General features: G+C 64.3%; 51 protein-coding genes and 1 pseudogene (1 of these 52 running past the window's edge). 44 read left to right on the top strand and 8 right to left on the bottom strand.

Annotated features, from left to right (window positions below):
- From E3T51_RS08455 to recA, 8 genes are all read left to right on the top strand, one after another.
- Positions 1-634 carry the 3' portion of an ABC transporter ATP-binding protein gene (locus E3T51_RS08455; RefSeq protein ID WP_104192344.1) on the top strand. 62 nt of this gene lie to the left of the window's left edge, so only the last 634 of its 696 coding nucleotides appear in the window; the start codon falls outside the window, past its left edge; it ends in the stop codon at positions 632-634.
- Positions 631-1860 carry an ABC transporter permease gene (locus E3T51_RS08450; protein WP_104192345.1) on the top strand — a complete coding sequence of 410 codons (1230 nt, stop codon included), beginning with the start codon at positions 631-633 and terminating at the stop codon, positions 1858-1860. The genes E3T51_RS08455 and E3T51_RS08450 overlap by 4 nt, the downstream gene beginning before the upstream one ends.
- A 98-nt stretch (positions 1861-1958) precedes the next feature.
- Positions 1959-4853, top strand: a complete 2895-nt coding sequence (locus E3T51_RS08445; protein ID WP_134529468.1) for an FtsK/SpoIIIE family DNA translocase — start codon at positions 1959-1961, stop codon at positions 4851-4853.
- A 3-nt stretch (positions 4854-4856) separates the two neighbouring features.
- Positions 4857-5450: a CDP-diacylglycerol--glycerol-3-phosphate 3-phosphatidyltransferase gene (pgsA, locus tag E3T51_RS08440; RefSeq protein ID WP_134529467.1), complete on the top strand. Its 594-nt coding sequence runs from the start codon at positions 4857-4859 to the stop codon at positions 5448-5450.
- 4 nt (positions 5451-5454) lie between these two features.
- On the top strand, positions 5455-5979 hold the full coding sequence (locus E3T51_RS08435) for a CinA family protein (protein WP_241989234.1): 525 nt from the start codon (positions 5455-5457) through the stop codon (positions 5977-5979).
- A 159-nt stretch (positions 5980-6138) separates the two neighbouring features.
- On the top strand, positions 6139-6447 hold the full coding sequence (locus E3T51_RS08430) for a helix-turn-helix domain-containing protein (protein ID WP_104192348.1): 309 nt from the start codon (positions 6139-6141) through the stop codon (positions 6445-6447).
- A 114-nt stretch (positions 6448-6561) separates the two neighbouring features.
- A complete protein-coding gene (locus E3T51_RS08425) occupies positions 6562-6786 on the top strand; it encodes a DUF3046 domain-containing protein (RefSeq protein ID WP_104192349.1) in 225 nt (74 codons plus the stop codon).
- Positions 6787-7105: 319 nt separating this feature from the next.
- Complete coding sequence (gene recA, locus E3T51_RS08420) at positions 7106-8251, top strand: recombinase RecA (RefSeq protein WP_241989233.1); 1146 nt, start codon at positions 7106-7108, stop codon at positions 8249-8251.
- Here the strand turns inward: recA and E3T51_RS17525 are convergent.
- A pseudogene (locus tag E3T51_RS17525) lies at positions 8217-8459 on the bottom strand (hypothetical protein); the annotation flags it as partial. The gene recA and the pseudogene E3T51_RS17525 overlap by 35 nt on opposite strands.
- On the opposite strand from E3T51_RS17525, the gene E3T51_RS08410 reads away from it, so the two are divergent.
- From E3T51_RS08410 to dapF, 4 genes are all read left to right on the top strand, one after another.
- A complete protein-coding gene (locus tag E3T51_RS08410; RefSeq protein WP_420898424.1) occupies positions 8403-9110 on the top strand; it encodes a regulatory protein RecX in 708 nt (235 codons plus the stop codon). The pseudogene E3T51_RS17525 and the gene E3T51_RS08410 sit on opposite strands and share 57 nt — an antisense overlap.
- Before the next feature lie 73 nt (positions 9111-9183).
- The gene (miaB, locus tag E3T51_RS08405; RefSeq protein ID WP_134529464.1) at positions 9184-10788 is read left to right on the top strand and encodes a tRNA (N6-isopentenyl adenosine(37)-C2)-methylthiotransferase MiaB; all 1605 of its coding nucleotides are present in this window, start codon (positions 9184-9186) and stop codon (positions 10786-10788) included.
- Positions 10789-10792: 4 nt separating this feature from the next.
- Positions 10793-11767, top strand: coding sequence for a tRNA (adenosine(37)-N6)-dimethylallyltransferase MiaA (gene miaA / locus E3T51_RS08400; protein WP_241989232.1), 975 nt, complete (start codon positions 10793-10795; stop codon positions 11765-11767).
- Positions 11768-11812: 45 nt separating this feature from the next.
- The gene (gene dapF, locus E3T51_RS08395; protein ID WP_134529463.1) at positions 11813-12694 is read left to right on the top strand and encodes a diaminopimelate epimerase; all 882 of its coding nucleotides are present in this window, start codon (positions 11813-11815) and stop codon (positions 12692-12694) included.
- Here dapF and E3T51_RS08390 read toward each other — a convergent pair.
- Positions 12691-13299, bottom strand: coding sequence for a class I SAM-dependent methyltransferase (locus E3T51_RS08390; RefSeq protein WP_134529462.1), 609 nt, complete (start codon positions 13297-13299; stop codon positions 12691-12693). The two genes, dapF and E3T51_RS08390, sit on opposite strands and share 4 nt — an antisense overlap.
- A 39-nt stretch (positions 13300-13338) precedes the next feature.
- On the opposite strand from E3T51_RS08390, the gene hflX reads away from it, so the two are divergent.
- The 5 genes from hflX to metE all read left to right on the top strand — a co-directional run bounded on the left by hflX (position 13339) and on the right by metE (position 23060).
- Positions 13339-14916, top strand: coding sequence for a GTPase HflX (hflX, locus tag E3T51_RS08385; protein WP_134529461.1), 1578 nt, complete (start codon positions 13339-13341; stop codon positions 14914-14916).
- Between the two features lie 414 nt (positions 14917-15330).
- Positions 15331-17661 carry a glycosyltransferase family 2 protein gene (locus tag E3T51_RS08380; RefSeq protein WP_134529460.1) on the top strand — a complete coding sequence of 777 codons (2331 nt, stop codon included), beginning with the start codon at positions 15331-15333 and terminating at the stop codon, positions 17659-17661.
- Entirely contained in the window at positions 17658-19244 is a 1587-nt protein-coding gene (locus tag E3T51_RS08375) for a chitinase (RefSeq protein ID WP_166806420.1), read from the top strand. The genes E3T51_RS08380 and E3T51_RS08375 overlap by 4 nt, the downstream gene beginning before the upstream one ends.
- A 417-nt stretch (positions 19245-19661) precedes the next feature.
- Positions 19662-20627 (top strand): methylenetetrahydrofolate reductase, encoded by a 966-nt coding sequence (locus E3T51_RS08370; RefSeq protein ID WP_241989231.1) that lies wholly within the window; start codon positions 19662-19664, stop codon positions 20625-20627.
- Positions 20628-20717: 90 nt separating this feature from the next.
- Positions 20718-23060: a 5-methyltetrahydropteroyltriglutamate--homocysteine S-methyltransferase gene (gene metE, locus E3T51_RS08365; RefSeq protein ID WP_134529459.1), complete on the top strand. Its 2343-nt coding sequence runs from the start codon at positions 20718-20720 to the stop codon at positions 23058-23060.
- Positions 23061-23142: 82 nt separating this feature from the next.
- On the opposite strand, the gene lexA is transcribed toward metE, so the two are convergent.
- The gene (lexA, locus tag E3T51_RS08360) at positions 23143-23853 is read right to left on the bottom strand and encodes a transcriptional repressor LexA (RefSeq protein WP_104192358.1); all 711 of its coding nucleotides are present in this window, start codon (positions 23851-23853) and stop codon (positions 23143-23145) included.
- Between the two features lie 291 nt (positions 23854-24144).
- Between lexA and E3T51_RS08355 the strand changes: the two genes are divergently transcribed.
- The 8 genes from E3T51_RS08355 to E3T51_RS08320 all read left to right on the top strand — a co-directional run bounded on the left by E3T51_RS08355 (position 24145) and on the right by E3T51_RS08320 (position 34181).
- On the top strand, positions 24145-24570 hold the full coding sequence (locus tag E3T51_RS08355; protein WP_134529458.1) for a LysM peptidoglycan-binding domain-containing protein: 426 nt from the start codon (positions 24145-24147) through the stop codon (positions 24568-24570).
- Between the two features lie 30 nt (positions 24571-24600).
- Complete coding sequence (locus tag E3T51_RS08350; protein WP_134529457.1) at positions 24601-25725, top strand: histidinol-phosphate transaminase; 1125 nt, start codon at positions 24601-24603, stop codon at positions 25723-25725.
- A gap of 9 nt (positions 25726-25734) precedes the next feature.
- The gene (gene hisB / locus E3T51_RS08345; protein ID WP_104192361.1) at positions 25735-26358 is read left to right on the top strand and encodes an imidazoleglycerol-phosphate dehydratase HisB; all 624 of its coding nucleotides are present in this window, start codon (positions 25735-25737) and stop codon (positions 26356-26358) included.
- A complete protein-coding gene (gene hisH, locus E3T51_RS08340) occupies positions 26355-26987 on the top strand; it encodes an imidazole glycerol phosphate synthase subunit HisH (RefSeq protein WP_134529456.1) in 633 nt (210 codons plus the stop codon). The genes hisB and hisH overlap by 4 nt, the downstream gene beginning before the upstream one ends.
- Before the next feature lie 103 nt (positions 26988-27090).
- Entirely contained in the window at positions 27091-27837 is a 747-nt protein-coding gene (gene priA / locus E3T51_RS08335; RefSeq protein WP_134529455.1) for a bifunctional 1-(5-phosphoribosyl)-5-((5-phosphoribosylamino)methylideneamino)imidazole-4-carboxamide isomerase/phosphoribosylanthranilate isomerase PriA, read from the top strand.
- A complete protein-coding gene (locus E3T51_RS08330; RefSeq protein ID WP_134529454.1) occupies positions 27837-28688 on the top strand; it encodes an SseB family protein in 852 nt (283 codons plus the stop codon). Before priA ends, E3T51_RS08330 begins: the two co-directional genes overlap by 1 nt.
- Positions 28689-28744: 56 nt before the next feature.
- Positions 28745-33400, top strand: a complete 4656-nt coding sequence (locus tag E3T51_RS08325; RefSeq protein WP_134529453.1) for an ATP-dependent helicase — start codon at positions 28745-28747, stop codon at positions 33398-33400.
- Positions 33393-34181 (top strand): DNA-formamidopyrimidine glycosylase family protein, encoded by a 789-nt coding sequence (locus E3T51_RS08320; protein WP_134529452.1) that lies wholly within the window; start codon positions 33393-33395, stop codon positions 34179-34181. Before E3T51_RS08325 ends, E3T51_RS08320 begins: the two co-directional genes overlap by 8 nt.
- Before the next feature lie 75 nt (positions 34182-34256).
- On the opposite strand, the gene E3T51_RS08315 is transcribed toward E3T51_RS08320, so the two are convergent.
- Positions 34257-34610, bottom strand: a complete 354-nt coding sequence (locus tag E3T51_RS08315; protein ID WP_134529587.1) for a DUF1844 domain-containing protein — start codon at positions 34608-34610, stop codon at positions 34257-34259.
- A 242-nt stretch (positions 34611-34852) separates the two neighbouring features.
- Between E3T51_RS08315 and infC the strand changes: the two genes are divergently transcribed.
- From infC to pheT, 10 genes are all read left to right on the top strand, one after another.
- On the top strand, positions 34853-35575 hold the full coding sequence (gene infC / locus E3T51_RS08310; RefSeq protein WP_369852438.1) for a translation initiation factor IF-3: 723 nt from the start codon (positions 34853-34855) through the stop codon (positions 35573-35575).
- Positions 35568-35762: a 50S ribosomal protein L35 gene (gene rpmI, locus E3T51_RS08305; RefSeq protein ID WP_092111710.1), complete on the top strand. Its 195-nt coding sequence runs from the start codon at positions 35568-35570 to the stop codon at positions 35760-35762. The genes infC and rpmI overlap by 8 nt, the downstream gene beginning before the upstream one ends.
- A 49-nt stretch (positions 35763-35811) precedes the next feature.
- The gene (rplT, locus tag E3T51_RS08300) at positions 35812-36204 is read left to right on the top strand and encodes a 50S ribosomal protein L20 (protein WP_104196972.1); all 393 of its coding nucleotides are present in this window, start codon (positions 35812-35814) and stop codon (positions 36202-36204) included.
- Between the two features lie 140 nt (positions 36205-36344).
- Complete coding sequence (locus E3T51_RS08295) at positions 36345-37145, top strand: TrmH family RNA methyltransferase (RefSeq protein ID WP_134529451.1); 801 nt, start codon at positions 36345-36347, stop codon at positions 37143-37145.
- A gap of 103 nt (positions 37146-37248) precedes the next feature.
- Positions 37249-38037, top strand: coding sequence for an amino acid ABC transporter ATP-binding protein (locus E3T51_RS08290; RefSeq protein ID WP_134529450.1), 789 nt, complete (start codon positions 37249-37251; stop codon positions 38035-38037).
- A 92-nt stretch (positions 38038-38129) separates the two neighbouring features.
- Positions 38130-39020, top strand: coding sequence for a glutamate ABC transporter substrate-binding protein (locus E3T51_RS08285; RefSeq protein ID WP_134529449.1), 891 nt, complete (start codon positions 38130-38132; stop codon positions 39018-39020).
- Positions 39021-39110: 90 nt separating this feature from the next.
- Entirely contained in the window at positions 39111-39758 is a 648-nt protein-coding gene (locus tag E3T51_RS08280; RefSeq protein ID WP_134529448.1) for an amino acid ABC transporter permease, read from the top strand.
- Positions 39755-40606, top strand: a complete 852-nt coding sequence (locus tag E3T51_RS08275) for an amino acid ABC transporter permease (protein ID WP_134529447.1) — start codon at positions 39755-39757, stop codon at positions 40604-40606. Before E3T51_RS08280 ends, E3T51_RS08275 begins: the two co-directional genes overlap by 4 nt.
- 109 nt (positions 40607-40715) lie before the next feature.
- Complete coding sequence (gene pheS / locus E3T51_RS08270) at positions 40716-41765, top strand: phenylalanine--tRNA ligase subunit alpha (RefSeq protein WP_134529586.1); 1050 nt, start codon at positions 40716-40718, stop codon at positions 41763-41765.
- On the top strand, positions 41765-44410 hold the full coding sequence (gene pheT, locus E3T51_RS08265; protein ID WP_134529446.1) for a phenylalanine--tRNA ligase subunit beta: 2646 nt from the start codon (positions 41765-41767) through the stop codon (positions 44408-44410). The genes pheS and pheT overlap by 1 nt, the downstream gene beginning before the upstream one ends.
- Positions 44411-44663: 253 nt before the next feature.
- On the opposite strand, the gene E3T51_RS08260 is transcribed toward pheT, so the two are convergent.
- Entirely contained in the window at positions 44664-45392 is a 729-nt protein-coding gene (locus E3T51_RS08260) for a hypothetical protein (RefSeq protein ID WP_134529445.1), read from the bottom strand.
- Positions 45389-45667 carry a type IV toxin-antitoxin system AbiEi family antitoxin domain-containing protein gene (locus E3T51_RS08255; protein WP_134529444.1) on the bottom strand — a complete coding sequence of 93 codons (279 nt, stop codon included), beginning with the start codon at positions 45665-45667 and terminating at the stop codon, positions 45389-45391. Before E3T51_RS08255 ends, E3T51_RS08260 begins: the two co-directional genes overlap by 4 nt.
- Before the next feature lie 262 nt (positions 45668-45929).
- On the opposite strand from E3T51_RS08255, the gene argC reads away from it, so the two are divergent.
- The 7 genes from argC (at position 45930) to argH (ending at position 54110) form a co-directional block, all read left to right on the top strand.
- Complete coding sequence (argC, locus tag E3T51_RS08250; RefSeq protein WP_134529443.1) at positions 45930-46976, top strand: N-acetyl-gamma-glutamyl-phosphate reductase; 1047 nt, start codon at positions 45930-45932, stop codon at positions 46974-46976.
- Positions 46973-48154 (top strand): bifunctional glutamate N-acetyltransferase/amino-acid acetyltransferase ArgJ, encoded by a 1182-nt coding sequence (argJ, locus tag E3T51_RS08245; protein ID WP_134529442.1) that lies wholly within the window; start codon positions 46973-46975, stop codon positions 48152-48154. Before argC ends, argJ begins: the two co-directional genes overlap by 4 nt.
- A 2-nt stretch (positions 48155-48156) precedes the next feature.
- Positions 48157-49071 (top strand): acetylglutamate kinase, encoded by a 915-nt coding sequence (argB, locus tag E3T51_RS08240; protein WP_134529441.1) that lies wholly within the window; start codon positions 48157-48159, stop codon positions 49069-49071.
- Positions 49068-50249: an acetylornithine transaminase gene (locus E3T51_RS08235; RefSeq protein ID WP_134529440.1), complete on the top strand. Its 1182-nt coding sequence runs from the start codon at positions 49068-49070 to the stop codon at positions 50247-50249. Before argB ends, E3T51_RS08235 begins: the two co-directional genes overlap by 4 nt.
- A gap of 101 nt (positions 50250-50350) precedes the next feature.
- Complete coding sequence (gene argF / locus E3T51_RS08230) at positions 50351-51280, top strand: ornithine carbamoyltransferase (RefSeq protein ID WP_134529439.1); 930 nt, start codon at positions 50351-50353, stop codon at positions 51278-51280.
- 184 nt (positions 51281-51464) lie between these two features.
- Positions 51465-52664 carry an argininosuccinate synthase gene (locus tag E3T51_RS08225; protein ID WP_092111682.1) on the top strand — a complete coding sequence of 400 codons (1200 nt, stop codon included), beginning with the start codon at positions 51465-51467 and terminating at the stop codon, positions 52662-52664.
- A 9-nt stretch (positions 52665-52673) separates the two neighbouring features.
- Entirely contained in the window at positions 52674-54110 is a 1437-nt protein-coding gene (gene argH / locus E3T51_RS08220) for an argininosuccinate lyase (protein ID WP_134529438.1), read from the top strand.
- Between the two features lie 53 nt (positions 54111-54163).
- On the opposite strand, the gene E3T51_RS08215 is transcribed toward argH, so the two are convergent.
- Together E3T51_RS08215 and E3T51_RS08210 are read right to left on the bottom strand one after the other, a co-directional pair.
- A complete protein-coding gene (locus E3T51_RS08215; RefSeq protein WP_104192382.1) occupies positions 54164-54763 on the bottom strand; it encodes a hypothetical protein in 600 nt (199 codons plus the stop codon).
- On the bottom strand, positions 54760-55380 hold the full coding sequence (locus E3T51_RS08210; protein WP_134529437.1) for a DNA-binding protein: 621 nt from the start codon (positions 55378-55380) through the stop codon (positions 54760-54762). The genes E3T51_RS08215 and E3T51_RS08210 overlap by 4 nt, the downstream gene beginning before the upstream one ends.
- 144 nt (positions 55381-55524) lie before the next feature.
- On the opposite strand from E3T51_RS08210, the gene tyrS reads away from it, so the two are divergent.
- Together tyrS and E3T51_RS08200 are read left to right on the top strand one after the other, a co-directional pair.
- Positions 55525-56826, top strand: a complete 1302-nt coding sequence (gene tyrS / locus E3T51_RS08205) for a tyrosine--tRNA ligase (protein WP_241989230.1) — start codon at positions 55525-55527, stop codon at positions 56824-56826.
- A gap of 121 nt (positions 56827-56947) precedes the next feature.
- A complete protein-coding gene (locus E3T51_RS08200; protein ID WP_134529435.1) occupies positions 56948-57487 on the top strand; it encodes a GNAT family N-acetyltransferase in 540 nt (179 codons plus the stop codon).
- The last annotated feature ends 184 nt before the right edge of the window (positions 57488-57671 follow it).

Here is a 57671-nt window from a genome sequence, read left to right as displayed (position 1 = left end):
GACCATTCTCTCGGGCGTTGACCTCGACGTCGACGTGGGCGACCGCGTGTCAGTCGTGGGTCGTTCCGGCTCGGGTAAAACCACCCTGTTGAACCTGCTCGGGCTGCTCGACAACCCCACGAGCGGCACCATGCTGTTCGAAGACCGCCCGGTGCAGTCGCTATCATCCGGTGCGCGGGACCGGCTGCGCGGCCGCGAGGTCGGCTTCATCTTTCAGCAGTTCAACCTGCTGCAGGGTCGCACCGCCCTCGAAAACGTGATGACGCCGCTGCTCTACGCGGAAGGTCGCCAATTCTGGAAGCGGGCCCGAATCGCCACCGAGATGCTCGAACGGGTCGGCCTCAGCGACCGGCTCGGCTCATTGCCCGACCGGTTGAGCGGCGGTGAGCAGCAGCGAGTGGCGATCGCCCGCGCGCTGGTGCGTAGCCCTCGCCTGATTCTCGCCGACGAGCCCACCGGCGCACTCGACCTCGAAACCGGCGAAACCGTGATGGACTTGATCGACCAGGTCGCCACCGAATCCGGGGCAGCCCTGGTGACGATCACCCACGATCCGGCGATCGCCGCCCGCGCCACCAGGCATCTCCGACTGGACCACGGTGTGCTGCAGGTGAGCGGAACGGTGCCCGCATGAAGCGCGTCGCGAGCAACCTGGTCGGCGCTGTGATCGAAGCCTGGCAGGAAGTGCGCATCCACAAGACGCGCGTCATGCTGTCGCTGATCGGTGTGGCCGTGGCCGTCTGCGCCATTACGACCGTGGTCGGACTCGGCGCGGTCGCCCAACAAGCCACCATCGAACAGAGTGAACGATCGGGAGGTCGTGCCGCGAGCCTCTACCTGTCGGCTTCGATGAACGACGGCTCGACCCCGATCGGTATGCCCGAAATCTGGCGCACGGCGTTGGATCGATACCAGATCGAATATGCCAGTCGGGTCGTCAACACCAGCCAGACCGTACAATTTGCTGACGGCGCAGTGCCGGTGCAGACCATCGGCGTCGACCCGCCTTACGGGACCATGCACCGCGTCACCCTCGAGGAAGGCACCTGGTTCACTGACGCCGACCAGAACCGGCTGGCCCCGGCCGTACTTATCAACTCCATCTTCTGGGACCGCCTCGGTCGTCCTGACCTGCGCACGCACCCGACGACGACTCTGGTGGGCGAGCGCACCACGACGGCCGTCGTGACCGGTGTCTACCCGTCCCTCTCCTGGGAGACCGAACCGGCAATGTACATGCTCGCCGATGCTCTCACCGCCATTAGCCCGGTCGTGACTGACCCGAATTTGCAGCAATTCGGACCGCCTGCGTACGAGCTGTGGGTGCCGATTGACGTGTCTGAGCAGCTCGTGACGGCCCTGCAACGCGACGTGCAGGGTGCGCTCGGCAGCGATGCCTTCGTTCAGGTGAACCGACAGGACTACGCGGCATACCAAAACGGTGACCCCTACCTGTCCCTTAAGCTCACGGTCGGTGCCATCGCCGGTCTTGTGCTCCTGCTCGGAGCGCTCGGCCTGGTGAACATCGCCCTGGTCACGCTGAAACAGCGCATCCGCGAGATCGGCATTCGGCGCAGCTTCGGCGCGACCGCCGGCAGGGTGTTCTTCGCAGTCATGATGGAGAGCGTCGTCGCAACCGTCGTCGCGGGAATTGTCGGGGTGATCGCCGCCGTGCTCATCGTCAAGAGCCCGCTCGTGGAGGACTTCATCAGCCAGGGCCAGGTCACCGACTTTCCGCCGTTTCCGGTCGAAGCGGCCATCCTTGGCCTGGTCTGCGCGACGGTGGTCGGTGCCCTCGCCGGATTGATCCCGGCACTGGTTGCGGTGCGGGTGAAGGTGATCGACGCCATCCGCTATTGAAATTGAACGGATGCCGCCGCTCGGCTTTTGCCTACCGACCACGCAGGCCGTGGGCGTGGGGTCGGGCGAATGTCGGTGGTGCTTGGTAGCGTTCTTTCATGGCTACGAGCACTAAGTCGAGCGGGCGTGCCCGCACGCCGGCAGCGAAGGGCGTTCCGGCGCGCAAACCGGCAACCCGCGGAGCCGGCGCGACCGCCGCACAGAAAACCGTCAAGTTCACCGCCGTCGACGTAAAACCGAGCCTCGGTGCCCGTGCCTGGATGGGCCTGGCCCACCTCACCGGCGGTGCCGCCCGTGCCCTGGGCCCGGAGAAACTGGCCAAAGATGAACGGCGCGACGGACTGCCGTTCTTCCTCGTTCTGCTCGCCATCTCGGGAGCCGTCGTTGAATGGTTCCTCATCAACAACTTCGTGGCGCAGCAGCTCGACGCGTACACCTTCGGCGGAGTGTTTGGCCGGGTTGCCTTTGCCCTGCCGGTCATTCTGCTGTTGTTCTCTGTCTGGCTTTTTCGTAAACCCAGTTCCGTGCACGACAATGGCCGCATCGGCATCGGGCTCAGCCTGCTGCTCGTGACCATTTCGGGCCTCTGCCACATCTTCGGTGAGCAGCCAGAGCCGCAAGACGGTATGCCAGCCCTCGCGCTGGCCGGCGGTGTCATCGGGTGGATGATTGCCGCCCCGCTGATCCTGCTGACCACGTCGATCGGCGCCACGATCGTCGTCATTCTGCTGTTGCTGCTGAGCCTGTTCATCATCACCAAAACCCCGCCGAACCGGGTCGGTCAGCGTTCCCGCGAGCTGTATGAGTGGCTGTTCGGAGCAGAGTTCACCGACGAAGATGAACGAATGGCCGAGAAGACGGGCAAGGGTGCCAAGCCGGGCAAGACCGCCCAGGTTGAGCTTGACGGCGTCGATGATGACGAGTCCGAGGGCGCACTGCCGTGGTGGCGCCGAAACAACAGCAAGCGCGAGGAAGACCCCGACTTTGGCAGCGCATTGTCAACCGAATCCAAACCTGGCCCGGTTGAGGCCGACCCGCTCAGCGTCCTTCTCGGTGGCAAGCAGTCGCGCGGTGGTTTTGACAGCGCCATCGAATCCGAGGTGACCGACCACACCGCCCCGCCCGAACGAGACCATTACGGCACCGAGGTGCTGGAAGACCTGCGCAAGGCCGAGCTCGCCGTCAAACGGTTTACCGGCGAGGTCGACCTGGGCACAGGGCCGTCCACCGGCCTGCACTCCGACGATCCGGCCGGGCACACTGAGGTTCTTCCCGGCTTCGACGACGTCTTTCCCGAATTGAGTCAGGCAGTGGATGCCGATGGCGCGGCACTCCCGCCGCTCGCTTCCGTCGACCCCCACCCGGCCATTCCCTATCTCGTGCCCGCGGCATCCACTCTTACGGCCGGCCCGCCGGCCAAGGCCCGCTCGGCCGCCAACGATGATGTCGTCAAGTCGATCACCGAGGTGCTTCGCCAGTTCCAGGTCGACGCCAAGGTCACCGGATTCTCCCGCGGCCCCACGGTCACACAGTACGAGATCGAACTCGGCCCCGGCGTCAAGGTCGAGCGGGTTACTGCGCTGAGCAAGAACCTCTCCTACGCGGTCGCCTCGAACGAAGTTCGTATCCTCTCGCCCATTCCCGGCAAGAGCGCCATCGGCATCGAGATTCCTAACACGGACCGTGAGATCGTCACCCTCGGCGACGTATTGCGGTCGAGTACTGCCACTAACGCTACCCACCCAATGACCATCGGTGTCGGTAAGGACGTCGGCGGCGGTTTCGTTATCGCCAACCTCGCCAAGATGCCCCACCTGCTCGTGGCCGGGTCGACCGGCTCCGGTAAGTCGAGCTTCGTCAACTCCATGATCACGAGCCTGCTCATGCGCGCGAAGCCAAGTGACGTGCGCATGGTGCTCATCGACCCGAAACGGGTCGAGCTGGCCGCCTATGCCGGCGTTCCGCACCTCATCACGCCCATCATCACCAACCCGAAGAAAGCGGCCGAAGCGCTGCAGTGGGTCGTGAAAGAGATGGACATGCGTTACGACGACCTCGCAAGCTTCGGCTTTCGCCACATCGACGACTTCAACAAGGCGGTCGTCAACGGCGAGCTCGTGTTGCCGGTCGGCAGCGAACGCAAGCTCAAGCCCTACCCCTACCTGCTGGTCGTCGTCGATGAGCTGGCCGACCTCATGATGGTCGCACCGCGCGACGTTGAAGACTCCATCGTGCGCATCACCCAGCTGGCCCGCGCCTCCGGAATTCACCTCGTACTGGCTACCCAGAGGCCCAGCGTCGACGTGGTCACCGGACTGATCAAAGCCAACGTGCCGTCACGACTGGCCTTTGCCGTCACGAGCGTCACCGACTCCCGGGTCATCCTTGACCAGCCCGGCGCCGACAAGCTCATCGGCCAGGGCGACGCGCTGTTCCTGCCGATGGGCGCCTCCAAAGCCGTTCGCGTGCAGGGGGCCTGGGTCACCGAAGATGAGATCGAAAAGGTCGTCAAGCACGTCACCATGCAGGCTCGGCCGGACTACCGGCCGGACGTCTCCATGGTCGCCCCGCGCAAAGAAATCGACTCTGATATCGGCGACGACCTCGAGGTGCTCCTCGCCGCGGCCGAACTCGTCGTCTCGACCCAGTTCGGGTCGACCTCGATGCTGCAGCGCAAGCTGCGGGTCGGTTTCGCCAAGGCCGGTCGCCTGATGGACCTGCTCGAATCCCGCGAAATTGTCGGCCCGTCCGAAGGTTCCAAGGCGCGTGACGTGCTGGTGAATGCTGAACAGTTGCCGAGCGTGCTGGCCCGCCTGCGCGGCTCCGACGACGAGCAGCACGCCCTGAAGGCGCAGTCGGGGGATTCCCGTGTCGAGTCAGCGCCCGACCCACGCTATGCCGACGACCCGGTAGGGAAAATGTCACAGGGGTATCCTGAGGTGGATGGCGCCGAGGATGACGAGGATGCCTGGAAACTAACCGGCAGGGACTGAACCATGGCAATACCGCACGACTTTGTCTCCCGCCCCAGCAACTGGAACGTACCCAACCTGATCACGGTTGTGCGCATCCTGCTCGCCCCGGTCTTCATCTGGATGCTGCTGGCCGCCAATGGCCCCCAGGATGCCCTGCGCTGGGCCGCCGCCGTGCTGTTCATCATCGCGATCGCCACCGACGGTATCGACGGCATGATTGCCCGCCGCCATAATCTGGTCACGGATCTTGGAAAAATCCTGGACCCGATCGCCGATAAGATCCTCACCGGTGGTGCGTTGGTGTGCCTGTCCATCCTGGGGGAGCTGCCCTGGTGGGTGACCATCGTCATCCTGGTGCGTGAAATCGGCATCACCGTGTTCCGCTTCGTTATGCTGCGCGACCGGGTCATTCCGGCCAGCCGCGGCGGCAAGCTCAAGACCATCGCCCAGTCCGTGTCGATCTCGCTCGCGCTACTGCCGTTCCAGCCGGTCTTCGGCGAATGGGTGGACTGGGTCAACACGGCGACCATGACCATCGCTCTCGTGCTCACCGTCGTCTCCGGCCTGGACTACCTCATCTCAGCCTGGCGCCTGCGAAAGCACGACGTTGCCTGAGCCGGTGCAGACGACGGCGGTGGATGCGACGGCAGTGGATGCGACGGCCGAGTTGATTGCGGAACTCACCGCCCGTCATCTCACTATCGCCGTCGCTGAATCCCTCACCGGAGGGCTGCTCGTGGCTGAACTCGTGCGTATACCCGGGGCATCCACAGTGGTTCGTGGGGGAGTGGTCGCGTACGACACCGCCTTGAAGCGCGACCTGCTCCAGGTCGACAGCAGCGTGCTTAACGTTCACGGCCCGGTGCACGCCGACGTCGCAAAGCAGATGGCGGGTGGAGTGCGTACCCTGCTCGCGGTCAACGACGTGCGCGCCGATATCGGCGTGTCGACGACGGGTGTCGCCGGGCCAGGCCCGGACGGTGGTCACCCAGCCGGAACGGTGTTCATCGGCCTGTCAAAAGGGAGCGGTTCGTGGGCCGTGCCGCTGCACCTGGACGGCGATCGGACCGAGATTCGCGCCGAAACTGTGCGTCAGGCGATTGATGCTGTACGTGCGCTGATAGTGGAGGGTGACGCGGAATAGTTCCTGTTACGGGCTGGTTACATCGAGGACATTCACAAGCAAAGCCCAGTGATTCTCGGTAGTGTCAAAATATCGGAAGGGATGCAGTATTCTAAGCATCCACCACCGCAATCCGATGGTCATAGGCCTTAAATTATTAGGCATAAGAAGGAGGTTCCGATGATTCTTGTTCGTCAGGAAATCGGCGATGTGCTCAGGGACTTCCGCCTGCAAAAGGGGCGTACCCTGCGTCAGGTCGCAAGCAAAGCCAGCGTCGCGCTCGGCTACCTCAGCGAGGTAGAACGGGGACAGAAAGAGGCCTCCTCGGAGATTCTCGCCTCTGTCGCAGACGCACTGGAAACCCCGATCTCGGTCATCATGCGCGAAGTCGGTGACCGCCTCGCGATCATCGAGGGTATCGATCAGTTCCCCGACACGGTACCGGACGAGTTTGTCAATACGTTCGATGCCGACTTCATGGTGCGTTAGTCACCAATCGGTGCCATTTCAGGATTTACAATAAGAACCACCGCCGACGAGGTCTGTCGGCGGTGGTTTTGTTTCGGTATCAAGTGTCAGGCAGCGACGGATTGAAGGAGTGTTGTGCGACTGAGCGAGTTCCGCACCGCGATGAAAGAGGAGTTTGGTGACGCGTACGGGCGTGTCCTTACCCGCGATCTCGTGCTCACCCCGCTCGGCGGTCGAACAGCCGATCAGGCCCTCACAGCCGGTGTTCCCGCTCGCGATGTTTGGCTGGCCCTCTGCGCCGAGGTCGACGTGCCCCGCAGTCGCTGGTACGGCGCCGGCGTCCCAGCTCCCCGCCCGTAGCGCGGTCAAACCCTTCCGCTTAGGCTGATACTTCGACACGCCGCAAAGAATTCCCGGCAATGCTCGAATATCTGTTCGGTCTTGATAGACTCCTCCACAGCAGACAACTTGACAGATTGTGCACCGTTCGTTCGTGCCCCCGGCCAGTGTCGGAGGTGCGGCGTACAGTCAAATCTGTCAGAGAACGTCAGCAATTGCCTTGTCGAAACACGCACCGGGGTTCTTCCGGTGGGTGCGCCGACAGCCTATAGGCGCCACTACGCACCCCGCAGCGCCGTTCACGGTCGGCGGCAGTGCAGAACCCAAGGAGATCACGACCATGGCATCACAAGCTAACCGCGAGAAAGCCCTCGAGACCGCTCTCGCGCAAATCGACCGTCAGTTCGGCAAAGGATCGGTCATGCGTCTCGGCAGCGACGATCGTGCCCCCGTCGAGACCATTTCGACTGGGTCGATTGCCCTGGACGTCGCACTCGGCGTTGGTGGACTGCCGCGTGGCCGCATCGTGGAAATCTACGGTCCGGAGTCTTCGGGCAAGACCACCCTCACCCTGCATGCCATTGCGAACGCGCAAAAGAATGGTGGCATCGCCGCGTTTATCGACGCCGAGCACGCCCTCGATCCGGAATATGCCAAGAAGCTCGGCGTCGATATCGACGCCCTTCTCGTGTCCCAGCCCGACACCGGTGAGCAGGCCCTCGAGATAGCCGACATGCTCGTGCGAAGCGGTTCCATCGACCTGATCGTCGTCGACTCCGTTGCAGCGCTCGTGCCGCGCGCCGAGATTGAGGGCGAGATGGGTGACTCACACGTGGGCCTGCAGGCCCGTCTCATGTCGCAGGCTCTCCGCAAACTCACCGGTGGCCTCAGCCAGACCAACACAACCATGATCTTCATCAACCAGTTGCGCGAGAAGATCGGTGTGTTCTTCGGCAGCCCCGAGACCACCTCTGGCGGTAAAGCACTCAAGTTCTATGCCTCGGTGCGCCTCGACATTCGGCGCATTGAAACCCTGAAAGACGGCACCGACGCCATCGGTAACCGCACCAGGGTCAAGGTCGTCAAGAACAAGATGGCACCGCCCTTCAAACAGGCCGAGTTCGACATTATCTACGGCATCGGCATCTCCCGCGAGGGCAGCCTGATCGACTTCGGTGTTGACCAGGGCATCGTCAAGAAGTCTGGCGCCTGGTACACCTACGACGGCGACCAACTCGGCCAGGGCAAAGAGAACTCGCGCAATTTTCTGCTCAAGAATCCCGACATGGCCAACGAGATTGAACGCAAGATTCTCATCAAGCTCGGCATCGGCCCCGAAGGCATCGCGGCCAAGGCCGCCGAGAAGGCCGCTGCCGCCATCGTGCTGGAGGCCGAAACCAAGGCTAAAGCCGAAGCGGATGCCGCAGCTCTGCTGGCCGGTGGCCCGGTCGCTACCAAGGCCCCGGCCGTTCGCAAGACCGCTTAGCCGGCAACGCAGCTACAGCAAGGAACCGCACTAAACGAGCACTGAAAGGCAGGTCACGGGAATGGTTCACTTCGAACCCCAGGATGATGCAGCAGAACGCACAGACGCCGGATTGGCTCCCGTGACCTACCTGCACGGTGCGGCCCCGGGAATGAAGCGTCGCTCCCCCCTCGAGGTCGGTCCGGGCGAGGTCGGTTCGGTCGAGGTCGGTCCGGTCGAGGTCGGTCCGGTCGAGGTCGGCGTCGCTCCGCTCGGTCCGGCCGAGGTCGACAGGTTTTCGGCGGCAGCGGCCACCAAGGCTGAGGCTGCAGCTGTCACGGCCGACATAGCGTTAGACGACGACGCTCTCGCCTCGGCCGAAGCAATCGACCAGCGCGAACGGGCCGAAAAAGTACTACTGCACCGACTGCGGGGCCGCTCGCTGTCGACGGTCGAGGCGCTGCTGGTGCTCAATGCCACCGGTGTCGACTCGGGCGAAGCGAGTGAGATCATTGCAAAGTTCATCGAGCTGAACTACCTCGACGAGGCCAAACTCGCCGATCAGATCATCCACAGCCATAACGTGCGCAAGGGTCTCGGACGCAACGGTGTCGAAGCTGAAATGCGCCGGCGCAAGCTTGATCCAAGCGTCATGATGGACAAGCTCGAAGAGCTCCCCGATGACGAAGCGGAGCGCGCTATCGACCTCGCCACCAAGCGCATCGGACAGATGGAACGCTTCGACGACCAGACTATCGATCGCAGACTCACCGGTTTTCTCATGCGTAAGGGCTACAGCTCCTCAGCGGTACGTCTCGCGGTTAAGGCCGCTATGGACAGCCGCGGCGGCGGTGCCGCCTCTCGCGTACGGTTCCGTTGACGCCTTCACAAATGCAGCGCTTCGCCCGATGCACGGCTCACACACCGAATTGCTCGCGTAAACTACATGCACTATGAGTATCGTCACCCCCGAACTAGCCCGCCGCACCGTGATCACCCCTTCGGCAGCCGCGATCGACGACTCGGGGCAGGCCCGTACCTACGAGGTGCGCACCTTTGGCTGCCAGATGAATGTGCACGACTCTGAGCGACTCAGCGGCTCGCTCGAAGCGGCCGGGTACGTCTCCGCCAACGGTGGCGAGGCTGACATAGTGGTGATCAATACGTGTGCGGTGCGTGAGAACGCCGACAACAAACTTTACGGCAACCTTGGCTACCTCGCCTCGGTCAAGCGTAAGCACGCCGGCATGCAGATCGCTGTTGGCGGCTGCCTGGCCCAAAAAGACAAGACCACAATCCTCGAGAAGGCACCGTGGGTCGACGTTGTCTTTGGCACCCACAACATGGGTTCCCTTCCCAGCCTGCTCGAACGAGCGCGGCACAACGGTGAGGCCCAACTCGAAATTCTCGAATCTCTTGAGACCTTCCCCTCTACCCTGCCCACAAAACGCGACTCCAGCTACAGCGGTTGGGTGTCCATTTCGGTCGGCTGCAACAACACCTGCACGTTCTGCATCGTTCCCGCCCTGCGTGGCAAAGAGAAAGACCGTCGTCCGGGCGAGATTCTTGCCGAAATTCAGTCGCTCGTCGATGACGGCGCCATCGAGGTCACCCTTCTGGGGCAGAACGTCAACTCCTACGGGGTTGAGTTCGGCGACCGCCTTGCCTTTGGGAAGCTGCTGCGCGCGGCCGGTAAAATCGAGGGGCTCGAGCGCATCCGCTTCACCAGCCCGCACCCCGCTGCCTTCACGGACGACGTCATCGACGCCATGGCCGAAACGCCCGCCGTCATGCCGCAGCTGCACATGCCGCTGCAGTCCGGATCCGATCGCATTCTCAAATCGATGCGGCGCTCCTACCGCGGAGCGAAATTCCTTGGCATCCTCGATCGGGTGCGCGCCCAGATGCCCAACGCCGCCATCAGTACTGACATCATCGTGGGCTTCCCCGGCGAAACCGAAGAAGACTTTCAGGAGACCCTGCGGGTCGTCGAGCTCGCTCGCTTCGCGACGGCGTTCACTTTTCAGTACTCGATTCGTCCTGGAACCCCGGCTGCGACCATGCCCGACCAGGTTCCCAAGGCCATCGTGCAAGACCGCTACGAGCGACTCGCGGCTATGCAGGAGCGCATTTCCCTCGAGGAGAACCAAAAGATGATCGGCCGCGAGGTGGAACTGCTCGTCGCCAACGGCGGACGGAAAGACAGTGATACCCATCGTCTGAGCGGGCGCGCCCCCGATAGCCGTCTCGTACACTTCGATGTGCCGGCCGGTTCGGCCCGCCCTCGTCCCGGCGACATGGTCACCGTCGTCGTCACCCAGGCAGCGCCGTTCCACCTGATCGCCGACTCGACCGACGGGGCGCCGCTGCGCATCCGCTCGACCCGGGCAGGCGCTGCATGGGACCGCTTGGAAGCTGACTCCTGCGCAGTGCCCACCCATGGTGGTGGGACCGGCGGCGCTGGACCGGTTTCTCTGGGCCTGCCGACCATCGGTCTGCGGCTCGAGAGCGGCTCCACCACGATTCCCATCTACAACGTGAACGACGACGAGCGCTAGGAGCTTGTCGTCTGCACCGGCGGTGACAGCCGAACCAGCGGTACTGATCGCAATCATCGGCTCGACCGGTACCGGCAAGTCTGAGTTGTCTCTCGACCTCGCTGAACGCATGATAGAGCGTGGTCAGCCGGCCGAAATCGTCAACGCTGATGCCATGCAGCTCTACCGCGGCATGGACATCGGCACGGCCAAATTGTCGCAGCCCGAGCGTCGCGGCATTCCGCACCACCTGCTCGACGTGCTCGACGTGACGGGCGAGGCCACCGTCAGCAACTACCAAACGGATGCCCGCAGGGCCATCGTCGAGATCGTCGCGCGCGGGGCAGTACCGATCCTGGTCGGCGGCTCTGGGCTCTACGTCTCCTCGGTCGTCTTTGACTTTCAGTTTCCCGGCACTGATCCAGTGTTGCGGGCGCGCCTCGAAGCCGAACTATTGGAGCGCGGACCCGGCCTCATGTATACCCGCCTGCAAGCCGTCGACCCGCAGGCCGCTTTGCGGATCGGCCCGAGCAACGGTCGCCGTCTGGTGCGCGCCTTGGAGATCGTCGAACTGACCGGTGCGCCGCACCTGGCTGCCCTACCCGAGGAGCCGGTGTACTGGCAGCCCAGCGTGCTGCTGGGCCTGCGTACCCCGCGCGAGCAACTTACCCCTCGGCTCGATGCACGGGTAGAGCGGATGTGGACGGCCGGCATCGTCGACGAAGCACGTGGTCTGCTGTCGGTCGGCATCGAGAGGGGGGTCACGGCGAGCCGTGCGATTGGCTATGCCCAGGCCCTCGGTCAGGTACACGGCACGCTCAGCCAGGCCGACGCGATCGAAGCCACACAACAGCTGACGCGCCGTTATGCTCGCCGGCAGGTGAGCTGGTTTAAACGCTACGCGCACACGCACTGGATGGAGTCCGATTCGTCCGACCGGGTCAATGAGGCCCTCGCGCATGTCGATCGGGGCAGCGCCCTGTCAGCACCGACAGCGTGAGCCGGTTCGGGAAGGTACCCAGCGGTCGCCCCGTAAACTAGCAGCATGGGTATTACGTTGAATTTCACCAAGGGCCAGGGCACGGGCAACGACTTCGTGCTGTTCGCTGATCCCGACGGTACGACGGAGCTTACCCCGGCGCAGATTCGCGCCGTGTGCGACCGCAGGTTCGGCGTTGGCGCCGACGGCGTCATCCGCGCGGTACGCAGTAAGAATCTGCCAGACGGCGCGGCCGCCCTCGCGGAGGACGACGCTGCCGAGTGGTTTATGGATTATTGGAACGCCGACGGGACCGTCTCGGAAATGTGCGGGAACGGCATCCGGGTCTACGCCAAATTCCTCATTGAGAACAATTTCGCCGAACTGCTGCCCGGCGCTACCCTCACGATCGGCACCCGCGGTGGCGTGCGCGACGTGCAGCGCAACGCGTCTGGTTTTCAGGTTGACCTCGGTCGGTGGAAGCTCGACGGTACCGAACCGCTCGTGCGCACCAAGAACCTGTCGGTAGCACGCCCCGGCCTTGGCATCAACGTCGGCAACCCGCACGCGGTTGTCGCCCTCGCCGACGACGACGAACTCGCTGCGGCCGATCTCACCTTTATTCCGCAGCTGGATCCCGAACCTGCTGGCGGGGTGAACATCGAATTCGTGGTGCCGAACGACCCCCTGGTCGTCAACGGTGTCGGGCGGTTTCGCATGCGCGTGCATGAACGCGGCAGCGGGGAGACTCTGTCCTGCGGCACGGGTGCGGTCGCGGCGGCCCTGGCCACGCGGCATTGGGCCGGTAAGTCGGCGCCGCACCAGTGGCGGGTAGAGGTGCCCGGTGGGGTACTGGGGGTGCGGATGTTTCCGGCGGAAGACGGGGAACACGTGTCGCTGTCGGGGCCAGCGGAACTTGTCTTCGATGGGGTCTTGAACCTGGGTTAGTCGCGGTGCACCTGGAGCACTCGGAAGCCCTTGCTGATGGCCTCGCGGGTGGTTTCGAAGTGGGACGGGAGTTCGGCTGCGAGCCAACGCTGGAGCGAGTCCGAGCCGAGGTTGCGCTGGATGACGAGCCAGGCATCCGCTTCCGGTTCGAGGCGAGGCAGCCAGGTCTGCATGAGCCCGTGCAGTTCGTCCTTGCCGACGCGAATGGGCGGGTTCGACCAGATCGTACGAAACGATACGTCCGTTGGCACGTCGGCGGCGAGCACGGCTTTGACGTTCGTCAGGCCAAGGGTGGCCGCGTTGGTGCGCACGAGATCGAGGGCACGCTCGTTGACGTCGACGGCCCAGATGGTTGCAGCGGGGGAAGCGAGCGCGAGGTGCAGCGCGATGGGTCCCCAGCCGCAGCCAAGATCGAGAAAATGGCCAGTCAATGGTGGCTCGGGGGCGTACTTGAGTAAGACCTCGGTGCCGGTGTCAATGTGCGCAGGGCTGAACACCGAATTGGCTGTCGTCAAAAGCCGATCCTGGCCGTGCAATTGCACGGTGATCTGGCGCGTTTTCAGTACGGTGCCGGGCGCCGGAGAAAAATAGTGGTCGGACGACATAAGGGAACCTTTCAACTTCGTTGAACTAAGGTTAATGGGATGAATGATCCAACGGCGCCCTCGGGCAACGACACGGTAGAAAACCCAGGCGCAGAATCCCTCGACGCAGACGACGTTGTGGCGAGAGTGCTGGCCAGCGCCGACAGCAGAGCTGCCGGGTACTCCCTGTTCCGGAGCGGGTCAGCCCAGGCCCTCCAAGCACAGACCTCCGGCGAGTACGACGGCAGCGACCACGACGGTGACCAGTCCGAACGTGCCGACCGCAACGCCCTGCGCCGCGTCGGTGGCCTGTCCACCGAGCTCGAAGACGTCACCGAGGTCGAATACCGCCAGATTCGTCTGGAAAACGTTGTACTGGTAGGCGTTTACACTCACGGCACCGTCGATGACGCGGAAAACTCCATGCGCGAACTCGCGGCCCTCGCAGAAACCGCAGGGGCGACCGTGCTCGACGGGTTGCTGCAGCGCCGCGCTACCCCCGATCCGAGCACCTACCTCGGCAAGGGCAAAGCCCAGGAAGTCGCTGACATAGTGAAGGCGCTCGGCGCCGACACGGTTATCGCCGACACCGAACTCGCGCCGAGCCAGCGGCGTGCCCTCGAAGACGTGGTCAAGGTCAAGGTCATCGATCGTACAGCCGTTATCCTCGACATTTTCAGCCAGCATGCCAAGAGTCGCGAGGGTAAGGCGCAGGTTGAACTCGCGCAGATGGCCTACATGCTGCCTCGCCTGCGTGGTTGGGGTGACTCGATGTCCCGCCAGGCCGGCGGTCAGGTCGGTGGCGCCGGAGCGGGAATGGGGTCGCGTGGCCCCGGTGAGACCAAGATTGAACTCGACCGTCGCCGCATCCACACCCGGATGTCCAAACTGCGCAAGCAGATGGTCGAGATGAAGCCGGCCCGGGAGGCCAAACGCGCCAACCGCAAGCGCAACGCCGTTCCGTCCGTCGCCATCGTTGGGTACACCAACGCGGGCAAGTCCAGCCTGCTCAACCGGATCACCAAGGCCGGGCTACTCGTTGAGAACTCTCTGTTCGCGACCCTCGACGCGACCGTGCGTAAGTCGACGACCACTGACGGACGCCTGTATACCCTCACCGACACGGTCGGCTTTGTGCGCAACCTGCCCCACCAACTGGTCGAAGCCTTCCGCTCCACCCTCGAAGAAGTCGCCGATGCCGACGTCATCGTGCACGTTGTTGACGGATCGCATCCCGATCCGGTTGCCCAGCTCGCCACGGTGCGCGACGTCATCTCCGAGGTCGGCGCCCGCGACATTCCTGAACTCGTCGTCTTTAACAAGAGCGACCTGATCAGCGACGATGACCGGCTTGTGCTGCGTGGCCTTGAGCCGAAGGCGACGTTTGTGTCTGCCCGCACCGGTGAGGGCATTGAGACCGTGCTCGCCGCCGTGGCACTGCTGCTTCCGACGCCGCAGATCGAACTCGACCTGCTCATTCCCTACGATCGGGGGGACCTCGTCGCAGTTTTGCACGATCTGGGCCGCATCGAGACGACCGAATATGTGGAGACCGGCACCCATGTCACGGCGTTCGTCACCGCGGAGATTGAACCGCAGTTCACGCCGTTCGTCATTCTGCCCGCAGTCTCCTCCTAGGTCCGTGAGTCAGTAGCGGCACAGTTCAAAGCACCGATCGATGTCCCGGGTCGGGGGTGTTGGTCTGGGCAGCATACGTGTGCGCAATTCTGGTGTCCGTCCCCGCTACGGACCGCAAGCAGGTTGCCCGCGACGTACCCTCGATTGAACGCGACCGTATCGCCGCGAGTCGTTTGGTCGAGCATCACACGCACTGCCCTCGAGAGCGCCACGCGACCGCATCTGTTGTTTCGGGGCCGGTGCACGTGCACGCGGTCACCCGGTGTTGCCATGCCGCTTGGAAATGACCCCTTCCGGGGACTACTGCGGCCCCCGCGAAGTGAGTTATGGTCAAAATCTCGGGGAGATCTCATATATTCCGACGTGAGCGCACCCGAGAACCCGAAGAAAACCGGCCCTACCCGAGGATGACCGATGTCAATGAAAACCGCAGCTTCGCCTGCCCGAAAACGCCAAATAGGTGCTGAACGCACCACCCAACCACTGCCCACGGTTCACGAACGACCCAGTGACTCGAAGATCACCTGGGGGCGTCTGGCCATCATCGCCACGGTGGTGTCGTGGCTGGGCTATCTGATCTACACGGTCATGCGTGAGTTCCTCAATAACGGAACCGAAAGCTTCCGCTTCACAACCGAGGCAATCTCCTACCTCATCGTCGTTACGTTTCTGACCTTCTCTGCGCTGATGTACCTCGTGGCCAGGCAGGGGGCGTTGCAGCGATTCCGTGACCACGTGCGTGTTCCGAGGGCCGAACTTGACAGCCATTTCGCAAGGCGCCATGGGCCGATGACGGTGCTGGTACCGTCCTACAGCGAGGAACCCGGGGTTGTTCGGGCCACCCTCTGGTCGGCAGCTTTGCAGGAGTATCCGGCCCTGCGCGTCGTTCTCCTGCTCGACGACCCGCCACATCCCACCGATCCCGCGACTGCGGCGCGGCTCGCCGAATCGCGGGCAATCGCCCAGGGCATTGCCGAGGCGCTGGCCGAACCGCACGCGCGCTTCAGTGCCGACTTCCCCGACCATGAAATTGAACTGGCGGAGAACGGGACGGTGAGCGAGAACGCCGTTCGCGAACTGGCGCGCGACTACCTCTGGGCGTCGGCCTGGTTGCGCCGGATGGCCGACGAGGAAGAGGTGTCCGACCACGTCGATATTTTCTTCGTCGAGCAGGTTCTGGCAGGCCTGGCCGGCGAGCTCGCCCTGACCGCAGATGCGCTCACCGCCGCCGCCGACGAACACGCGGCACCCGTTCCCCAGCGGATGCTCGAACTGAAGCGCCGCCTCGTCTGGACCTTCTCGGCGGAATTGGACACATTTGAGCGCAAGCTCTACGCGTCACTGTCGCATGACGCCAACAAGGCCATGAACCTCAACGCCTACATCGGACTGATGGGCGGACGATTCCGCCGCGACGATGGTCCAGACGGTGCCATCCTTCGTCCTGTCGCGGCGACGGAGGATGCCGACGTCGTCGTTCCGGACGCTGATTATCTCCTGACCCTGGACGCGGACTCGCTGCTCTTGCGCGACTACTGTTTGCGCCTGGTTTATTTCCTTGAACAGCCAGACAACGCCCGCGTCGCCGTTACCCAGACCCCGTATTCGTCTTTTCGGGGCGCGCCGACCCGGATTGAGCGCCTCGCCGGGGCGACCACCGACATCCAGCACATCCTGCACCAGGGGATGTCCTACTACGGAGCAACGTTTTGGGTTGGTGCGAACGCGGTCATCCGAAAGCGTGCCCTGGAAGACATCGTCGAGATTGAAAACGTTGGCGGCTTCGAGATCCGGCGCTACGTCCAGGACCGAACCGTCATCGAGGACACGGAGTCGAGTATCGACCTCGGCACTCACGGCTGGACGCTGATGAACTATCCGGAGCGGCTCAGCTACAGCGCCACCCCGCCGGATTTTGGTTCCCTCATCGTGCAGCGCCGCCGCTGGGCGAACGGCGGGCTGCTCATCCTGCCCAAACTCTGGCGGCAGCTGCGCGAGCGGAAACGCAACGGCCATCCGATAAGCATGTTGGAGCTGTTCCTGCGGGCCAACTACATGGCCTCCATCGCCTGGGCGAGTTTCGGCCTCATGTTCCTGTTGGTCTACCCCTACGACAGTCGACTCCTCAGCCCTGTCGTCGTCTTGGCCGCGTTACCGTATTTTCTCGCCATGGGCAGTGACCTGCGGTACTGCGGTTACCGATTCAGCGATATTTTTCGGATCTACGGCTTCAACCTGGTCCTGTTGCCGGTCAACGTGGCGGGCGTGTTGAAGTCGCTCGAGCAGGCGGTCACGGGCAGGAAAATCCCCTTTGCGCGCACGCCCAAGGTGAGGAACCGTACGGCCGCGCCGCTGTTGTTCGTGGTCGCACCGTACCTGATCGTGGCATTCTCCGCCCTGACCCTTTGGCGTGACGTGTTGGCTCAGAACTGGGGCAACGCTGCATTCGCGGCCTTCAATGGCCTGTTGGCGACCACGGCCATCCTCGCGAATATCGGAATCTGGAGTTCCATCGTCGATGTGTGGCTGGGGCTCACCAAATGGCTGTACGTCGAGAGGCAGCCGCGTCGAGCCCGCTCCGCGCCGGCGCTGATTCACCCGATTCCGGTGCTCGACTGGCGAGCGGTCATCTACCACGGGCATGCCAGCGGGGATATCCCGCTGCCCGTGGGGCCGTCAAACGTTGCCCTGGCGCGGCAAGTCGGCGAAACCGCGCTTCAAAACGCGAACCGTGTGGCCTCATGATCGCCCCGGGTTCTGCCACGCCTGCGTCACACCTCGAAATCCGTCGCCGGCTGTCCGCAGTGCGGGTCTTGCTGTCATTGCTGCTCATTGCTGCCTTGACCGGGGGAGGTTACCTGGGCTGGCAGCGATGGAGCGCTGCGCAGGCGGCTGAAGCAAACGATCCGTGGATCGCCGGCTACGTGGATGTCACGGCTACGCCAAGCTTTGCCTTCGAGGCACCTGCCTCGAAGGCCGGTCGGGACGTCGTGTTGTCCTTCATCGTTGCAGGGAAGGACGACCCTTGCGAGCCGAGCTGGGGAACGGCGTACACGCTGGCCGAGGCGTCTGAGGCCCTTGACCTGGACCGAAGGCTGGCCCGGCTCGAACAGTTGGGTGGACAGATTGTCGTTTCGTTTGGCGGTCTGCTCAACGATGAACTTGCGACCGGCTGCACCGACCCAGGGGCGTTGCGTGACGCCTATGCCGCGGTGGTCGACCGCTACAGGGTGACGACCATCGATCTCGACCTCGAAGGAGAGGGTCTCACGGATACCGCAGCCGGTCATCGACGCGCCGAGGCAATCCGTAGCCTGCAGGCCCAACGTCGCGAAGCGGGCACGGAACTGGCCGTCTGGCTCACTCTTCCAGTGTCGCCCGCCGGACTGACGGAAGATGGCACCACTGCGGTCAGCCTGATGCTCTCGGCCGGGGTCGACCTGGCCGGGGTCAACCTGATGACGATGGACTACGGCAGTAGCCGCGCCGAAGGCCAGAGTATGGCGGAGGCATCTATCCAGGCGCTCACTTCTGCGCACCGCCAGCTCAGCACTCTCTACTCACGGGCCGGTACCGAGCTGAGCGCAGCGACGGTCTGGTCGAAGATCGGTGCTACCCCGATGATCGGTCAAAACGATGTCAGTGACGAGGTTTTCAGCCTGGACGACGCACGAAAGGTGAACGCGTTCGCACGGGAGATGAAGATCGGGCGGATGTCGCTCTGGTCATTGAATCGTGATGCACCGTGCGGTTCGAACTACGTCGACCTTAAACGGGTTTCCGACGCCTGCAGCGGAATCGATCAGGGCGATTTGAGATTCGCCGAGCTGCTTGGCGACGGATTCATCGGGCGCCCGGAAGCATCGGCGACCGCCGTGACGATGTCCGAGGCGCAGAAGGAAAACGTTGTCGACGACCCGGCGACCAGCCCGTACGTGATCTGGTCGGAGGAGGGTTCCTTTCTCGAGGGCACCAAAGTTGTGTGGCACCGAAACGTGTACCAGGCAAAGTGGTGGACTCGTGGCGATCTGCCCGACAACCCAGTACTCAATGATTGGGAAACACCCTGGACGCTCGTTGGCCCGGTTTTGCCAGGCGAGAGGCCGTTCGAGGCGACGACCCTGCCCGCGGGAACCTACCCGGATTGGGCCGGACTGGCCGCGTACGAGAAGAGCGACCGTGTGCTCTTCGAGGGCGTGCCATACGAGTCAAAGTGGTGGAACCAGGGGGATAGTCCTGCGGCGGCGGCATCGGATCCTGACGGGTCGCCGTGGATTCCGCTCACCGAAGACGATGTTATTCCGGTGCGGGACGGGCGGGTCGGATAGAGCACGGCTGACGCGCGGCCGGCGCGGATTTTGCGCCCTCACCGACGCGGCACTACAGGGTCGACTGCACAACGACGCGGTCCTTTCTCGGTCGCGACAGAAGAGCGAATCCCGCCGGGAGCATCATCGACACGCTCGCAAGACCACGAAGACCCGCGCGCGTCTGGCAGGGTTCGATGGCGTTGCCGGGATGCCTGCCCGCAATAACAGTGACCGCGGGATGACATGAATTGTCATATTCGCCAACGTCAGCGTCGGTGTTGTTAGTGTCTAACCAATCGTTGCCGACGGAATTCGTTCTCCGGCATGGAGCGACAGCCGAGCCCGGCACCCGCCCGCGAAGAACCGCCAGACTCCTGGCGGCGTCCGCGGCCGCCTGGCCACCACCGCTGTACCGCTTCTGCCGAATGAGGAAATATGACCACGACAGGGATTTCTGCGTGTAACGCCCGCCTGGCGTTCTCGTTCGAGGTGTATCCGCCGAAGACGGGCGCCGCAGCATCCGCTCTCACCCGCACCATCGATCACCTGGCCGCAGCCGGTCCCGAGTTCATCTCGGTCACCTACGGAGCCAACGGCTCGTCGCGCAACTCCTCGCTCGACGTGCTGCGCTACATCAAAGATCAGACGAGCGCGGATGCCATGGCCCACCTGACCTGCGTCGGCTCCTCGCACGCAGAGGCGAGCCGTCTCATTCGCGAGTTCCTAGACGCCGGTATTCGCAGCTTCCTGGCCGTTCGAGGAGACGCGCCACAGGGCGCAGCCCCGGACGAAACTACATTTCTCGGGGACCTGCACAGCGCGGGCGAGCTGGTGCAGCTCATCCATCGGGTGCAAACCGAACGCGTGCCGTACACCGAGACGGTCATTCCCGGTCTTCCCGGTGCTCGCGGGGTAAAAACCGAACGCAGCAAGGTTCGTATCGGCGTCGCGGCCTTTCCTAACGGCCACCCCAACTCGCGGTCGGTTAGCCAGGATATCGACACACTGTTGGCCAAGCAGGCCGCCGGGGCCAACCTGGCGATCACCCAGCTGTTTTTCCACGCTGACGACTACCTGAGCTTCATCCAACGCGCCCGCTCCGCCGGAGTGCTCTTTCCTATTCTTCCCGGCATCATGCCGGTGACCAGCCCCAACCGGTTGCGTCGCATCCTGCAGCTCTCCGGTGAAAAGTTGCCGGCCGAACTGTCCATCGAACTCGAGGTCGAACCGACCGAGGAAGGACAGCGCCAGATCGGCATCGACTACGCCGTACGCCTCGCGCAGGACGTTCTCGCGGGCGGTGCCCCCGGCCTGCACCTTTATGCCTTCAACCAGCACGAAACCGTGCTGTCGATTCTCGAGGGGTGTGGGGCGCGTTCGGTGCCCGCCGCCATGCCCTAGGCCTCGCGTCCGTTCAGGCGCGTAGGCCCACCCACCACGTTCATTCTCTTCGACCATTCCAGCCACCAACGCTCCAGTGAAGGAATCACCATGCCCAGCGCGTCCGTATCCAGCACCTTCCCCGCCGGCACCATCCTCGGCTACCCTCGCATCGGCCGGCGGCGGGAGTTGAAGAAGGCCGTCGAAGCATTTTGGTCCGGAGCGATCGATGCGGCGGCTCTGGAAGCCGTCGCCGCCGGGCTGCGGCAGCAGACCCGCGACCGTCTCGTCGATCTCGGTCTCGGTCGCACAGACTCGTCGATCCCCGAGTCGTTCTCGTACTACGACCAGGTACTCGACACCATCGTCGCCGTTGGGGCGATTCCCGGCCGGTTTACCTCCCTCGTCGCCGCAGACGGAACCCTCGACCTGGCTGGCTATTTCACCCTTGCGCGGGGCGAGGGCGAGAACCTGCCGCTCGAAATGACCAAATGGTTCGACTCCAATTACCACTACCTCGTGCCCGAGATCGGCCCGGAGACCGTGTTCTCGCTCGCGAGTGACCGGATCGTGCGTGAATTCCTCGAAGCCAAAGCCGCCGGGTTCCTCACCCGTCCGGTGCTCGTCGGGCCGGTCACATTCCTGCTGCTCAGCAAGGCCAGCGACGGCGCTCCCGCCGGCTTTTCGCCGTTGTCCCGGCTCGATGATCTTCTTCCCGTTTACGCGGCGCTCCTCGCACGGCTGAAAGATGCCGGCGCTGACTGGGTGCAGCTCGACGAGCCGGGCCTGGTCAGTGAATCCATTGATGTGCCGCGCGCCGAGACACTGGCGGCTGTCGCATCCGTTTATGGGCTGCTGGGTCGGTTGACCGTGCGGCCGGCTCTGTTCGTTGCGGCGCCCTATGGCAGCCTCGATGATGCCCTGCCCGTTCTCGCCGCCACAGCCGTTGAAGCAATCGGTCTCGACCTGGTGCGGGGAACTCTGCCGCAGGCGGTACCGGGGCTGGCCGGCAAGACCCTCGTCGCCGGGGTAATCGACGGCCACAACATCTGGCGTGGCGACTTGGCCGGCGCGTATGAAACCGCTGAGAGCGTGCGCGGACTGTCCCCTTCCGTGGCCGTGTCCACGTCGACGTCCCTGCTGCACGTGCCGCACGATGTGCTCGATGAAACGTCGCTTCCGGGCTCGTTGGCGAGCTGGCTGGCCTTTGCCGACCAGAAAGTCGGGCAGGTCGCTACCCTCGCGCAGGGGCTCGTCAAGGGACGGGCCGCTATCGCGGGGTCGTTGGCCGACGCCGCGGCGGCGCTGGCTGCGCGGCACAGTGCCCCTGGCGTGCGCGATGGCGTCGTACGGCACCGTGCTGCGGCGCTCACCGACGCCGACTTCAGCCGCGGCGCTTACGCTGATCGTCTGAGCGCGCAGGATACGGCGTTGCAGCTGCCGCCGTTGCCGACGACGACGATCGGATCGTTCCCGCAGACCGGCGACATACGCCGAACACGCGCCCAGTTTCTCAAGGGAACCATAGCCGCCGACGAATATCGTTCCCTGATGCGCGCCGAGATCCGTCGGGTCGTGGCGCTGCAGGAGGAGATCGGGCTCGACGTGCTCGTGCACGGAGAACCCGAACGCAATGACATGGTGCAGTATTTCGCCGAAAACCTGGATGGGTTTGCCGTGACCGAGAACGGCTGGGTGCAGTCCTACGGCAGCCGCTGCACGCGGCCATCCATTCTGTGGGGCGACGTAGCGCGCCCGGCCCCGATCACCGTGGACTGGTCGGTGTACACGCAGAGCCTGACGGCGAAGCCGGTCAAGGGCATGCTCACCGGACCGGTGACGATCCTTGCCTGGTCCTTTGTGCGCGATGACCAGCCGCTGGGCGAGACCGCCCGCCAGGTGGCACTGGCCCTGCGCGATGAAATCGTTGATTTGGAGGCTGCGGGCATCAAGATCGTTCAGGTCGACGAACCGGCCCTGCGCGAATTGTTGCCGCTGAAGAAGAAGGACCACGCAGACTACCTGGATTGGTCGGTCGGCTCATTCCGTCTCGCCACGGCCGGTGTAGCGGATGCGACCCAGATTCACACCCACCTCTGCTACTCGGAGTTCGGCGTCGTCATCGAAGCCATCCGCAACCTGGACGCAGACGTCACGAGTATCGAGGCGGCCCGTTCCCGGATGGAGGTCGTGCAAGAGATCGAGGCCGGCGGGTTCGACCACGGAATCGGCGCCGGGATCTATGACATCCATTCACCCCGGGTGCCGAGCATAGAGGAACTGACGACCCTGCTCGACACCGCCCTGGAATCGATTCCCGAACGACAGGTCTGGGTGAACCCGGATTGCGGCCTCAAGACGCGTGGCTACGAAGAAACCGTGCAGTCGCTGCAGAATATGCTCGCCGCCACGCGGCTGGTGCGCGAACGCCTGAGCGCCCACGTGAGCGCCTGATACGACCGACGCACTGAGAAAACGGGCCCGACCACCGCTTGGTGGCCGGGCCCGTGTCGTGCGATATCGATCAGGGCGAGGCCTAAACCGAGCGCAGCACCGCGACGACCTTGCCGAGGATGTCGGCAAAGTCGCCGACGATCGGTTCGAAGTTGCTGTTGCGCGGCAGTAGCCAGGTGTGACCATCGCGCTTGCGCAAGACCTTCACCGTGGCCTCGTTGTCGAGCATGGCTGCGACGATCTCGCCGTTCTCTGCGGTCTTCTGCTGGCGAACGACGACCCAGTCGCCGTCGCAGATGGCGGCGTCGATCATGGACTCACCCACGACCTTGAGCATGAACAGCTCTCCCTGTCCCACGAGCTGGCGGGGAAGCGGGAAGATCTCGTCTATCTGCTGGTCGGCCGTGATCGGAATGCCCGCGGCGATGCGACCGACCAGGGGCACCATCGCAGCGTCGCCGACCTGGACTCCCGGGTGAAAGCTATCCTGGTCGCCGGTGCCGGTGCCGACGTCTTCGGGGGCACGTTGAATCTCGATGAGGACTTCGAGGGCACGCGGGCGATTTGGATCGCGGCGCAGGTAACCGCTGAGTTCGAGTTGGTTGAGTTGGTGGGTCACGCTCGACAGAGAGGCAAGACCGACCGCATCGCCGATTTCCCGCATGCTCGGCGGGTAACCGCGCGAACTCACCGAGCGCTGAATCACGTCGAGAATAGCGAGCTGGCGTTGGCTCAAACTCTTGCGGCGCCGAGTGCCGCCCTTATCGCGGGTACCACTGGTGTCTTGTGTCACGATGTGCCCTCCTGGAGTAGGTCCCGCTTGGCCCGAAACCGTGTCACGCGGGAATGTCGGTGGTGTCTGGTTGAGTGTAAATCAAGCAATTGTTCTATCGAAAGTTTATCCAGTTCCACGCCCTGAAACAAACACTTATTCGAGTGTGTTGCGCCAAATTCCGGGCTGAGACGAAAAAAAGCTTGCATGTTCGATTGTTCGAAGTTATATTCGGAATATAGTTTCGTATCTGGCCCTCCCGGCCGAGGGCCGGATACGAGACTCGCAGCCCGCCTACCTTGGAGGTTTGACATGACCACAGTATGTGCACCAGCACTTCCCGTACCGGCAGCCCTCACGCCCACACCGCGTCTTCGCCTCACCCGCCGAGGCCGCCTTGTTTTCACAACTCTCGCGACCGTCCCGCTGGTGATCGGCGCCATGTCTTTGGCCATCAACGGCGGTGCGGCCGGTGCGGTGGACTCCGCCACGGGCATCGACCTCATGTCGTATACGACCGACTCAGGAATCGTTACGACCCTGGCGTACTCGCCAACCGACGTCGGTTCCGCCCGGTTCATCACGGTCGAACCCGGCCAGACCCTGTGGGACCTTGCCGAAGAGATCTCGCCGGCAGCCGACCCTCGCGACGTGGTGGCCGACATCAAACGACTCAACGCCCTGTCGGTTGAAACTTTGCAGCCGGGCCAGCGTCTGGAAATCCCCGCCGACTCCTAAAAGGTATCGGCCGCGGCCCAGGGCCGTAGCATGGAGAGGGTGACCAGTCTCGAAGATCTTCCGCTCCGCACCAATCTGCACGGCCTCACCCCATACGGTGCTCCGCAATTGCACGTTCCGGTGGCGCTGAACGTCAACGAGAACACTCACCCCATTCCCGACTCGGTGGCGCGCGACATCCTCGCTGGCCTGGCCGAAGCCATCCATTCGGTAAACCGGTATCCCGACCGTGAGTTTACGGCCCTGCGCGAGGCGCTGGCCGGGTACCTCGGTGCGGGGCTCACCGCCGACAATATCTGGGCGGCGAACGGGTCGAACGAAGTGCTTCAGCAGGTGCTTCAAGCTTTCGGCGGGCCGGGGCGCAGCCTGCTCGGCTTTGCCCCGACATACTCGATGTACTCGATTCTCGCGTCGGGTACTGACACCACCTGGATTCCGGGCACGCGTGACGCCGACTTCGAGCTCTCGCCGGTCACCGCCGTCAGCGAGGTCACGCGAATCAACCCCGACGTTGTTTTTCTCTGCTCCCCGAACAACCCCACCGGCACCCCGCTCTCGCTCGAGACCATCGCCGCCGTCTACGACGCGACCGACGGCATCGTCGTCGTTGACGAGGCCTACGCCGAATTCGCACCCGCTGGCACCCCGAGTGCGATCACCCTGCTGCCCGGTCGGGAAAGGCTTCTCATTTCGCGCACCATGAGCAAAGCCTTCGCCTTTGCCGGTGCCCGGGTCGGCTACCTGGCTGCCGATCCCGCGGTAACGGATGCCCTGCGCCTGGTGCGTCTGCCGTACCACCTCTCGGCTCTGACTCAGGCCGCTGCGAACGCCGCCCTGGCGCACAGCGGCGAGATGCTCGCCATGGTCGACGAGATTCGGGGGCAGCGCGACCGACTTGTGGTTGAGCTTGCCCGCCTGGGCTATTTTCCGCACCGAAGCTGGAGTAACTTCGTGCTGTTTGGAGGAGTGGCCGACCCGCAGGAGACTTTTGCGGCGTTGCTCGCTGAGGGAATTCTCATTCGGGACGTTGGTATTCCCGGCCACTTGCGGGTGACGGCCGGTACCGAGAAGGAGACGTCACAGTTCCTCGAGGCGTTGGCTCGCGTGGGGCGCACAGCGACGCCCGGGCAAACCGATTCGGCCCAAGCCGAATAAGCTAGCAGTATGAGTTCACCTGTCGGCATTTCCGCGCCCCGCGTCGCACACCTGCAACGGGAGACGAGTGAATCCAGCATCGACCTCTCGCTCAACCTTGACGGTACCGGCGTCAGTGATATCCGCACCTCGGTGCCGTTCTACGACCACCTCCTCACCGCGTTCGCGAAACACTCACTGTGCGATCTCACCGTGCGCGCTTCCGGCGACATTGAAATTGATGTGCACCACACGGTCGAAGACGTGGGAATCGTGCTCGGCCAGGCTATTCGCCAGGCGCTCGGCGATAAGTCGGGCATCTCGCGCTACGGCGATGCGCTGGTGCCACTCGACGAGGCCCTCGCGCAAGCCGTCGTCGACATCTCGGGTCGCCCCTACTTGGTGCACACGGGTGAACCGGCAGGCTTCGAATTCCACCTCATCGGCGGACACTTTACCGGCTCCATGGTGCGTCATGTCTTCGAAGCCATCACTTTTCACGCCGGGTTGACCGTGCACGTCACCGTGCTGGGCGGTCGCGACCCGCACCACATCGCCGAAGCCGAGTTCAAGGCTTTCGCCCGGGCTTTTCGTCTCGCCAAGGCTCTCGACCCGCTGGTGCACGGTATTCCGTCGACCAAGGGTGCCCTGTGACCCGGGTCGTTGTCTTCGACTACGGCACGGGTAATGTGCACTCCGCGGTCAAGGCACTCGAGCTGGCGGGCGCTGACGTCACCCTGACGAGCGATCGTAAGGTCGCACTCGAGGCCGATGGCCTCGTCGTGCCGGGTGTTGGTGCGTTCAGCGCTGTGATGGCCGCGCTCAAAGCTGTGCGCGGCGACGAGATCGTCGATCGTCGCCTGGCTGGCGATCGTCCGGTGCTTGGCATCTGCGTGGGCATGCAGGTCATGTTTGAACACGGTGTCGAGCGTGGGATCGACACCGAGGGACTCGGTGAATGGCCCGGAACGGTCACCGAACTTCGCGCACCGATCCTGCCGCACATGGGTTGGGACACCGTCACGAGCGCCCCTGACTCCGTGCTTTTCCGAGGAATCGAAGAGGAACGGTTTTATTTCGTGCACTCGTACGCGGCCCAATCCTGGACCCTCGAGGTCATGCCGCCGTTTCCCGAGCCCCGGCTCACCTGGGCAGAACACGGGGCACCGTTTCTGGCTGCGGTCGAGAACGGCCCGCTCAGCGCCACCCAGTTTCACCCTGAAAAATCGGGTGAGGCTGGCATCCGCTTGTTGAAGAACTGGATCGGCACTCTGCGCGACTAGCGCGGTGCGCCTAGACTTCACAATTCGCACCTCCCGCGTACCTCACACCGGCACCTGCCATGAAACTGGTCGCAGCACGCGACCGCACAAACCAAGGACACCAATGAGCGAGTTCAATAAGACACCGAGGCTCGTCCTCCTGCCCGCCGTCGATGTGGCCGGCGGTAAGGCAGTGCGCCTGACAAAGGGGGAGGCTGGCACGGAAACGAACTACGGTGACCCCGTCGAGGCTGCGTCTGATTGGGCGCGGCAGGGCGCAGAGTGGATACACCTCGTGGACCTCGACGCGGCATTCGGCCGGGGTAACAATACCGGTGTGATCAAGAAGGTCATCCGTCAGGTCAAGGGTGTCAACATCGAGCTGTCCGGTGGTATCCGCGATGACGAGTCACTCGAAGCGGCACTGACCACGGGCGTCAAACGCATCAACCTGGGAACTGCGGCACTCGAAAACCCGGAGTGGGCGGCGAGCGTCATCGCGCAATACGGCGACGCCGTTGCCGTCGGCCTAGACGTGCGTGGTACGACCCTCGCCGCACGCGGCTGGACAAAAGACGGTGGAGACCTCTGGCAGGTGCTGGAACGTCTCGAAGAAGCCGGCTGCGCCCGCTACGTCGTAACCGACGTCACTAAGGACGGCACCCTGCAGGGTCCGAACATTGACCTGCTTCGCCAAGTGCTCGACCGCACCCGCAAACCCGTGATCGCCTCCGGAGGCATCTCCAGTCTCGATGACATTGAAGCCCTGCGCAGCCTGGTGCCGCTCGGGCTTGAAGGTGCGATCGTGGGCAAGGCGCTGTATGCGGGCGCATTCACCCTTGCCGAGGCATTGGATGTCGCGGGGGACTAATGGCGAAGGCGCGAAACCTCGGTTCCACCGGCGATTCAACGGGACGTTTGGGCGGTGACGCGCCGTCAGGTCAACCCGGCGATCACATCGAGTCGGCCAACACGGCCGACTCTGCCGGCCAGCCGTGGGCGGGTCGCGAGTTCGAGGCAAATCTCGATGCCGGCGATGACGGATCTGCACCCGCACCCCTTGCTGAGGCGCTCGCCCGCTTTCAGGCGCGAGAGGCCGGCGAAGAGAGCGTCATCGATGCCATTCGCGGCTCCCGCCTGCTCATCCCCCTGGTGACCAAACTCGGCGATGTCGCCCTAAACGAACGCGGCCAGACGATCGACAAAACCCAGGAGCTGTCGATCATCACGGTGGCCGGTCCGGACGGCCGCACCGTACTGCCTGCTTTCTCTTCAACCGCCGCCATGACGGTCTGGAACCCCCTCGCCCGGCCCGTTCCAGCGGATGCCGTGCGCGTCGCCCTGGCCGCCGCGCAGGAAAATACCGACCTCGTCGTGCTCGACCCGACCTCGCCCGGTGAATTCGTCATTCGACGTCCGGCCCTGTGGGCCATCGCCCAATCCTTGCCGTGGACACCGAGTTACGCCAATCACCACGTCGCCGACGCGTTCACGGCATCGATCGCAACCGAGCTTTCGGTCCTGACCGTTCAGCTCTCCGCCGGTGATCCGCTTGGCCATCTCATCGGCCCCGAGCTCGTGGTTCAACTGGAACTGGTCGACGGCCTCAGCCAGACTGACCTCGACGCAATCCTCACTCGTCTCGGCACTCGCTGGTCGGAAAGCGAGACCATCACGGCCGGCGTTGATTCGTTGAGCGTCAAGCTCGTCGCCTCGGCCTGATACCCGATATTGGCCGTGTTCAGTGGGCTGTCGGTGGGTCAGGCGACAATGACGGTATGACCGACGTTCTCGATCGATTCTCCCCGGCGGCCCGGGCATGGTTCACCGAGGCGTTTGCTGCGCCCACCGCAGCGCAGCTCGGTGCGTGGACTGCGATCGCGCAAGGGTCGCACGCCCTCGTCGTGGCCCCCACTGGATCGGGCAAGACCCTCGCCGCATTCCTCTGGGCCATCGACCGGCTGGCGCACGAGTCAGAACCGGTATCAGCCGAGCGCGGTACCCGTGGGCGCGGAACCCGTGTGCTTTATATCTCACCGCTCAAAGCCCTCGGCGTCGATGTTGAACGCAACCTCACCGCCCCGCTAGTGGGAATCAGCCGGGCCGCGCAACGCCTCGGACTTCAGCCGCCACAGGTCACGGTCGGTGTGCGTTCCGGAGACACTCCGAGCGCCGACCGCCGCAAATTGGTCACCTCGCCCCCCGACATCCTCATCACCACTCCGGAATCCTTGTTTCTGATGCTGACGTCGGCAGCTCGGGAATCGTTGAGAGATGTGCAGACGGTCATCATCGACGAGATACACGCGGTCGCGGCCAGTAAGCGCGGCGCCCACCTCGCCGTATCTCTCGAACGCCTCGACGCGCTCCTCGGCCACCCGGCCCAGCGCATCGGGCTGTCGGCCACCGTACGCCCGCAGAGCGAAGTGGCGCGCTTTCTCGGTGGCGCCGCGTCCGTTCAGATCGTCGCGCCGCCCACCCAGAAACGGTTCGACCTGCGAGTGGTCGTGCCGGTTGAGGACATGAGCGACCTCGGACCGGTACCGCAACGCGAAGGGGTCACATCGGCCGCTGCTCCGCAAACCGGGTCTATCTGGCCCCACGTTGAGGAGGCCATCGTTGACGAGGTGCTGGCGCACTCCTCGAGCATTGTGTTCGCGAATTCACGGAGACTTACTGAACGCCTGACCGCCCGGTTCAACGAAATCTATGCCGATCGCCTGGCCGGGGCGGAGGCATCCGCTCTGGTGCCCGTCTTGGCTGCCGAGGGCGAGATAGCCGAACACGGTGTGATGCGCCCGCCGGCCGAACTGATGGGGGCAAGCGGGCAGAGCGCAGGCGCCGCGCCGTTGCTCGCGCGGGCGCATCACGGGTCGGTCAGTAAGGAACAACGGGCGCTCATTGAAGACGACCTGAAATCGGGGCGGCTGCGCTGTGTCGTCGCGACCTCGAGCCTGGAACTCGGTATCGACATGGGTGCCGTCGACCTGGTCGTGCAGGTTGAATCGCCACCGTCGGTGTCGAGCGGGCTGCAGCGGCTCGGCCGCGCCGGGCACCAAGTGGGTGAGATTTCGCGCGGGGTGATCTACCCCAAGCATCGAGCCGACCTTATCCACGCGGCGGTTGCCGCCGAGCGCATGGTGGCCGGCGCCATCGAATCCCTGCGGGTACCAACCAACCCGCTCGACATTCTGGCGCAGCAGACTGTCGCAGCCTGCGCGCTCGAGCCCATCGACGTGGAGACCTGGTTTGACACGGTGCGGCGCAGCGCACCGTTTGCGACCCTGCCACGCTCGGCCTACGAGGCGACCCTCGACCTGCTCGCCGGGCGCTACCCGTCTGACCAGTTCGCCGAACTGCGCCCCCGCATTGTCTGGGATCGAGACGCCGGTACCCTGACCGGGCGGCCCGGAGCGCAACGCCTGGCCGTGACAAGCGGCGGCACCATCCCCGACCGCGGCCTGTTCGGCGTCTTCATGGTCGGTGGGGAACAGGTCACCGGCAAACGGGTCGGTGAACTCGACGAGGAGATGGTCTACGAGTCGCGTGTGAACGACGTCTTCGCCCTCGGCACCACGAGCTGGCGTATCCAGGAGATCACGCACGACCGGGTGCTCGTCGTCCCTGCTTTCGGCCAGCCAGGAAGGCTTCCGTTCTGGAAGGGTGATGGGCTCGGCCGCCCGTCCGAACTCGGCCAGGCCATCGGGGCGTTCGTGCGCGAGGTCGGGGCCCTGCCTCCCCTCGAAGCTCAGGCTCGCTGCGCGGTGGGCGGCCTCGACCAGCGCGCAATCAACAACCTGCTGGCCTTCCTCGCCGAGCAGCGCGCGGTCACCGGGCAGCTCCCAACCGACCGCACCCTCGTGGTCGAACGCTTTCGCGATGAACTGGGCGACTGGCGGGTTGTGCTGCACTCCCCGTTCGGCACTCCGGTGCACGCGCCGTGGGCGCTCGCCGTGGGCGCTCGGGTGCGCGAACGCTACGGAATCGACGGCTCCTGTGTTGCGAGTGACGACGGTATCGTCGTGCGCATCCCCGACACCGAAACCGAACCGCCCGGCAGTGAACTCTTCGTTTTCGACCCCGATGAGCTTGAGCAGATCGTCATCGACGAGGTCGGTGGCTCAGCCCTGTTCGCTTCCCGGTTTCGGGAGTGCGCTGCCCGGGCACTGCTGCTGCCCAGGTACAAACCCGGTGCCCGTTCGCCGCTGTGGCAACAAAGGCAGAAGGCCGCCCAACTGCTCGACGTGGCCCGCACCTTTCCCACCTTTCCGATCATTCTCGAGACCCTGCGTGAATGCCTTCAAGACGTGTACGATTTGCCGGCCCTCGCGGTGTTGTCCCGGCAGATCGCCTCCCGCGAATTGCGTCTGGTTGACACCGTGACCGAGACCGCCAGCCCGTTCGCGAGCACACTGCTGTTCGGCTACGTCGCCGCCTTCATGTACGAGGGCGACACCCCGCTCGCCGAGCGGCGCGCCACCGCCCTTGCCATCGATTCGAGCCTGCTCGCCGAACTGCTGGGGCGGGTCGAACTACGTGAGCTCCTCGACCCGAGTGTCATCGCCCAAACCGACCGAGAACTGCAACGGCTCGCGCCGGATTACCTGGCCAAGGGCATGGAAGGTGTCGCCGATCTGTTGCGCACCCTGGGCCCGCTCAGCACCACCGAGGTCTCCGAGCGGATGCTCAATCTCCCGCCGGAATCGCAGCCCGCGCAGGGCCCGCCCGGCCTCCTTCCCGCCGAGCAGGCCCTGCTGGGCCTGGTCGATCTGCGCCGCGCTGTGCGCGTGAGCATCGGAGGTGAGGAACGCTGGGCCGCGGTCGAAGACGCCAGCCGATTGCGCGATGCGCTCGGCGTTCCCCTGCCGATCGGGGTGTCCGCCGCGTTTACCGAATCCGTGGCTGATCCGCTCGGCGATCTAGTGAGCCGCTACGCACGCTCGCACGGGCCCTTCACCACCGGCGCTGTCGCCGACCGGTTTGGCCTCGGCACGGCCGTCGTGCAGATTGCCCTCGGACGCCTCGCCGACGCCCGGCGTATAGTGGCTGGCGAATTCCGGCCAAACGGTACCGGCTTGGAATGGTGCGACTCCGAGGTGCTGCGGCGCCTGCGCCGGCGCTCCCTTGCGGCGCTTCGGCACGAGGTGGAACCGGTGGACCAGCAGGCCATCGGACGGTTCCTGCCGGTCTGGCAGCACGTGGGAGGCAAGCTGCGCGGAATCGACGGCGTCGCATCCGTTGTGGAACAGCTCGAAGGGGCGCGCATTCCGGCGTCCGCCTGGGAGACGCTCATTTTGCCGGCCCGAGTGAGCGACTACCAACCGGGCATGCTCGACGAACTCACCAACGCGGGGGAGGTGCTCTGGGCGGGCGCGGGAACCCTCGCCGGCAACGATGGTTGGGTCAGTCTGCACCTGGCGGAAACGGCCCAGCTCACCCTGCCGCTCCCCATCGATGTGGAGACCACGCCGCTCCAGCAGGAGATCCTCGCGACTCTGGGCGGTGGCGGTGCATACTTCTTCCGGCAGCTGGCGGATGCCGTCGGCAGCCAGGACGACGCCGCACTGGTGCAGGCGTTGTGGGACCTGGTCTGGTCCGGTTTGATCAACAATGACACGTTCGCTCCGGTGCGGTCGCTGTTGGCCGGCGGGCATACGGCCCACCGGCAGAGCAGGGCCGCGCCGCGCGCCCGTCTGCATCGCGGGCGTTCGATGCCGCGGCCGAACCTGCCGAGTCGCAGTGGTCCGCCGACGGTGTCGGGTCGCTGGTCGATCCTTCCGGTGGCCGACGAGTCGCCGACGCGTCGCGCGCATGCCCTGGGGGAGACCCTGCTCGAGCGTTACGGTGTGGTGACGCGGGGAGCGGTGATGGCCGAAGGTGTTCTGGGCGGATTCTCCCTCGTTTACCGCACGCTCACCGGGTTTGAAGAGATGGCCCGCTGCCGCCGCGGCTATTTCATCGAAGGGCTCGGCGCCGCCCAGTTCGCTACCGGTGGCACGATCGACCGGCTGCGTACCTTCGCAGTGGGGCCGTCCGACTCGTCGGGCACGCGCAGGGCCGCACCGGCCAGTGCGATAGCCCTGGCCGCGACGGATCCGGCGAACGCCTATGGCGCCGCGCTGCCCTGGCCGACCCTGCCTGGTGACACCACCCACCGACCGGGCCGGAAGGCGGGTGCACTCGTCGTTCTTGTCGACGGTGCCCTCGTGCTGTACGTCGAGCGCGGCGGCAAAACGGTGGTGGCTTTTGAAACGGATGAGCAGGTGCTCGAGGCGGCCACCGTGAGTCTGGCCGCCCTGGTCACCAACGGTCGCGTGCAGAGGATCGCGGTGGAAACGGTCAACGGTGTGTTCGTGATCGGCACCGACGTGGGCGTGGCCCTGCGCTCAGCCGGGTTCACCGAGACTCCGAAAGGGCTGAGGCTGCGTGCCTGAGGGCGATACCGTCTATCGCACCGCGCGCACCCTCGACCAGGCCCTGCGCGGCAGCATCCTGACCGGCTGCGACATTCGGGTACCCGCTTTCGCCACCGTCGATCTGTCGGGGCAGACCGTGCACGAGGTGGTCAGTCGCGGCAAACACCTGCTGCACCGGGTCGGTGAGACGAGCATCCACTCGCACTTGAAGATGGAGGGGGCCTGGCACCTCTACCGGCCAAACACACGGTGGCAGCGGCCAGCCTTCCAGGCACGAATCGTGCTGCAGACGGCCGAGTGGGTCGCCGTCGGCTTCGAACTCGGCGTGCTGGAGCTTGTGCCGACCCGGGGGGAGTCCGAGGTGGTCGGCTACCTCGGACCCGACCTGCTCGATACCGGCTGGGGAGCGGGCGAGCGGGCGGAGGCCGCCAATCGCCTCGCCGCTCGGCCCGAACAACCGGTCATTCTGGCCCTCGCCGACCAGCGCAACCTGGCTGGGCTCGGCAACGTCTACGTCAACGAGCTCTGTTTTCTGCGCGGATTGCTGCCGAACCGGCCCATGGCCGACGTCACCGACGTGCCAGGGCTCGTGGGCCTGGCCCGGCGCCTGATCCTGGCCAACAAAGACCGCGACGAACGCACGACCACGGGCAACCTGCGCCGCGGAGCCCAAACCTGGGTCTACGGGCGAGGGGGGCAAGCGTGCCGTCGCTGCGGTACCCCTATCCGTCGTGGCACCCTGGGCCGAAGTGATGTCGAGCAGCGCAACACCTTCTGGTGCCCGCGCTGCCAGACCTGACTTGAGACGCCGCCGGGGAACGCAAAACGGATGCCGACGGTCGGTGACCAGCGGCATCCGTTCGTCGGAAGGAAGTTAGTTGACCGGGCCGGTGTACTTCTCACCGGGGCCCTCGCCGATCGCGTCGGGGATGGCGGACGCCTCGCGGAACGCGAGCTGCAGGGAGCGCAGGCCGTCGCGCAGGCTGCGGGCGTGCATGTCGGCAATGTCGGGAGCGGCGGCCGTGACCAGTCCGGCGAGGGCCGTGATGAGCTTGCGTGCTTCGTCCAGGTCGATCTGGGCCTCGGGATCTTCGGCGAGGCCGCACTTCACGGCGGCCGCGCTCATCAAGTGCACTGCGGCCGTGGTGATGATCTCCACAGCGGCCACATCGGCGATATCGCGTGTCGCCTGCGCTGCCTCCTGCTCAAGAACCGCCTCGTACTCCAGGCTCGCATCCTGCTCAAAACCTGTATCGTGCTCAAAACTTTGGCTCACTGCATTCCTCTGCTAGGCTGATCATTGGTTCCGGGACAATAGTCTCGGTACGAAAGTGGAGAATCTCCCACCCGCGCATACCGCTTCATCAAGGTTACCGGGTAGTTCGCACTCCGCCGTCGTTCCATCACCTCCCTTGGGGAAGATGACAGAGCGAGGGTAGACAGGGTGTCGTGTGAAGCAGGTCAACGAGAATGTTGGCTTGGAAAACGCGTGATTTTCCTCTCTTCGTCCCCAGTCGGCATCCGCTGGCTGGTTGTGATCACGAAGTTAACCAGGAGGAGAGACGCATCAGCGATCCCCGTACAAATGACCGTATACGCGTCCCCGAAGTTCGTCTCGTTGGTCCCAACGGCGAGCAGGTCGGGGTCGTGGCGATTGATGTTGCCCTGCGCCTGGCACAGGATGCCGACCTCGACCTCGTCGAAGTTGCACCCGAAGCCAAGCCGCCCGTGGCCAAGATCATGGACTACGGCAAGTTCAAGTACGAGGCTGCGCAGAAGGCCAAGGAGGCCAGGCGCAACCAGGCGAACACGATCCTCAAAGAGGTTCGGTTCCGTCTCAAGATTGATACGCACGACTACGAAACCAAGCGCAAACGCGCCGAAGGCTTCCTGAAGAGCGGTGACAAGGTCAAGGCCATGATTCTTTTTCGTGGCCGTGAACAGTCCCGGCCCGATCAGGGCGTACGACTGCTCCAAAAATTTGCCGAGGATGTCGCCGAGTACGGTTCCGTGGAATCTACTCCGATGATCGACGGTCGAAACATGGTCATGGTGATTGGCCCGTTGAAAAACAAGTCAGAAGCCAAGGCTGAGATTAACGCCCACAAGGCTGCCGAGAAGGCAGACAAGGTCGCCGATAAGGCAGACAAGGTTGCCGATAAGGCAGCGAAACAGGAGGAACCACATGCCTAAGATGAAGACCCACTCCGGAACCAAGAAGCGTTTCAAGGTCACCGGCAGCGGAAAGATCATGAAGCAGCAGGCCGGACTTCGACACAACCTCGAGGTCAAGAGCACGCAGCGCAAGTCCCGTTTGAACCAGGACCAGGTGCTGGCTAAGTCGGATCAGAAGACCATCAAGAAGCTTCTCGGTCTGTAATTTTTAGGTCAGTAAACAGGCCTCGTTAACGAATAAGGATTTGTAAAAAATGGCAAGAGTAAAGAGGGCCGTAAACGCCCACAAGAGTCGCCGCGTTATTCTCGAACGCGCCAAGGGCTACCGCGGTCAGCGTTCACGCCTGGTCACCAAGGCCAAGGAGCAGCTCACTCACTCCTTCACCTATAGCTACCGTGACCGTCGCGCACGCAAGGGCGACTTCCGTCGCCTGTGGATCCAGCGGATCAACGCTGCATCGCGCGCGAACGGCCTTACCTACAACCGTCTGATCCAGGGCCTCGGCCTGGCGGGCATCGAGGTTGACCGTCGTATCCTCGCCGACCTGGCCGTCAACGAGGCAGCGACGTTCGCCGCCCTCGTCGAGAGCGCCAAGGCAGCCCTTCCCGCCGACACCTCGGCACCGAAGGTCGCCGTCACGGCGTAAAGCGCTACCTGATCGATTCGTCACCGGTTGCCTCCTGGGCGTTATGTGGTGAAGTGGTCAAAATTTTCAGATGAAGGAGCGGGCGACGCGGTCGTCCGCTCCTTTTCTGTACCCAACGTTGTGCCTCTAAACTGGGGTACATGCTTGATAATCCACGTTCACCGCGCGTCCGTTCCGTCGCAAAACTTGCCAAGCGCGATGCGCGCCTCGAGTCCGGTCTTTTTCTGCTCGAAGGCCCGCAGGCCGTTTCCGAAGCCCTCACCTTTCGTCCAGAGCTTGTCGTGGAGCTGTTCGCTACGCCCACAGCCCTCGACCGCTACGCCGATCTGGCCCAGAAGGCCGTTGACGCCCAGGTCGAGGTGGAGTTCGTCTCCGAGGAGGTGCTCGAGGCCATGGCTGACACGGTCACCCCGCAGGGCTTCGTGGCCGTCTGCCACCAGTTCCCCACGTCGGTAAAAAAGATCTTCAACGCCGAACCCAAGCTCGTCGCGATTCTCGAAGAGGTACGCGACCCGGGCAACGCCGGCACCATCATTCGGGCAGCGGATGCCGCGGGCGCGGATGCCGTCATCCTCACCGGTCGCAGCGTCGACCTGTACAACCCCAAGGTCATCCGTTCCTCGACCGGCTCCATCTTTCACCTGCCCGTCGCGATCGCGGCTGATCTCTCCGACGTGCTCGATCGTGCCAAGGCCGCCGGGCTGCAGCTGTTCGCCGCCGACATCAAGGGCTCGGACTTGCTCACAGCCCGCAACGAGGGGCTGCTCGCGAAACCGACCGTGTGGGTTTTTGGTAATGAAGCTCGCGGCTTGACCGACGAAGACCTGGCCCGGGTCGACCGCAGTGTGAGCGTACCGATCTACGGCGAAGCCGAGTCGATGAACCTCGCAACCGCGGCATCCGTTTGCCTGTATGAGAGCGCGTTCGCCCAGCGCGCCTGACCTGCTGCCTAGCACAAATACACGATGCCCGGACTGTTACAAAAGCGTTGCTGTCCGGGCATTTGGCATGTCCAGACATGCGTTCTGTCCTAAGTTAGGGAGTATGGAGCCCACAGATTCGTCCCCGGCCACCTCGAACATCACCGTTCGTCGGGGCGAACCGCTAGTCGTCGTAAAAGACATCAACAAGCACTACGGAGAACTGCACGTTCTCAAGAACATCAACGCCGTGGTCAACCGCGGCGAGGTGGTCGTGGTCATCGGACCGAGCGGGTCGGGCAAATCCACCCTGTGCCGCGCGATCAACCGCCTCGAAACCATCGATGACGGTGTCATCACCATTGACGGTGTGAAGCTTCCGGAAGAGGGCAAAGCACTGGCCCGTCTGCGCGCTGACGTCGGAATGGTCTTTCAGGCGTTCAACCTGTTCGCGCATAAGACCGTGCTCGACAACGTCACTCTCGGCCCAATCAAGGTGCGTGGCCTGTCGAAAGCTGACGCCGAGAAGAAGGCCATGGCTCTGCTCGAGCGAGTTGGCGTGGCCAACCAAGCTGGCAAAATGCCGTCCCAGCTCTCGGGTGGCCAGCAGCAGCGCGTCGCCATCGCGCGCGCCCTCGCCATGGAGCCGAAACTGATCCTGCTCGACGAACCGACCAGCGCCCTCGACCCCGAGATGATCAACGAGGTGCTTGAGGTCATGGTCGACCTCGCCAACGAGGGTATGACGATGATCGTCGTCACCCACGAGATGGGCTTCGCCCGCAAAGCTGCGGACCGCGTCATCTTCATGGCCGAGGGCGAAATCGTGGAAGAGTCTTCACCCGAGGAGTTCTTCACGAATCCGCAGAGCGCGCGCGCGCAGGACTTTCTGTCCAAAATTCTCGACCACTAACCCGTCGCACGCCTACTCGCGCGGCGTCACCGACTACAGGGTCGGCACAATTTATCCTGACAACTCCCTTCCCAACCAGAAAAGGAATCACAATGCGTAAGAAACTCAGTCTCCTGGCCACAGCAGCCACGGCGGCACTGCTTCTGGCCGGATGCGCCGGCGGAGATACCACAGACACGGGATCGTCCGACGCCCCAGCGGCGGGCGCCTTCGAGGTCGCCAGCGAAGTGTCCCTGACCGGCAGCCCCACGTACGAAGCCATGAAGTCGGCTGACAAGGTCGTCATCGGTGTCAAGGAAGACCAGCCGGGCCTCGGGTTCCTCGACGCCACAACCGGGGAACGAACCGGATTCGACATCGAAATCGCCGAATGGGTTGCCGCCTCGCTCGGATTCTCCCAGGACAAGATCGAGTACAAGGCCATTCCGAGCGCGAACCGCGAGTCCGCCATCGTCAATGGTGACATCGACTACTACGTCGGAACCTACTCGATCACCGACAAGCGTAAGGACCAGATCGACTTCGCCGGACCGTACTTCATCACCGGCCAGGGCCTCCTGGTCGCCGCTGACAACGATACGATCAAGAGCGAAGACGACCTCGCCGGCAAGACCGTCTGTTCTGCTACCGGCTCAACGCCGCTGCAGAACATCACGGCCAACTTCCCTGACACCGAGACGAATTCCTTCGACACCTACTCGCAGTGTGTCGAAGCTCTCAAGGACGGCCAGACCGACGCGGTCACGACCGACCAGGCCATCCTGATCGGCTACGCATCGCAGGACCCCGACAACCTCAAGGTCGTCGGCGAGCCGTTCTCGGTCGAGAACTATGGCGTAGGCCTGCCGAAGGGTGACGACGCCCTTCGCGCCTTCATCAACGACATGTTCACCAATGGCAACGACAGCTGGCAGGCCATCTATGACGAGACCCTGGGCCTCTCGGGCACGGTGGTCGAGCAGCCCGCGGTTGACGCGTACTAAGCACCACGATCAAGGGGTCGGTGGCGGCACGCTGTTGCCACCGACCCGTATCGACTTGTCATATCAAGAATGAAAGGAGAGGTTCGGCCCATGGACACACTGCTCAATAACCTCGACGTCTTCGTCGACGGGTTCACTTTGACGCTGCAGGTGTTCCTCTGGGCCGCCCTCTTCGCCCTGATTCTCGGAACCATCGTCGGCGCCATGCGCGTTTCTCCCGTCGCCCCCATGCGCTGGGTCGGCACCGGCTATGTCAACCTCGTGCGCAACACCCCGCTGACCCTGCTCATGTTCTTCTTCGCTTTCGGGTACCCCAAGCTTGATCTCCCCAACGTCAGCTACACCACGTTAGCGATCTTCGCGTTGGGACTCTATACCGCCACCTACGTCGCCGAGACGCTCCGCGCCGGTATCAACACGGTTCCGCTCGGTCAGGCGGAAGCTGCCCGTGCGATCGGGCTCACCTTCGGCCAAAGCATGTCGCACATTTTGATGCCGCAGGCGTTTCGCGCCGTGATTCCGCCCATGATGAGTGTGTTCATAGCGCTGCTCAAGAACACCACGGTTGCCGCGGGTTTCTCCGTCGCCGAGGCCGGGTACATTCGTGCGAGCCTGTCCGAGCGCGGTGAACCCGCCATCGTCGTTCTGCTCTGGGTAGCCTTGTTCTTCATCCTGCTCGTGGCCGTTCTATCCTTTGTTCAGCGAATGCTGGAGAACCGTTTGAAGGTGTTGCGATGAGTAACGTGTTGTTTGATACTCCCGGCCCCCGCGCTCGCGTGCGCCACCGTTACATCGGTGCGGTCACCCTGCTCGTCGTGCTCGCCATCTTTGGTTTCATTCTGTATCGCTTCATTGCAACGGACCAGTTCACTGCACAAAAATGGGACATCTTCACCGTTCCATATGCGCAGGGCAAGATCGTCGAAGCCACACTCGCCACGCTGAGCGCATTCGGCCTCGCCGCGGTGCTCAGTCTCACACTCGGGCTGCTGCTCATGGTCGGCCGGGTCTCGAAGCATAAATGGATCAGTGCGCCAACCTACATTTTCGTTGAGTTGTTCCGCGCTGTTCCGCTGCTGATCCTGATCATGATCATGTACTACGGCCTTCCGCCGCTCGGCTACACCTTTGTCACCCCCTTCATTGCCGTCGTAACCGGGCTCACGCTGTACAACGGTTCCGTGCTGTCTGAAGTGTTTCGCGCCGGCATCGAATCGCTGCCGAAGGGGCAGGCCGAGGCTGCCTACGCGATTGGAATGACCAAGACTCAGGTCATGCGCATGATCCTGCTGCCGCAGGCTCTGCGTGCCATGGCTCCGGTGATCGTGTCGCAGCTCGTCGTCGTGCTCAAGGACACTGCCCTAGGATTCATCGTCACCTTCCAGGAGCTGTTGTATCTGGCTAAGTCCTACGGCACACAGGTGCAGCTCGGGTCACCGATCATCCCCTCGACCATCGTCGTCGCGGCTATCTACATCTCGCTCTGCCTGCTGTTGGCGGGCCTCGCAAAGTTCATCGAGGTGCGCACCAAGCGTGGCCCCGCCAAGAACATCAGGGCGCAGCAACTGGTCAACGAAGCCGCATAGGCAAGCGGATGCCCGTTCCGGCCCACGGGGCCGTGCCGGGCGGGCCGGTCCGTTGCACGCACTAAACTTGGGCCTTGTGTCTGTTCCCAGCGTTCCCCCAGAGCCCACCATGTCAGCCGAACCAGCAGAGCCGTTGATCTCGGAAGCCGCCGTCAACATCGCGGTTGACGCCGGACTGGCGGCCATTGCCGCCGCCGACACCACCGCCGCCCTCAAGCTCGTGCGCAGCGAGCATGCGGGGGAGTCTTCACCGCTGTCGAAGCTGAACGCCCTGATGCGCAGTGTGCCCGGCAACCAGAAGGCTGCAGTAGGCAAGCTCGTGGGCCAGGCCCGCGGCACCGTCACCAAGGCGTTGACCGCCCGAGAAGACGACATCGGTAGCGCTGAAGCCGCCGCCCGCCTGCTTGCCGAAACGGTGGACGTCACCGCCGCAGCGTCGACCTGGAAGGCCGGGGCGCGGCATCCGATCTCGCTGCTCAGTGAACGAGCCGCCGACGTCTTCGTCGCGATGGGCTGGGAAGTGGCGGAAGGGCCAGAGCTCGAGAGCGAATGGTTCAACTTCGACGGGCTGAACTTCGACGAGGACCACCCCGCCCGCGCTATGCAGGACACGTTCTTTGTCGAACCGACGGATGCCCACCTCGTCTTGCGCACGCAGACCTCACCCGTGCAGCTGCGCGCGTTGCTCTCGCGCGAGCTGCCGGTGTACGTGGTTGCGCCCGGACGGGTGTTTCGTACCGACGAACTCGATGCCACGCACACGCCCGTGTTCCACCAGATCGAGGGCATTGCCATCGACAAGGGCCTCACCATGGCCAACCTGCGCGGCACGCTGGACCACTTCGTGCAGGCCCTGTTTGGTCCAGAAGCAAAGGTGCGTCTGCGCCCTAATTACTTTCCGTTCACCGAACCCAGTGCGGAGCTCGATATCTGGCACCCCACCTTCAAGGACGGTGCACGCTGGATCGAGTGGGGCGGCTGTGGCATGGTGCATGCCAACGTGCTGCGCGCCGCCGGAATCGATCCCGAGGTGTACTCCGGATTCGCGTTCGGTGTGGGCGTGGAACGAGCAGTGATGTTTAGAAATGACGTAAAGGACATGCACGACATGGTCGAGGGCGATATTCGGTTCAGCCAGCAGTATGGGATGACGGTCTAATGCGGGTTCCACTTTCCTGGCTCGGCGAATTCGTCGACCTTGCCCCCGGCACCACGCCGGAAGACGTGCATGCTGCCCTGGTGAGCGTCGGCCTCGAAGAGGAAGACATACACCGCTTCCAAGTGTCCGGCCCGATCGTGGTTGGTGAGGTGCTCGAATTCGTCGGCGAAGAGCAAAGCAACGGCAAGACGATCAACTGGTGCCAGGTGCGGGTTGCGCCGGGCGACGAGCTCGCCGCTGACGGCGGTCCCGCCATCCACGGCATCATCTGTGGCGCCCACAACTTCGCCGTTGGCGACAAGGTCGTCGTGACCCTGCCCGGCGCTTCGCTGCCGGGCCCCTTTCCGATCGCGGCCCGCAAGACCTACGGTCACGTCTCCGATGGCATGATCGCCTCCGCGCGTGAACTCGGCCTCGGCGACGAGCACGACGGAATTCTGTTGCTGGCTTCGCTCGGCATCGACGCCCCGGTCGGAACGGATGCGATTCCCCTGCTCGGCCTCGACGACAGTGCCGTCGAGATCAATGTCACCCCGGATCGCGGCTACGCCTTCTCCGTTCGCGGCGTTGCCCGCGAATACTCGCACGCGACCGGTGTGCCGTTCCGGGACCCCGCGCTGGCACTGACCGTCGTGGCCCCGGTCACCCGGTTCCCGGTGACGATCGACGACCAGGCGCCGATCCGGGACCGGATCGGAGCAAGCGTGTTCATCACCCGCGTTGTGCGCGGCGTCGATCCGACCCGGCCCACCCCGGCCTGGATGATCGCGCGCCTGGGGCTGGTGGGTATCCGCTCGATCTCGCTCGTTGTCGACGTGACCAACTACGTGATGTTCGAGCTCGGCCAGCCGTTGCACGGCTACGACCTCGACAAGCTGGCCGGCGGCATTATCGTGCGGCGTGCGACGACCGGGGAGAAGTTCACCACGCTCGATGCGGTCACCCGCACGCTCAACGTCGAAGATTTGCTGATCACCGATGAATCCGGGCCCATCGGCCTGGCTGGCGTGATGGGCGGGGCGAGCACCGAGATCAGCGCGCAGACCGTCAACGTGCTCGTCGAGGCCGCCAACTTCGACCCGGTGTCGATCGCGCGCTCGGCCCGTCGCCACAAGCTGCCGAGCGAGGCGAGCAAGCGTTTTGAACGCGGTGTCGACCCGCGCGTGGCCGCTGTCGCTGCGGCCCGCGTCGTGCAGCTGCTCGTGGACCTCGCGGGGGGAGTCGCCGACGATCTCGGTTCGGTCTACGACGAGGCTCCAGTGCCACAGCCGATTCTGCTGCCGACCGGGTTCGTGTCGGGCCTGATCGGCCTCGCCTATACCGGCGACGAAGTGCGCGATGCCCTGGTCGACGTCGGTGCTTCGCTGGCCGAAATTGACGGCGACCTGCAGGTCACCCCGCCGAGCTGGCGCCCCGACCTCACCGATAAATGGACCCTCGCCGAGGAGGTCGCCCGCATTGTCGGCTATGACCGTATCCCCTCGGTGTTGCCCGTCGCACCGTCCGGCCGTGGCCTGACGCTCACCCAGACCCTGCGACGCACGGTTGCGCAGACACTCGCGGCCACCGGTCACTTCGAGGTGCTGACCTACCCGTTCGTCTCCGAGCGCGCGAACAATCTGTTCGGCGTGGCCGTTTCACCCGCTCCAGTGTCTGCTGGCGCAGTGGATGCTGGCGCGAGCACGGTGGATGTGGCATCCGCTCTGTCGATCTCGGTGCCGCTTCCTGTGCCGCAGATAAAGGTTGCTAACCCGCTCGACGGCGAGGCGCCGTTCCTGCGCACCTCGATGCTGCCCGGCCTGTTGCAGATCGCGCAGCGCAACCGCTCACGCGGACTGGTCGATGTGGCCATCTACGAGCAGGGACTGGTCTTTCGGCCCGAGGCCGGGGTGAGATACGGCACGGCCGCGCTTCCGGCCGGCGCTCGGCGTCCCAGCGCCGAGGCGGAGGCGCACCTGAACGCGGGAATTGTGCCGCAGCCGCTCCTGGTCGGGATCGTTCTCGTCGGCAATGACGTTCGGCACCAACCCGAACAGCCCGCCGTTGCCGCGGGCTGGCGATCTGCGCTGGCCGCTGCGCAGCAGGTGGCGTTGGCCACCGGCGTGCGCATCGAGGTACGGCAGGGCCAGCACCCGGCGATGCACCCGGGTCGCACCGCCGAACTGTTCGTCACGTTGCCGGCCGCGTCCGTGCAGGACGGGACCGGTTCGGCTTCGACCGTGTCGGTGGGATTCGCCGGAGAACTACTTCCCACTGTTGCCGACGACTATGACCTTCCCGCTGTCGTGGCCGTTGCCGAGATCAACCTCGGGCTCGTCTTCGCGCAGGCCGGCGGTGATTTGACGGTCACGCCGATCCGCACGATGCCCGCCGCGACGCAGGACCTCTCCCTTGTCGTCTCGGTTTCGGTGCCGGCTGCCGCCCTCCGCGCGGTCGTTGCCGAGGGGGCCGGCGACCTGCTCGAGACCATCGATCTGGTCGACGACTATCGCGGTGCCGGAGTCATGCCAGGCCAGAAGTCGCTCACCTTCGCACTGCGTTTTCGCGGCGAGGAACGCACACTGACCGCCGCCGAGGCCAGTGCCGCCCGCCTGTCCGGGGTTGCCCTCGCTGGGGATCGCTTTGGGGCGACCCTGCGCGAGTAGCCGCGCCGCGTGTGGCGGCACGTGTTTGGGAGGTTCGCACTGGTTTGAACACGTGCGGGCTTCTCAAACGCGTGCCGCGCCCGTGACCAGGACGGTTGGGACGGTCGGGACCACTGGACGCCGCGACTTGCTGTCTCGGCGCCGGCCCGCGGCATCCGCGTGTGGCGGCACGTGTTTGGGAAGCTGGCACTGGTTTGAACACGTGCGGGCTTCTCAAACGCGTGCCGCGAAGCCGCATTCAGGCGCCCCCGAGTCAGCTGCGGCCCCTCGTTGGTGCTCGTGGCACGCCCTTGTCCATGAGGAATCGGTAGAACGCGTGCGGTGAAAGTGCGAGCTTCCAGCCCCAACGGTCGAAGCTGCTGACCAGCGGACGCAAGAGGCTCTCGCGGTCCTTCTCGTCCACCACGACCTGAACTGCGTCACGACCGTCCATAACGGCCGCACGGGTGTACTTGATATGGCCATCGAACTCGCCAATCTTGCGCACCCCGCGCCAGAAGTAGTCCACGTAGTAGGTGCATCCGCCTACGTCGAAACGCACTTGAAGTTCGGGAATTTCAAAGCCCAATTCCTCGAATCGCACCCGCCCGAGCGACTCCCCGGGGTTGGCCGAGAGGCCGTTCGCGAACGTGATGGCGCGCGCGGCTGCCTGGTGCCCATTTCGCGGATGCGCCGAATCCAGCTCGGTCAGGAGCGAACCCTGGGTGATCCGTGGGGCGCCGACGATCCCGGCGTCTCTTTCTGCCGATACGCGCGCGGCCTCGTGATGAAGAACGTGGTCGATCATCGTGACCGAGACGAGAAAACTTGACCAGGCCGCCATATCGACGACGGTTCGCGAGAGGCTCGTCACCCTGACACCGTCGATGACCAGTGCGCCGGGGTCGACCGGCCCGCGGTGTGTCGTGAACAGCTTCGAACTGCTGCCCCCGGCGGCACCAGGATCGACGGCGTGCACTGCTCGCGGCCACGGGCCGATCATCGGCAGACCATGCAGCGCTGCGGCGGACTGATGCGAATAGATCCAATCTCGCTCCGCTCGGGCAGCTGTAGCCCGCACGACGAGCCGGTACCGCCCATCGGCACCCATCTGCTGCCACTGCGGCCCAACGTGTACCAGCCACGACTCACGCGCACGAGCTCGCCACATTTGAGGAGCGAATCCACGGTGTGGGAGTTCATGCCCGAGGCACGCAGCGCCTCGGCCGGGATCAAACCGTTGTAGAGGGCATCACAGGTCTCGAAGACTTCTCGCATGCGGTCACTGTGCTGCGGGACGCGACGTCCAAGTCGGTGTGGGGGCGATGTGTGGACGGCTGGCGCCAGTCTGGGCTGTGGAGGAGCAGCATCCGTTCTGTCGCGGCACGTGCTTGAGAGATTGGCACTGGTTTGAACACGTGCCACCTTCTCAAACGCGTGCCGCGAACGAGGTCCGCGACATTAGCGGATGCCCGCCGCACGCATGATGCCCCGCGCGAGCGCGGAAACGGTGCCGCCGGGGCCGCGCTAGGTTTAACATATGGTTTTTTCGGTGGCAGTGGCGGGCGCGAGCGGATATGCGGGCGGCGAACTGCTGCGGCTGCTTGCCGGTCACCCCGAATTCGAGGTGCGCACCGTCACCGCGCACAGTAACGCCGGGCAGCGCCTGGTCGATGTGCAACCATCCCTGCGTTCCCTCGCCCACCTGACCCTCGTCGACACGACCCCCGAGAATCTCAGCGGCCACGACGTGGTCTTCGTGGCCCTGCCACACGGAAAATCCGGCGAGCTGACGGCGCACCTGCCCGCCGAGACCCTCGTGGTGGACTGCGGCGCCGATCACCGCCTCGAAAAACCCGACGACTGGGCAGCGTTCTACGGCGGCGACTACTTCGGCGCCTGGACCTATGGGGTGCCCGAACTGATCACGCCCAACGGCAAACAGCGTGACAAAATCGCCGGCGCGCGCCGAATCGCAGCGCCCGGCTGTAACGCCAGCACGGTTGCGCTTGCCCTAGCCCCCGGCATCCACGCCGGCGTGATCGAAGCGCAAGACCTCGTCGCCGTACTCGCGGTCGGCCCGAGCGGTGCCGGCAAGAGTCTCAAGCTGCCGAATCTCGCTGCCGAAATCCTCGGCTCGGCCAATCCCTACGCTATCGGCGGCACGCACCGGCACATTCCCGAGATCGTGCAGTCGCTGCGCTGGGCCGGAAGCGCCACCGACGCCACCATCTCGTTCACGCCGGTGATCGTACCCATGTCGCGCGGCATCCTCGCGACGGCGACCGCCCGGCTGGTACCCGGAACGAGCGCCGCCGCCGTGCGGGCCGCCTGGGAGAGCGCCTACGCCGACGAACCATTTGTGCACCTGCTCCCCGAGGGACATTTTCCGCGCACGGCCGATGTACTCGGCGCCAACACGGCGTTGATCGGACTGGCCGTCGACGAAGCAGCCGGCCGCGTTGTCACCATCACGGCCATCGACAATCTGGTCAAGGGCACCGCCGGCGCCGCCATCCAATCCGCCAACATTGCCCTCGGTCTGACTGAAACGCTCGGTCTGACCATGAATGGAGTTGCTCCGTGAGTGTCACCCTTCCCGCCGGTTTCGCTGCTGCCGGCGTCACCGCCGGCCTGAAAAAGTCCGGCGGGCTCGATCTCGCCCTCGTGCACAACCTCGGTCCGCTGCAGAACGCCGCGACGGTGTTCACCAGCAACCGCTGCCAGGCCAACCCCGTCATCTGGAGCACCCAGGTCATGAGTGACGGCCGGGTCAGCGCAATCGTGCTCAACTCGGGCGGCGCCAACTGCTATACCGGCAGTATGGGCTTTCAGACCACGCATGCCACCGCTGAAGCCGTTGCGACCCGCCTCGACATCTCCTCCGGCGACGTTTTGGTCTGTTCCACCGGCCTGATCGGTGAACAGCTCAACTTCGACCGCGTCACCGCCGGCGTCTGGGACGCCACACTTTACATCAAAACGGATGCCGCAACGACGCCCGCAGCCGGCCTTCTGGCCGCGCAGGCGATCATGACCACCGACACCCGACCGAAGCAGGCCGCGCACACCTCTGCTGCCGGTTGGAGCATTGGCGCCATGGCCAAGGGAGCAGGCATGCTGGCTCCGGGGCTTGCCACGATGCTCGTGGTCATCACCACCGACGCTGTGCTCGACTCGGCCGACCTCGACACGGCGCTTCGCGCCGCCACCCGGGTCACCTTCGACCGCCTCGACTCCGACGGCTGCATGTCGACCAACGACACCGTGAGCCTGCTCTGCTCAGGGGCCAGCGGCGTCGCCGCCGACCAGAACGAATTCAACGCCGCCCTCGTCGAGATCTGCCGCGACCTGGTCTTGCAGTTGCAGAGTGACGCGGAGGGTGCCGCGCACGACGTGGCGATCACCGTCACCAACGCGGTCTCCGACGACGAGGCCGTGACCGTGGCCCGTGCTGTTGCGCGCAGCAACCTGTTCAAGTCGGCCATCTTCGGCAACGACCCGAACTGGGGACGGGTGCTTGCCGCCGTCGGAACGGTTCCGGTGGAGCACGCCGCCTTCGACCCCTACGGCATCGACGTCGCCATCAACGGGGTACAGGTGTGTACTGCGGGCGAGCCCGACCAGCCGCGCGAGCTCGTCGACCTGTCGGGCCGCGGCGTGACTGTGCTGATCGACCTGCATGCCGGCAGCGAAACGGCCACCCTATGGACCAACGACCTCACCCACGACTACGTCGAAGAGAACAGCGCGTACTCGAGCTGATCATGACCGAAACACCGAGAACTAACGCCGACGAGAGCAGCCAGGCCGAAGCATCCGTTAAAGCGGCGACGCTGATCGAAGCGTTGCCGTGGCTTAAACGCTTTCACGACCAGATCATTGTCGTGAAGTTCGGCGGCAACGCCATGGTGAGCGAGGAGCTGCAACGCTCGTTCGCCGAAGATATGGTCTACCTGCGGTACGCGGGCATTCGTCCGGTTGTCGTGCACGGCGGCGGCCCGCAGATATCGGCCATGCTGGCGCGCCTCGGTATCGAGAGCGAGTTTCGCGGCGGCTACCGGGTGACCACGCCCGAAGCGATGGACGTGGTGCGCATGGTGCTCACCGGCCAGATCAACCGCGACCTGGTCAGTCACATCAACCAGCACGGCCCCCTCGCCGCCGGACTCTCCGGGGAAGATGCCGGCCTGTTCCGCGGACGACGGCGCGGCGTGGTCATCGACGGTGAAGAGGTCGATCTCGGGCTTGTCGGCAACGTCATCGGCGTCGACCCCGAAGCGGTGCTCGCCCAGCTCGCGGCCGGCCGCATACCGGTGGTCTCGTCGATCGCTCCCGATACGGATGTTCCGGGCCAGTCCCTCAACGTCAACGCCGACGCTGCTGCTGCCGCGCTCGCGATCGCGCTGGGCGCGGCCAAGCTCGTGATTCTCACCGACGTCGCCGGACTCTATCGCGACTGGCCGAACCGGGATTCGCTCGTGTCGATCATCGATGTGCTCGAATTGCGCGGTCTGCTGCCGGAACTGGAATCGGGCATGATTCCCAAAATGACGGCCTGCCTCGACGCGGTCGAAGGCGGCGTCGCCAAGGCCGCGATCATCGACGGACGGGTGCCGCACTCGATCCTGCTCGAAATTTTCACTGGAAGCGGCATCGGCACGGAGGTAGTACCGGCATGACTGAAGATTCCTGGCAGGATCGGTTCGCCGATTCGATGATGCGCACGTTCAGTCCGCCGCTGGCCATGCTCGTGCGCGGTGAGGGCTGCTACGTCTGGGACGAGAAGGGCACGAAGTATCTCGACTTTCTCGCCGGCATCGCCGTGAATTCGCTCGGTCACGCGCATCCCGAGGTCGTTGCTGCCGTGACCAAGCAGATCGGTACGATCAGCCACGTCTCCAACTATTTCGCCACGCCGCCGCAGATTGAACTGGCCGAACGCCTCAAGCGTCTCACGGGCGCCGGGGACACGGGCCGCGTGTACTTCTGCAACTCCGGCGCGGAGGCCAACGAGGCGGCGTTCAAACTGGCCAGGCTCAACAACAAAGGACATCGCAGCCGCATCATCTCACTGCACGACTCCTTTCACGGTCGTACCATGGGCGCGCTCGCCCTCTCGGGTAAGCCGCACATGCGCGAGGCCTTTGAACCCGTGCCCGGCGGTGTCGAACACATCGACAGTACGGTCAAAGCCCTCGAGGCGACCATCGACAACACCGTCGCCGCCCTGTTCCTCGAACCGGTCAAGGGCGAGGCGGGCGTCATCGACTTGCCGGAGGGGTTCCTGAAGCGTGCCCGTGAGCTGTGCACCGAGCACGGCGTGCTGCTCATCCTCGACGAGATCCAGACCGGGATCGCCCGTACCGGCGCCTGGTTCGCCTACAACCATGCTGACATTCTTCCGGATGCCGTCACCATCGCCAAGGGGATGGGCGGCGGCATTCCCATTGGCGCGCTCGTCACCTTTGGCTGGGCCTCCGAGCTGTTCCGTCGCGGCCAGCACGGCTCGACGTTCGCCGGGAACCCGCTCGTGACCGCGACCGCGAACGCCGTGCTCGGTGTGATCGAACGTGACAATCTGGCCGCCAACGCCGCCCGCCGCGGCCAGCAGCTGCGCGAGATCATTCTCGGCTTTAACTCGCCACTGATCGACGAGGTACGCGGGCGAGGACTGTTGCTCGGCATTGGCCTGACCGAGCCGGTTGCTTTGAAGCTCGGCGCCTCTGCTCTCGCCCAGGGGCTCATCATCAATGCCGCCAACGAGACCAGCATTCGCGTCGCCCCACCGCTGATCGTCGGGGATACCGAACTCGCTGACTTCACGGAGCGGTTCGGGCGTGCACTGGCCAGCCTCTAGGCTGGACGAATCCCACTTTGCGCGGGTTGCGACCGGTGCGGGACTATTCACCTTGGGAGCAGCATCCGCTCACCTATTGCTCGACAACCGAAAGTGACACCGTGACCCGCCATTTCCTGCGCGACGACGACATCTCCCCGGCCGAACAGGCCGAGATTCTCGATCTGGCCCTGGAGCTGAAGCGAGACCGATTTGCGGTGCGCCCGCTCGCCGGCCCGCAGACCGTCGCGGTTATTTTCGATAAGTCCTCCACGCGCACCCGGGTGTCCTTCGCGGTCGGTATCGCCGACCTCGGCGGTAGCCCCCTCATTATCAGCACCGCGAACAGCCAGCTCGGTGGCAAAGAGACCGCCTCCGACACGGCCCGCGTGCTCGAACGCCAGGTCGCCGCGATCGTCTGGCGCACCTACGGCCAGGCTGGACTCGAAGAAATGGCGCTCGGCACGACCGTGCCCGTCATCAACGCGCTCAGCGACGACTTTCACCCCTGCCAGCTGCTCGCCGACCTGCTCACCATCCGCGAACACCGTGGCGACCTCGTCGGCCAGACTCTTGCTTTTCTCGGCGACGGCGCCTGCAACATGGGCCAGTCCTACCTCCTGGCGGGCGCGACTGCCGGCATGCACGTGCGCATCGCGTCTCCGGCCGGGTATACCCCGAACGACCAGGTTGTAGCGGATGCGACGGCCATCGCCGCCCGCACCGGTGGCTCGGTCGCGCTGTTCACCGACCCACGCGAAGCCGTCACCGGCGTCGACGTGGTCATCACCGACACCTGGGTCTCGATGGGTAAGGAAGACGAGAAGGCCACCAGACTCGGGGACCTCGGTCAGTATCGGGTCGATGCCGCTCTGATGGGCCTGGCCAAGCCGGGCGCGCACTTCATGCACTGCCTGCCGGCCGACCGCGGCTACGAGGTGACCGCTGACGTCATTGACGGGCCGCAGAGCATTATCTGGGACGAGGCCGAGAACCGCCTGCACGCCCAGAAGGCGCTGCTGGTCTGGCTGCTCGCGCAGAACGCGGCCTGACCGTCCCAGCCGCAGGCATCCGCGAACGTCTTCGACCGGGCCCGGGCCCGGAAACTGGGCCCACGATAGATCATGGGCCTGCTTTCCGGGCCCGGGCCCGGAAAGAGTGAGGGAACCGGCCGGACGAACGGGGGCGCGGGCCCCAGCACGTAAACTTTAGACAGATCAAGATTTAGGGAGAACCATGGCGGAACGCGTTGTACTCGCATACTCGGGCGGACTGGATACCTCGGTCGGCATCGGCTGGCTCAAGGATGCTACCGGCAAAGAGGTCGTAGCCCTCGCCGTCGACGTCGGACAGGAGGGCGAAGACATGGACGTGATCCGTCAGCGGGCCCTCGACTGCGGCGCCGTCGAATCCATCGTCATCGACGCCAAGGACGAGTTCGCCAACGACTACATCGTGCCGACGCTCAAGGCGAACGCCCTGTATCAGAAGCGTTACCCGCTCGTTTCGGCCATCAGCCGTCCGCTGATCGCCAAGTACCTCGCCTCGACCGCAAAGGAACTCGGCGCCGACAGCGTCGCCCACGGATGCACCGGCAAGGGCAACGACCAGGTTCGGTTCGAAGCGGCCGTCGCCGCCCTTGCTCCCGAGCTGACCTCGCTCGCCCCGGTGCGCGACTTCGAACTGACCCGTGACAAGGCCATCGAGTATGCAGCAAAGCACGACCTGCCCATAGCGCAGTCGAAGAAGAGCCCGTATTCCATCGACCAGAACGTCTGGGGTCGCGCCGTTGAAACCGGCTTCCTCGAAGACCCGTGGAACGCGCCGATCGAAGACCTCTACACCTACACGCAGGACCCGTCGGTCACCCGCGCCCCCACCGAGGTTGTCATCTCGTTCGAGCAGGGAGTGCCCGTCGCCATCGACGGCAAGAAGGTCTCCCCGTTGCAAATGATTCAGCTGATGAATCGCCTCGCCGGCGATCAGGGTGTTGGCCGCGTCGACATCGTCGAGGACCGTCTGGTCGGAATCAAGAGCCGCGAGATCTACGAAGCTCCGGCCGGTATCGCCTTGATCGCCGCTCACGAGGAGCTTGAAAACATGACCCTGGAGCGCGACGTTGCCCGCTACAAGCGCGGCGTCGAGAGCAAGTGGGCCGAGCTCGTCTACGACGGCCTGTGGTTCTCCGGTTTGAAAAAGAGCCTCGACGTGTTCATCGAAGACACGCAAAAGTACGTGACGGGCGATATCCGCTTGAAAATGCACGCCGGCAGCGCCGTCGTGACGGGGCGCTCAAGCACGACCAGCCTGTACGACTTCAACCTCGCCACCTACGACACCGGCGACTCCTTCGACCAGACCATGGCCAAGGGTTTCATCGAACTGTGGTCGCTGCCGAGCAAGGTGGCCGCACGACGCGACGCCGCCGCAAAGTAGGACACCGAAGTGTCGAGTGAGAAGAACGCGAACCGCGCCGGCAAGGCCGGCGCCCTCTGGGGCGGCCGTTTTGCCGGGGGACCGTCGCTGGAACTGGCGCGGCTGAGCAAGTCGACCCAGTTCGACTGGATGCTGGCCGAATACGACCTGCAGGGCAGCCGCGCGCATGCCCGGGCCCTGGCCGCCGCCGGGTATCTCACCGACACCGAATTGACCCAGATGGTCGGCGCGCTCGAAGAACTCGAGCGCGCCGTCGTGGCCGGCGAATTTCTGCCGGCCGAAGCCGATGAAGACGTGCACTCGGCCCTCGAGCGGGGCCTGATCGACATCATCGGCGTTGAGATTGGCGGCAAGCTCCGCGCTGGCCGCAGCCGCAACGACCAGGTCGCAACGCTCGTGCGCATGTGGCTGCGCGACCACGCCGCCACCCTCGCCTCGCTGGTCATTGAACTCATTGATGCCCTCGCTGCCCAGGCCGAAGCGCACGAAAGCGCCATCATGCCCGGCCGCACGCACCTGCAGCACGCCCAGCCGGTGCTGCTCGCCCATCACCTGTTGGCGCACTGCTGGCCGCTCGTGCGTGACCTCGACCGTTTCGCGGACTGGAATCGCAGAGCGGACGCGTCCCCCTACGGTTCCGGCGCCCTCGCCGGCAACACCCTCGGTCTCGACGCGCACCTCGTGGCCGTGGACCTCGGTTTCGCCGCCGTGGTCGAGAACTCCATCGACGGCACCGCAAGCCGCGACCTGGTCGCCGAATTCGCCTACATCACCGCGCAAATCGGCATCGACATGTCGCGTCTGGCCGAAGAGATCATTCTCTGGAACACCCGCGAATTCGGTTTCGTCACCCTCGACGACGCCTACTCCACCGGCTCGTCGATCATGCCGCAGAAGAAGAACCCCGACATCGCCGAGTTGGCCCGCGGCAAATCCGGCCGCATGATCGGCAACCTCACCGGGCTGCTCACCACGCTCAAGGGTCTTCCGCTCGCCTACAACCGCGACCTGCAGGAAGACAAGGAACCGGTCTTCGACTCGATCAACACCCTCGAAGTGCTGCTGCCCGCCTTCACCGGCATGGTCGCCACCCTGACTTTTCACACCGAGCGCATGGCCGAACTCGCCCCGCAGGGGTTCTCCCTCGCCACGGATGTCGCGGAATGGCTGGTCAAACGGCACGTGTCGTTCCGTGACGCCCACGAAATCACCGGTTCTTTGGTGAAGTTCGCTGAGACCAACGGACTCGACCTGCACGAAGTTGACGACGAGGCGCTGCTCGCGATCTCGCCGCACCTCGTACCCCAGGTGCGCGAGGTGCTCACCATTCGCGGATCGGTCGAGAGTCGTGACGGTGCCGGCGGAACCGCATCCGTACGCGTCGCCGAACAGCGTGCCCACCTCGTGGCCCGCGTGCGCGACCTGACGGCCGCCCTCAGCCGGTAGACCATGCCGATTCGGCGGCGCTCAGCTTGGCCTGCGAAAAGCTAAGCCGGCAGTTAGGTCAGGGCCATTGGTACGAGGGCGGCGCAGGCGCACGCCCAGATCAGACTCGACAGGGTGCCGATGATGAACCGCTCACGCGATTCGGCCGCGGCCAACTCAGTGAAGCGGCCAACACCCTTGATGGCGACGACAACGGCGATCGCTTCGGGAAAACCGGCCAGGATCGCGCCAGCCACGGCGAGGCGTTCCAGGATGCCGATGGTTACGCCTCCGCGCAGCACCTCGTGGGTCTCCGGGTCGCTGACCCCGGCCATGGTGGGGGCGGGTTTGCCGGCGTTCAGCACCATGATGCCGCCATGCTGGCCCGGCGGTACCGAGTTGTTGGTGGCGAGATCGAGCGCCAGTACTGCGATCGGGCCGCCCCCGATCACGGCGAGGGCGACGGCGAGCATGCCGATCACGATGCCGAAGGCGCTCGGGCCGGCGCCAACGGTCACCGCGGCGAGCAGGAGGGCAACGACGAGACCTGCCATGGCCCAGATCGCGAAGATCTGTCGGTGCAGTTTGAAGGCGATCGCGGCGCAGGTGAGCGAGGCGAGCGTGACCAGAAGCAGGGCGACCCAGTAGAGAAATGTAAGGACGGTGAAGGTCATGCGGATTTATCCGTTTCATTCGGGAGATGATCGAGCTGCTCCAGCAGCCTAACCAACGCCGGCCGCGCCGCCTGCTCAACCCGGTACTGCGCGGCTTTAAGCCGTTGGCTCACGGCACCGGTCGTGATTTCGAGTTCGGCAGCGATATCGATTTGGGCCAATCCGGCTTCGAATAGGTCGCCGGCCTGCCAGCCCTGGGGGGTTCGACGTTGACGCAGCAGCAGGAGCATGGTGAAGAGCGCCTCGATGCCGCCGGAGGCGGCATGTGTCGGATCAACCTCGAGCGCAAAGTGCGCTTCGGTTCTTTTAGCGCGCAGCACGGCGTCGCGGGCCGCGATGAAAGCGCCGCCGGTGGCCTGTCTGGTCGACGCCGGTAGGGGGGTGCGCACGGTTCCGACACCGAGCCCAACGCTCCAATGGGCGGAACGATGCAGCGCGAGAATCGCGTCGAGCGTGGGCCGGGCCGCCGATAGGAGCAACTGAATTTCATCACCGGCCGTCTGGTCGGGCGGCAGGCTGAACGCGTCGGGACTCTGCGCCACGAGTTGCGCGATCATCTCCCGCGCGCGATCGTGATCGTTACGGCTGCCGATCTGGTCGGCGGTGATGACAAACATGGTCTCAGGCTCCGTCCTACATTCAGCATAGTTAAGCCCACAGGCTAAATCAAGCTGATTATAGGCTCTAACCTAAAGTAATCTGCAAAGGAACGGATGCTGCCAGTACTTCGGGCAACTGCCCCGGCTGATAATCTAAAGCGCGTGTCAGACCCCACCATTCTCGCCCAGCAGACCAATGATCCCTCCTTCGACTCGGTGTGGGAGGAGATCAACTGGCGCGGCCTCGTGCACGTCTCCACCGACGAGACCGAGCTCAAGGCTCTGCTCGACGGTGACCCGATCACCTACTACTGCGGATTCGACCCGACCGCAGCGAGCCTGCACCTCGGTAACCTGGTGCAGTTGCTGCTGATGCGGCGCTTGCAACTGGCGGGACACCATCCGCTTGGCCTGGTCGGAGGCTCGACCGGTCTCATCGGCGACCCGCGCCCCACGGCCGAGCGCACGCTCACCCCCGCCGACACCGTCGCGGAATGGGTCGGTTACCTGCAGGCTCAGGTATCGCGGTTTCTCAGTTCGGAGGGCGACAACGCCGTCACGCTCGTGAACAACCTGGACTGGACAGCGCCATTGAGCGCCATCGATTTTTTGCGCGAAATCGGCAAGTACTACCGTGTGGGCACCATGCTGAAGAAGGATGCCGTCAGCGCGCGCCTCAATTCCGACGCGGGCATCAGCTACACCGAGTTCAGCTACCAGATACTGCAGGGCCTGGATTACCTCGAGCTGTTCCGCAGCTACGGCTGCGTGCTGCAAACCGGCGGCAGCGATCAGTGGGGCAACCTCACGAGCGGAACCGATCTCATCCGTCGCGCCGAAAGCGGCACGGTGCACGCCATCGGCACCCCGCTCATCACCAACAGCGACGGAACCAAGTTCGGCAAGAGCGAGGGCAACGCGGTGTGGCTCGACCCGAACCTCACGAGCCCCTACGCCTTCTACCAGTTCTGGCTCAACACCGACGATGCCGACGTGGTCTTTCGGCTCAAGGTGTTCACTTTTCTCTCCCGCGGTGAAATCGAGCGGTTCGCCGAGCTCGTCGAAAACGAACCGTTCCGGCGTGAAGCGCAGCGCCGGCTTGCACTGGAAGTGACCAGCCTGGTGCACGGGCACGCAGCGACGGATGCTGCCATCCACGCCGCCGAGGCACTCTTCGGTCAGGGCGACCTCGCCGAGCTGGATCCCGACACCCTCGAGGCTGCCCTGCGCGAACTTCCACACACCACGACGTCGCCGCACGCTACGGTGCTGCAGCTGCTCGTGGACACCGAACTGTCGAAGAGTATCGGTGAGGCCCGACGCGCCGTACAACAGGGTGGGGTGTACCTGAACAATGAGAAGGTCACGAGTGTCGACCTGACCATTGAAGGATCAGTGCTCCCAGGGGGAGTAGCGGTGCTGCGTCGCGGCAAGAAAACGCTCGCGGGAATTTTCGTCGAGTAGTTCGGCCTAGCGGCGTGTCATCCGCTGCCTGCCGGGGTATGAGGCGCAACCCGTCAATAACGCGACCGCAGCGACAGTCGGCATTGCGCGTGGTGGCAGGTGGGGGTGGCAAGATGTCGTCGTGGAAACTCTTCGAACCGAACGCCTGTTGCTGCGTCCCTGGACACTCGATGACACCGATTTCATCTTCGGGCTGTACTCACTGTGGGCTGTGCAACAACACATCGGGTTGCATCCACGAGTGATGACAGATCGCGCCGAGGCGATCGCGGTGATCAAGCACTGGGCGGGAATGGAGCATCCCATTCACGCCGTTCGGGCGGTAACGGATGCCGACACCGGCGAAATATTTGGCAACCTGCTGCTCAAGTCGATTCCGGCCTCGAGCCCGGTCGCGCCGCTCGAGCCGTCCGGGGACACCGAGATCGGCTGGCACTTTCACCCGAACGCGTGGCATAACGGCTATGCGACCGAAGCGGCAGCTGCGGTACTGGCCGAGGGCTGGAAGACCGGGCTCGACCGAGTGGTGGCCGTCACGACTCCGAGTAACCGCCCCTCGCAGCGTGTCTGCCTGCGCATCGGCATGACGCATCAGGGCAGAACCGACCAGTACTACAACTCTGTGAGCGAACTCTTCGTGGTCGACGCCCCCGAATCATAACGAGCTCTCTCAACAGGCGAGGGCCGGCCTGCGTGGGCTGGGGAGCGGATGCGGGGTTGCGACACGCCCGGGTGGGGGGCGTTTTGACGGGTGGGTGTGGGGACCGTAATGTATCTATACGTACCCCAAAGGTGCGAAAAGCCGCAGTGCTTTTCGGCCTCACGTGGGACCATCTTCTAGTCAG

Source organism: Cryobacterium serini (assembly GCF_004404025.1).
GTDB lineage: Bacteria > Actinomycetota > Actinomycetes > Actinomycetales > Microbacteriaceae > Cryobacterium > Cryobacterium serini.
This window is presented reverse-complemented; position numbering and strand designations above follow the sequence as displayed.

Bases quoted from the DNA above. Each gene is read 5' to 3' on its own strand.
- E3T51_RS08295 (WP_134529451.1), top strand. From the start codon at position 36,345: ATGCTTGATAATCCACGTTCACCGCGCGTCCGTTCCGTCGCAAAACTT.
- rplT (WP_104196972.1), top strand. From the start codon at position 35,812: ATGGCAAGAGTAAAGAGGGCCGTAAACGCCCACAAGAGTCGCCGCGTT.
- argC (WP_134529443.1), top strand. From the start codon at position 45,930: ATGGTTTTTTCGGTGGCAGTGGCGGGCGCGAGCGGATATGCGGGCGGC.
- E3T51_RS08330 (WP_134529454.1), top strand. From the start codon at position 27,837: ATGGCGAAGGCGCGAAACCTCGGTTCCACCGGCGATTCAACGGGACGT.
- E3T51_RS08410 (WP_420898424.1), top strand. From the start codon at position 8,403: ATGAAGCGTCGCTCCCCCCTCGAGGTCGGTCCGGGCGAGGTCGGTTCG.
- priA (WP_134529455.1), top strand. From the start codon at position 27,091: ATGAGCGAGTTCAATAAGACACCGAGGCTCGTCCTCCTGCCCGCCGTC.
- E3T51_RS08235 (WP_134529440.1), top strand. From the start codon at position 49,068: ATGACTGAAGATTCCTGGCAGGATCGGTTCGCCGATTCGATGATGCGC.
- hisB (WP_104192361.1), top strand. From the start codon at position 25,735: ATGAGTTCACCTGTCGGCATTTCCGCGCCCCGCGTCGCACACCTGCAA.
- E3T51_RS08445 (WP_134529468.1), top strand. From the start codon at position 1,959: ATGGCTACGAGCACTAAGTCGAGCGGGCGTGCCCGCACGCCGGCAGCG.
- E3T51_RS08350 (WP_134529457.1), top strand. From the start codon at position 24,601: ATGGAGAGGGTGACCAGTCTCGAAGATCTTCCGCTCCGCACCAATCTG.
- E3T51_RS08390 (WP_134529462.1), bottom strand. From the start codon at position 13,299: ATGTCGTCCGACCACTATTTTTCTCCGGCGCCCGGCACCGTACTGAAA.
- E3T51_RS08370 (WP_241989231.1), top strand. From the start codon at position 19,662: ATGACCACGACAGGGATTTCTGCGTGTAACGCCCGCCTGGCGTTCTCG.
- E3T51_RS08380 (WP_134529460.1), top strand. From the start codon at position 15,331: ATGTCAATGAAAACCGCAGCTTCGCCTGCCCGAAAACGCCAAATAGGT.
- hflX (WP_134529461.1), top strand. From the start codon at position 13,339: ATGAATGATCCAACGGCGCCCTCGGGCAACGACACGGTAGAAAACCCA.
- metE (WP_134529459.1), top strand. From the start codon at position 20,718: ATGCCCAGCGCGTCCGTATCCAGCACCTTCCCCGCCGGCACCATCCTC.
- E3T51_RS08215 (WP_104192382.1), bottom strand. From the start codon at position 54,763: ATGACCTTCACCGTCCTTACATTTCTCTACTGGGTCGCCCTGCTTCTG.
- pgsA (WP_134529467.1), top strand. From the start codon at position 4,857: ATGGCAATACCGCACGACTTTGTCTCCCGCCCCAGCAACTGGAACGTA.
- miaB (WP_134529464.1), top strand. From the start codon at position 9,184: ATGAGTATCGTCACCCCCGAACTAGCCCGCCGCACCGTGATCACCCCT.
- infC (WP_369852438.1), top strand. From the start codon at position 34,853: ATGTTGGCTTGGAAAACGCGTGATTTTCCTCTCTTCGTCCCCAGTCGG.
- recA (WP_241989233.1), top strand. From the start codon at position 7,106: ATGGCATCACAAGCTAACCGCGAGAAAGCCCTCGAGACCGCTCTCGCG.
- E3T51_RS08275 (WP_134529447.1), top strand. From the start codon at position 39,755: ATGAGTAACGTGTTGTTTGATACTCCCGGCCCCCGCGCTCGCGTGCGC.
- E3T51_RS08375 (WP_166806420.1), top strand. From the start codon at position 17,658: ATGATCGCCCCGGGTTCTGCCACGCCTGCGTCACACCTCGAAATCCGT.
- rpmI (WP_092111710.1), top strand. From the start codon at position 35,568: ATGCCTAAGATGAAGACCCACTCCGGAACCAAGAAGCGTTTCAAGGTC.
- E3T51_RS08210 (WP_134529437.1), bottom strand. From the start codon at position 55,380: ATGTTTGTCATCACCGCCGACCAGATCGGCAGCCGTAACGATCACGAT.
- dapF (WP_134529463.1), top strand. From the start codon at position 11,813: ATGGGTATTACGTTGAATTTCACCAAGGGCCAGGGCACGGGCAACGAC.
- E3T51_RS08450 (WP_104192345.1), top strand. From the start codon at position 631: ATGAAGCGCGTCGCGAGCAACCTGGTCGGCGCTGTGATCGAAGCCTGG.
- E3T51_RS08280 (WP_134529448.1), top strand. From the start codon at position 39,111: ATGGACACACTGCTCAATAACCTCGACGTCTTCGTCGACGGGTTCACT.
- pheS (WP_134529586.1), top strand. From the start codon at position 40,716: ATGTCAGCCGAACCAGCAGAGCCGTTGATCTCGGAAGCCGCCGTCAAC.
- E3T51_RS08255 (WP_134529444.1), bottom strand. From the start codon at position 45,667: ATGCGAGAAGTCTTCGAGACCTGTGATGCCCTCTACAACGGTTTGATC.
- E3T51_RS08325 (WP_134529453.1), top strand. From the start codon at position 28,745: ATGACCGACGTTCTCGATCGATTCTCCCCGGCGGCCCGGGCATGGTTC.
- pheT (WP_134529446.1), top strand. From the start codon at position 41,765: ATGCGGGTTCCACTTTCCTGGCTCGGCGAATTCGTCGACCTTGCCCCC.
- E3T51_RS08430 (WP_104192348.1), top strand. From the start codon at position 6,139: ATGATTCTTGTTCGTCAGGAAATCGGCGATGTGCTCAGGGACTTCCGC.
- E3T51_RS08260 (WP_134529445.1), bottom strand. From the start codon at position 45,392: ATGATCGGCCCGTGGCCGCGAGCAGTGCACGCCGTCGATCCTGGTGCC.
- argB (WP_134529441.1), top strand. From the start codon at position 48,157: ATGACCGAAACACCGAGAACTAACGCCGACGAGAGCAGCCAGGCCGAA.
- E3T51_RS08290 (WP_134529450.1), top strand. From the start codon at position 37,249: ATGGAGCCCACAGATTCGTCCCCGGCCACCTCGAACATCACCGTTCGT.
- E3T51_RS08285 (WP_134529449.1), top strand. From the start codon at position 38,130: ATGCGTAAGAAACTCAGTCTCCTGGCCACAGCAGCCACGGCGGCACTG.
- E3T51_RS08355 (WP_134529458.1), top strand. From the start codon at position 24,145: ATGACCACAGTATGTGCACCAGCACTTCCCGTACCGGCAGCCCTCACG.
- E3T51_RS08225 (WP_092111682.1), top strand. From the start codon at position 51,465: ATGGCGGAACGCGTTGTACTCGCATACTCGGGCGGACTGGATACCTCG.